General features: G+C 70.1%; 55 protein-coding genes and 1 pseudogene (2 of these 56 running past the window's edge). 26 read left to right on the plus strand and 30 right to left on the minus strand.

The window, feature by feature from the left end; translation table 11 throughout:
* The 3 genes from ACIRPT_RS23850 to ACIRPT_RS23860 all read right to left on the minus strand — a co-directional run.
* Window positions 1-659, minus strand: the start of a protein-coding gene (locus tag ACIRPT_RS23850; protein WP_403830266.1) for an MFS transporter. It extends 808 nt beyond the left edge of the window; only the first 659 of its 1467 coding nucleotides appear in the window; it begins with the start codon at window positions 657-659; the stop codon falls past the left edge of the window.
* 146 nt (window positions 660-805) lie between these two features.
* Entirely contained in the window at window positions 806-1030 is a 225-nt protein-coding gene (locus tag ACIRPT_RS23855) for a hypothetical protein (RefSeq protein ID WP_403830268.1), read from the minus strand.
* 330 nt (window positions 1031-1360) lie between these two features.
* On the minus strand, window positions 1361-2260 hold the full coding sequence (locus tag ACIRPT_RS23860) for an oxidoreductase (protein ID WP_403830271.1): 900 nt from the start codon (window positions 2258-2260) through the stop codon (window positions 1361-1363).
* Window positions 2261-2431: 171 nt separating this feature from the next.
* On the opposite strand from ACIRPT_RS23860, the gene ACIRPT_RS23865 reads away from it, so the two are divergent.
* Complete coding sequence (locus ACIRPT_RS23865; protein ID WP_403830273.1) at window positions 2432-3379, plus strand: LysR family transcriptional regulator; 948 nt, start codon at window positions 2432-2434, stop codon at window positions 3377-3379.
* Between the two features lie 233 nt (window positions 3380-3612).
* Here ACIRPT_RS23865 and ACIRPT_RS23870 read toward each other — a convergent pair whose 3' ends face one another.
* On the minus strand, window positions 3613-4053 hold the full coding sequence (locus ACIRPT_RS23870) for a hypothetical protein (protein WP_403830276.1): 441 nt from the start codon (window positions 4051-4053) through the stop codon (window positions 3613-3615).
* Window positions 4054-4501: 448 nt separating this feature from the next.
* Window positions 4502-5278 carry a TetR/AcrR family transcriptional regulator gene (locus ACIRPT_RS23875; protein WP_403830278.1) on the minus strand — a complete coding sequence of 259 codons (777 nt, stop codon included), beginning with the start codon at window positions 5276-5278 and terminating at the stop codon, window positions 4502-4504.
* Window positions 5279-5392: 114 nt separating this feature from the next.
* On the opposite strand from ACIRPT_RS23875, the gene ACIRPT_RS23880 reads away from it, so the two are divergent.
* Window positions 5393-7006: a hypothetical protein gene (locus ACIRPT_RS23880; RefSeq protein ID WP_403830280.1), complete on the plus strand. Its 1614-nt coding sequence runs from the start codon at window positions 5393-5395 to the stop codon at window positions 7004-7006.
* Window positions 7007-7356: 350 nt separating this feature from the next.
* The gene (locus ACIRPT_RS23885; RefSeq protein WP_403830282.1) at window positions 7357-8064 is read left to right on the plus strand and encodes a hypothetical protein; all 708 of its coding nucleotides are present in this window, start codon (window positions 7357-7359) and stop codon (window positions 8062-8064) included.
* 380 nt (window positions 8065-8444) lie between these two features.
* Here ACIRPT_RS23885 and ACIRPT_RS23890 read toward each other — a convergent pair whose 3' ends face one another.
* Together ACIRPT_RS23890 and ACIRPT_RS23895 are read right to left on the minus strand one after the other, a co-directional pair.
* Window positions 8445-8966, minus strand: coding sequence for a cupin domain-containing protein (locus tag ACIRPT_RS23890; protein WP_403508740.1), 522 nt, complete (start codon window positions 8964-8966; stop codon window positions 8445-8447).
* Between the two features lie 360 nt (window positions 8967-9326).
* Entirely contained in the window at window positions 9327-10196 is an 870-nt protein-coding gene (locus ACIRPT_RS23895) for an LLM class F420-dependent oxidoreductase (protein WP_403830285.1), read from the minus strand.
* A gap of 348 nt (window positions 10197-10544) precedes the next feature.
* Between ACIRPT_RS23895 and ACIRPT_RS23900 the strand changes: the two genes are divergently transcribed.
* Complete coding sequence (locus ACIRPT_RS23900; RefSeq protein WP_403830287.1) at window positions 10545-11018, plus strand: OsmC family protein; 474 nt, start codon at window positions 10545-10547, stop codon at window positions 11016-11018.
* Between the two features lie 459 nt (window positions 11019-11477).
* Here the strand turns inward: ACIRPT_RS23900 and ACIRPT_RS23905 are convergent, their stop codons facing one another.
* Entirely contained in the window at window positions 11478-12014 is a 537-nt protein-coding gene (locus ACIRPT_RS23905; protein ID WP_403830289.1) for a hypothetical protein, read from the minus strand.
* 107 nt (window positions 12015-12121) lie between these two features.
* On the opposite strand from ACIRPT_RS23905, the gene ACIRPT_RS23910 reads away from it, so the two are divergent.
* The 3 genes from ACIRPT_RS23910 to ACIRPT_RS23920 all read left to right on the plus strand — a co-directional run bounded on the left by ACIRPT_RS23910 (window position 12122) and on the right by ACIRPT_RS23920 (window position 14709).
* Window positions 12122-13021: a LysR family transcriptional regulator gene (locus tag ACIRPT_RS23910; protein WP_403830291.1), complete on the plus strand. Its 900-nt coding sequence runs from the start codon at window positions 12122-12124 to the stop codon at window positions 13019-13021.
* 398 nt (window positions 13022-13419) lie between these two features.
* Window positions 13420-13980, plus strand: a complete 561-nt coding sequence (locus ACIRPT_RS23915; RefSeq protein ID WP_403830293.1) for a hypothetical protein — start codon at window positions 13420-13422, stop codon at window positions 13978-13980.
* Between the two features lie 234 nt (window positions 13981-14214).
* Window positions 14215-14709: a cupin domain-containing protein gene (locus ACIRPT_RS23920; protein ID WP_403830295.1), complete on the plus strand. Its 495-nt coding sequence runs from the start codon at window positions 14215-14217 to the stop codon at window positions 14707-14709.
* Between the two features lie 41 nt (window positions 14710-14750).
* Here the strand turns inward: ACIRPT_RS23920 and ACIRPT_RS23925 are convergent, their stop codons facing one another.
* Window positions 14751-15164 carry a DUF3592 domain-containing protein gene (locus ACIRPT_RS23925; RefSeq protein ID WP_403830297.1) on the minus strand — a complete coding sequence of 138 codons (414 nt, stop codon included), beginning with the start codon at window positions 15162-15164 and terminating at the stop codon, window positions 14751-14753.
* A gap of 298 nt (window positions 15165-15462) precedes the next feature.
* On the minus strand, window positions 15463-16203 hold the full coding sequence (locus tag ACIRPT_RS23930; RefSeq protein WP_403830299.1) for an NIPSNAP family protein: 741 nt from the start codon (window positions 16201-16203) through the stop codon (window positions 15463-15465).
* 128 nt (window positions 16204-16331) lie between these two features.
* Here ACIRPT_RS23930 and ACIRPT_RS23935 point away from each other — a divergent pair, with 128 nt between their 5' ends.
* Entirely contained in the window at window positions 16332-17309 is a 978-nt protein-coding gene (locus ACIRPT_RS23935; protein WP_403830301.1) for a helix-turn-helix transcriptional regulator, read from the plus strand.
* Window positions 17310-17727: 418 nt separating this feature from the next.
* Here ACIRPT_RS23935 and ACIRPT_RS23940 read toward each other — a convergent pair whose 3' ends face one another.
* The 3 genes from ACIRPT_RS23940 to ACIRPT_RS23950 all read right to left on the minus strand — a co-directional run bounded on the left by ACIRPT_RS23940 (window position 17728) and on the right by ACIRPT_RS23950 (window position 20982).
* A complete protein-coding gene (locus ACIRPT_RS23940; protein ID WP_403830303.1) occupies window positions 17728-18225 on the minus strand; it encodes an EF-hand domain-containing protein in 498 nt (165 codons plus the stop codon).
* Between the two features lie 258 nt (window positions 18226-18483).
* Entirely contained in the window at window positions 18484-20211 is a 1728-nt protein-coding gene (locus tag ACIRPT_RS23945) for an FAD-dependent oxidoreductase (protein WP_403830305.1), read from the minus strand.
* Window positions 20212-20493: 282 nt separating this feature from the next.
* On the minus strand, window positions 20494-20982 hold the full coding sequence (locus ACIRPT_RS23950) for a hypothetical protein (RefSeq protein WP_403830307.1): 489 nt from the start codon (window positions 20980-20982) through the stop codon (window positions 20494-20496).
* A gap of 348 nt (window positions 20983-21330) precedes the next feature.
* Here ACIRPT_RS23950 and ACIRPT_RS23955 point away from each other — a divergent pair, with 348 nt between their 5' ends.
* A complete protein-coding gene (locus tag ACIRPT_RS23955) occupies window positions 21331-21978 on the plus strand; it encodes a DUF1963 domain-containing protein (protein ID WP_403830310.1) in 648 nt (215 codons plus the stop codon).
* A 244-nt stretch (window positions 21979-22222) separates the two neighbouring features.
* Here ACIRPT_RS23955 and ACIRPT_RS23960 read toward each other — a convergent pair whose 3' ends face one another.
* Together ACIRPT_RS23960 and ACIRPT_RS23965 are read right to left on the minus strand one after the other, a co-directional pair.
* Window positions 22223-22885 carry a response regulator gene (locus ACIRPT_RS23960; protein WP_403830313.1) on the minus strand — a complete coding sequence of 221 codons (663 nt, stop codon included), beginning with the start codon at window positions 22883-22885 and terminating at the stop codon, window positions 22223-22225.
* Window positions 22882-24057 (minus strand): sensor histidine kinase, encoded by a 1176-nt coding sequence (locus ACIRPT_RS23965; RefSeq protein WP_403830316.1) that lies wholly within the window; start codon window positions 24055-24057, stop codon window positions 22882-22884. Before ACIRPT_RS23965 ends, ACIRPT_RS23960 begins: the two co-directional genes overlap by 4 nt.
* Before the next feature lie 208 nt (window positions 24058-24265).
* On the opposite strand from ACIRPT_RS23965, the gene ACIRPT_RS23970 reads away from it, so the two are divergent.
* Both ACIRPT_RS23970 and ACIRPT_RS23975 read left to right on the plus strand, forming a co-directional pair.
* Complete coding sequence (locus ACIRPT_RS23970) at window positions 24266-25186, plus strand: ABC transporter ATP-binding protein (protein ID WP_403830318.1); 921 nt, start codon at window positions 24266-24268, stop codon at window positions 25184-25186.
* Window positions 25183-26007, plus strand: coding sequence for an ABC transporter permease (locus tag ACIRPT_RS23975; RefSeq protein WP_403830320.1), 825 nt, complete (start codon window positions 25183-25185; stop codon window positions 26005-26007). The genes ACIRPT_RS23970 and ACIRPT_RS23975 overlap by 4 nt, the downstream gene beginning before the upstream one ends.
* Window positions 26008-26247: 240 nt before the next feature.
* On the opposite strand, the gene ACIRPT_RS23980 is transcribed toward ACIRPT_RS23975, so the two are convergent.
* On the minus strand, window positions 26248-27138 hold the full coding sequence (locus tag ACIRPT_RS23980; RefSeq protein ID WP_403830322.1) for an aldo/keto reductase: 891 nt from the start codon (window positions 27136-27138) through the stop codon (window positions 26248-26250).
* A gap of 16 nt (window positions 27139-27154) precedes the next feature.
* Window positions 27155-28105: an NAD-dependent epimerase/dehydratase family protein gene (locus ACIRPT_RS23985; RefSeq protein WP_403830325.1), complete on the minus strand. Its 951-nt coding sequence runs from the start codon at window positions 28103-28105 to the stop codon at window positions 27155-27157.
* A gap of 71 nt (window positions 28106-28176) precedes the next feature.
* Between ACIRPT_RS23985 and ACIRPT_RS23990 the strand changes: the two genes are divergently transcribed.
* Together ACIRPT_RS23990 and ACIRPT_RS23995 are read left to right on the plus strand one after the other, a co-directional pair.
* Window positions 28177-29085 (plus strand): LysR family transcriptional regulator, encoded by a 909-nt coding sequence (locus ACIRPT_RS23990; protein ID WP_403830327.1) that lies wholly within the window; start codon window positions 28177-28179, stop codon window positions 29083-29085.
* Window positions 29086-29385: 300 nt separating this feature from the next.
* Entirely contained in the window at window positions 29386-30087 is a 702-nt protein-coding gene (locus ACIRPT_RS23995; RefSeq protein WP_403830611.1) for a 2-phosphosulfolactate phosphatase, read from the plus strand.
* A gap of 96 nt (window positions 30088-30183) precedes the next feature.
* Here the strand turns inward: ACIRPT_RS23995 and ACIRPT_RS24000 are convergent, their stop codons facing one another.
* From ACIRPT_RS24000 to ACIRPT_RS24020, 5 genes are all read right to left on the minus strand, one after another.
* Entirely contained in the window at window positions 30184-30804 is a 621-nt protein-coding gene (locus ACIRPT_RS24000) for an MBL fold metallo-hydrolase (RefSeq protein ID WP_403830329.1), read from the minus strand.
* A gap of 79 nt (window positions 30805-30883) precedes the next feature.
* Window positions 30884-31345 carry a nuclear transport factor 2 family protein gene (locus ACIRPT_RS24005; RefSeq protein WP_403830331.1) on the minus strand — a complete coding sequence of 154 codons (462 nt, stop codon included), beginning with the start codon at window positions 31343-31345 and terminating at the stop codon, window positions 30884-30886.
* A gap of 164 nt (window positions 31346-31509) precedes the next feature.
* Entirely contained in the window at window positions 31510-32376 is an 867-nt protein-coding gene (locus ACIRPT_RS24010) for an RNA polymerase sigma-70 factor (RefSeq protein WP_403830333.1), read from the minus strand.
* Window positions 32373-32957 (minus strand): carboxymuconolactone decarboxylase family protein, encoded by a 585-nt coding sequence (locus ACIRPT_RS24015; protein WP_403830613.1) that lies wholly within the window; start codon window positions 32955-32957, stop codon window positions 32373-32375. The genes ACIRPT_RS24010 and ACIRPT_RS24015 overlap by 4 nt, the downstream gene beginning before the upstream one ends.
* Before the next feature lie 207 nt (window positions 32958-33164).
* Window positions 33165-36437, minus strand: a complete 3273-nt coding sequence (locus ACIRPT_RS24020) for a BTAD domain-containing putative transcriptional regulator (protein WP_403830335.1) — start codon at window positions 36435-36437, stop codon at window positions 33165-33167.
* Between the two features lie 131 nt (window positions 36438-36568).
* On the opposite strand from ACIRPT_RS24020, the gene ACIRPT_RS24025 reads away from it, so the two are divergent.
* The 3 genes from ACIRPT_RS24025 to ACIRPT_RS24035 all read left to right on the plus strand — a co-directional run bounded on the left by ACIRPT_RS24025 (window position 36569) and on the right by ACIRPT_RS24035 (window position 38680).
* Window positions 36569-37219, plus strand: coding sequence for a hemerythrin domain-containing protein (locus tag ACIRPT_RS24025; RefSeq protein ID WP_403830337.1), 651 nt, complete (start codon window positions 36569-36571; stop codon window positions 37217-37219).
* A gap of 61 nt (window positions 37220-37280) precedes the next feature.
* Window positions 37281-37730 carry a DUF4267 domain-containing protein gene (locus ACIRPT_RS24030; RefSeq protein ID WP_403830339.1) on the plus strand — a complete coding sequence of 150 codons (450 nt, stop codon included), beginning with the start codon at window positions 37281-37283 and terminating at the stop codon, window positions 37728-37730.
* A gap of 197 nt (window positions 37731-37927) precedes the next feature.
* Complete coding sequence (locus ACIRPT_RS24035) at window positions 37928-38680, plus strand: Type 1 glutamine amidotransferase-like domain-containing protein (protein ID WP_403830341.1); 753 nt, start codon at window positions 37928-37930, stop codon at window positions 38678-38680.
* 206 nt (window positions 38681-38886) lie between these two features.
* On the opposite strand, the gene ACIRPT_RS24040 is transcribed toward ACIRPT_RS24035, so the two are convergent.
* Both ACIRPT_RS24040 and ACIRPT_RS24045 read right to left on the minus strand, forming a co-directional pair.
* Window positions 38887-39264 carry a peptidase inhibitor family I36 protein gene (locus ACIRPT_RS24040; protein WP_403830343.1) on the minus strand — a complete coding sequence of 126 codons (378 nt, stop codon included), beginning with the start codon at window positions 39262-39264 and terminating at the stop codon, window positions 38887-38889.
* Window positions 39261-39905: a hypothetical protein gene (locus ACIRPT_RS24045; protein WP_403830345.1), complete on the minus strand. Its 645-nt coding sequence runs from the start codon at window positions 39903-39905 to the stop codon at window positions 39261-39263. The genes ACIRPT_RS24040 and ACIRPT_RS24045 overlap by 4 nt, the downstream gene beginning before the upstream one ends.
* Before the next feature lie 625 nt (window positions 39906-40530).
* On the opposite strand from ACIRPT_RS24045, the gene ACIRPT_RS24050 reads away from it, so the two are divergent.
* From ACIRPT_RS24050 to ACIRPT_RS24065, 4 genes and pseudogenes are all read left to right on the plus strand, one after another.
* Window positions 40531-40923: a hypothetical protein gene (locus ACIRPT_RS24050; RefSeq protein ID WP_403830347.1), complete on the plus strand. Its 393-nt coding sequence runs from the start codon at window positions 40531-40533 to the stop codon at window positions 40921-40923.
* 135 nt (window positions 40924-41058) lie between these two features.
* Window positions 41059-41691, plus strand: a complete 633-nt coding sequence (locus tag ACIRPT_RS24055) for an Imm21 family immunity protein (RefSeq protein ID WP_403830349.1) — start codon at window positions 41059-41061, stop codon at window positions 41689-41691.
* 129 nt (window positions 41692-41820) lie between these two features.
* Window positions 41821-43056, plus strand: a complete 1236-nt coding sequence (locus tag ACIRPT_RS24060) for an MFS transporter (RefSeq protein WP_403830351.1) — start codon at window positions 41821-41823, stop codon at window positions 43054-43056.
* A gap of 231 nt (window positions 43057-43287) precedes the next feature.
* Window positions 43288-43792: pseudogene (locus tag ACIRPT_RS24065) on the plus strand (epoxide hydrolase); the annotation flags it as partial.
* A 296-nt stretch (window positions 43793-44088) separates the two neighbouring features.
* On the opposite strand, the gene ACIRPT_RS24070 reads toward ACIRPT_RS24065, so the two are convergent.
* The 3 genes from ACIRPT_RS24070 to ACIRPT_RS24080 form a co-directional block, all read right to left on the minus strand.
* Window positions 44089-44769 (minus strand): class I SAM-dependent methyltransferase, encoded by a 681-nt coding sequence (locus ACIRPT_RS24070; RefSeq protein WP_403830354.1) that lies wholly within the window; start codon window positions 44767-44769, stop codon window positions 44089-44091.
* Between the two features lie 312 nt (window positions 44770-45081).
* Window positions 45082-45684 (minus strand): hypothetical protein, encoded by a 603-nt coding sequence (locus tag ACIRPT_RS24075; RefSeq protein WP_403830356.1) that lies wholly within the window; start codon window positions 45682-45684, stop codon window positions 45082-45084.
* An 822-nt stretch (window positions 45685-46506) separates the two neighbouring features.
* The gene (locus ACIRPT_RS24080; RefSeq protein ID WP_403830358.1) at window positions 46507-47148 is read right to left on the minus strand and encodes a TetR/AcrR family transcriptional regulator; all 642 of its coding nucleotides are present in this window, start codon (window positions 47146-47148) and stop codon (window positions 46507-46509) included.
* A gap of 65 nt (window positions 47149-47213) precedes the next feature.
* On the opposite strand from ACIRPT_RS24080, the gene ACIRPT_RS24085 reads away from it, so the two are divergent.
* The 4 genes from ACIRPT_RS24085 to ACIRPT_RS24100 all read left to right on the plus strand — a co-directional run bounded on the left by ACIRPT_RS24085 (window position 47214) and on the right by ACIRPT_RS24100 (window position 51174).
* Entirely contained in the window at window positions 47214-48134 is a 921-nt protein-coding gene (locus tag ACIRPT_RS24085) for an LLM class F420-dependent oxidoreductase (protein WP_403830360.1), read from the plus strand.
* 5 nt (window positions 48135-48139) lie between these two features.
* A complete protein-coding gene (locus ACIRPT_RS24090; RefSeq protein ID WP_403830362.1) occupies window positions 48140-48448 on the plus strand; it encodes an NIPSNAP family protein in 309 nt (102 codons plus the stop codon).
* The gene (locus ACIRPT_RS24095) at window positions 48445-49035 is read left to right on the plus strand and encodes a Dabb family protein (RefSeq protein ID WP_403830364.1); all 591 of its coding nucleotides are present in this window, start codon (window positions 48445-48447) and stop codon (window positions 49033-49035) included. Before ACIRPT_RS24090 ends, ACIRPT_RS24095 begins: the two co-directional genes overlap by 4 nt.
* A gap of 774 nt (window positions 49036-49809) precedes the next feature.
* Window positions 49810-51174, plus strand: a complete 1365-nt coding sequence (locus ACIRPT_RS24100; RefSeq protein ID WP_403830366.1) for a rhodanese-like domain-containing protein — start codon at window positions 49810-49812, stop codon at window positions 51172-51174.
* Window positions 51175-51284: 110 nt separating this feature from the next.
* Here the strand turns inward: ACIRPT_RS24100 and ACIRPT_RS24105 are convergent, their stop codons facing one another.
* On the minus strand, window positions 51285-51563 hold the full coding sequence (locus ACIRPT_RS24105) for a metal-sensitive transcriptional regulator (RefSeq protein WP_403513099.1): 279 nt from the start codon (window positions 51561-51563) through the stop codon (window positions 51285-51287).
* Between the two features lie 84 nt (window positions 51564-51647).
* Between ACIRPT_RS24105 and ACIRPT_RS24110 the strand changes: the two genes are divergently transcribed.
* Complete coding sequence (locus ACIRPT_RS24110; protein ID WP_403830368.1) at window positions 51648-52214, plus strand: rhodanese-like domain-containing protein; 567 nt, start codon at window positions 51648-51650, stop codon at window positions 52212-52214.
* 249 nt (window positions 52215-52463) lie between these two features.
* Here ACIRPT_RS24110 and ACIRPT_RS24115 read toward each other — a convergent pair whose 3' ends face one another.
* A complete protein-coding gene (locus ACIRPT_RS24115; RefSeq protein WP_403830370.1) occupies window positions 52464-53321 on the minus strand; it encodes a LysR family transcriptional regulator in 858 nt (285 codons plus the stop codon).
* A 441-nt stretch (window positions 53322-53762) separates the two neighbouring features.
* On the opposite strand from ACIRPT_RS24115, the gene ACIRPT_RS24120 reads away from it, so the two are divergent.
* A complete protein-coding gene (locus tag ACIRPT_RS24120) occupies window positions 53763-54458 on the plus strand; it encodes an SDR family NAD(P)-dependent oxidoreductase (RefSeq protein ID WP_403830372.1) in 696 nt (231 codons plus the stop codon).
* Window positions 54459-54590: 132 nt separating this feature from the next.
* Here ACIRPT_RS24120 and ACIRPT_RS24125 read toward each other — a convergent pair whose 3' ends face one another.
* Window positions 54591-54755, minus strand: the 3' portion of a protein-coding gene (locus tag ACIRPT_RS24125) for a hypothetical protein (protein WP_403830375.1). The gene runs 96 nt beyond the window's last position; only the last 165 of its 261 coding nucleotides appear in the window; its start codon lies off the right edge, out of view; it ends in the stop codon at window positions 54591-54593.

Below are 54755 nucleotides of genomic sequence, written 5' to 3' on the forward strand. Positions count from 1 at the left end.
ACGCCGGGCACGTCGAGCTTGCGGGTCCGCTCCGCCCGCGACTCCGGTAGGTACTTGAGGGTCAGCAGGATCGTGACGATACCGATGGGGACGTTCACCCAGAACACCGAGCGCCAGTCGGAGCCGAAGAGGTTCGCGCCGATCAGGAGGCCACCGACGACCTGACCGCTGACCGACGCCATGCCGAGGACGACCCCGAGGACACCGAAGACACGGTGCCGGTTCTGCGCCGAGACCGTCAGCGTGATGACGGCGAAGACCTGCGGAACCATCAGGGCCGCGCCGAGGCCCTGGACGATGCGGGCACCGATGAGCACGCTGGGATCGCCGGCCATGGCGCAGGCGATGGACGAGAGCGTGAAGACCGCCGTTCCGATGATGAAGACGCGCTTGCGCCCGTACAGATCCGCAAGCCTGCCGCCGGTGATCATGAGGACCGCGTAGCTCAACTGGTAGCCGGCGAGGATCCATTGGAGCTCGCTCGCGGTCGCTTTGAGATCGGTCTGGATGGCCGGGCCGGCCACGACGACGATGTACGAGTCCAGGATCGCCATGAACATACCGATCATGACGGTCGACAGGGCGGCCCAAGGCACCGCACCCCCTGGGCCGGGCTGCGCGCTGGGCGCCGCCTTCAGTGTGGGGCTGGCATTCGACATGTGAGGCATCCCTTTCGCGGCAAAGCGCACTGGCCCAGTGGTCCCGAGCTCCACCAAAGAATACGCACGACCGTATGTCTACTGCAATCGGTTATCCCCCTGGGTCAGTGGCCACCCGCCTCCCGGTCGGGCCGGCGGACGGCCCGTCAGCAAGGGGTGCCGTTACCCGGGTAGGGCTGACGGTTGACGCCGTTGGGGTCGAGGAGCCGGCTGCGGCAGCCCCCGAGTTCCACACGGAACCCAGTCACCGTGCTGCCCGGATGGACCGTCGTGCCGTCGTGCCGTCGTGCCGTCATGTCGTCACGCCAGGCGTCCTGGATGGTCAACCCGCCCCTGCCGGCGATGTGTTCGCCCGCGTACCGGAGGGCCATGGACGGCATGTTGTCGTAGGTGACGCCCGCCCCTGCGGGAGCGGGCGCACGCAATTCGCCGGCAGCCGGCGCACCAGCGTGAGAAGACGCAGTTCACGGGCCGTCCGGTCAACTCCGGCACGGGCCAGGGGGTCCGACGAGCCCGCGGGCTACCGGGCCGGTGCGCGGACGCGGCGGCGGAGGAGGCGGAGGCCGAGGCCGACCCGCCCGGGGAGTGTCACGCCCCGGGCTACCGCAGCTCCCGGCGAGATGGTCTCCCGGCAGGGGGTCTCCCCAGTCCGGCCTCAGCGCTCTGGGGCCCACAGCCAGGACCGGCCCGCCCCCCCGGCCTCACTCCTCGTCAAAGTCCGTGCCCCGGCTGACCGCCTCCCAGGCGGCCGCCTCCTCGCCGGCGGACTTCAGCTGGGTGGCGATGGCGTCGGAGGCGTCGTTGCCGAGGGCCAGTCGCAGCGGGGTCCGCTCGGCGGCCAACGCGGTCAGGATCGCCGCGGCAGCTTTGTCGGGGTCGCCCGGCTGCTTGCCGTCGCTGTCCGGGAGCCCGGCGCGGACCGGGCCGACCGTCTCCTCGTACGCGTCCAGGGGCGCCGACTGCCGCAGCGCACCGCCGCCGGCGAACCCGGTCCGGAACGCCCCCGGCTCCACGACCAGCACCTTGATCCCGTGCGGGGCGACTTCCAGGGCCAGCGCCTCGGACAGTCCCTCCAGGGCGAACTTGGTGGCCGAGTAGGCGCCGACGCCGGGGAAGGAGAACCGGCCGCCCATGCTGCTCATCTGCACGACGGCGCCCGAGCCCTGGCGGCGCATGTGCGGGAGCACGGCGCGGGTGAGCGCGGCGGGGCCGAAGAGGTGCAGGTCCATCAGGTCGCGGAGTTCGCGGTCGGTGGTCTCCTCGACGGCGCCGACCTGCCCGCGGCCGGCGTTGTTGACCAGTACGTCGATCCGCCCGTACCAGAGGATCACCTCGGCGACGACGGCGGTGATGCGCGCCGGGTCGGTGACATCGAGGGCGACGGGGACGACGCGACCGGGGTGCGCGGCGGCGAGTTCGCCGAGGGAATCGGGGCGGCGGACGGCGGCCACCACGGTGTCGCCGGCCGCGAGGGCCGCCCGCGTGATCGCCTGCCCGAAACCGGAGTTGGCGCCGGTGATCAGCCAGACCTTGCCGGTTGCGGAGCGGGTGGGGGTGGCGGCGGGGGCGGGGGCGGCAGCGGTGCGGACGTTGTCGCTCATGGAGATCTCCAGGGTGGTTGCGGAAGCCGGTCGGAGGGCCGGCCGGTGAACACGGCCGAGGCGATGTCCCGGCGCGTGTCTCCATTACGCCCGCCGCCCGGCCCCGCCGTCCAAGACAGAGATCCACACGATCGATAAAGACCGTTTATCGCCGCTGGTTATGATCTCCCCATGGAGCTGCGGCAGTTGAACTATCTCGTCGCGATCGCCGAGGAGGGGAACCTCGGCCGGGCGGCGGCGCGGCTGTACGTGAGCCAGCCGGCCCTGTCGTACGCACTGCGGAAGCTGGAGGCGGAACTCGGCGTCCCCCTCTTCGAGCGGCACCCCGGCGGCGTGACCCAGACCCCTGCCGGGCGCGATGTGGTGGCCGAGGCACGCCGGACCGTACGCCAGGCGGACCGTGTCCTCGCCGCGGCGGAACGCCACCGGCACCAGGAGAAGGCGGTGCTCCGGGTCGGCTTCGAGGCAAGCGGCGCGGGCGAGTTGACCACCCGGGCCCGGGCCGAGTTCGCCCGCCGCAATCCGGACGTCCGGGTGGAACCGAAGCGCTTCGACTGGGGCCAGGAGGCGGCCGCCCTGCGCGACGGCCGCGTGGACGTCGCCTTCGTCTGGCTGCCCGCCGACCTCACCGACCTGCACGCCGAGGTGGTCCACACCGAACCCCGGGTCGTCGGCCTGCCCGTCGGACACCCGCTGGCGGGGCGTACGGGAATCGGCATCCTGGACGTCAAGGACGAGCCGCTGCTGTGGACGGAGCGGGCGCCGCGCGACTGGGTCGACTGGTGGGCGGTGAACCCCAGACCTGACGGCTCCGCACCGCACTGGGGACCGAAGAACGACAACGTCGAAGAGATGCTGGAGCAGGTCGCCGACGGCGCCGCGGTCTGCTTCGCCCCGTCGAGCATGGCCCTGTACTACGCCCGCCCCGACCTGTCCTGGGTCCCGCTCACCGACGTCGAACCGCTGAGGGTCGCCCTGGCCTGGTACGAGGGCGCGAGCAGTCCCCTCGTACGGGGCTTCGCCGAGGTGGTACGCGAACTCGCCGCCGCTCTGCGGGGGGACGGGGCCGCCGGTTCAGGCGGCGAAAGCGGGGACGGCGCAGGCCCGGCCCGGGGTTAAGGGCGGACGGCGAGGGGGCAACTCCCGCTGTTCTTAGGCTACTTGGTCACCGTTCCATGCGACTACGGGCAGTACGCCGACGCTCCGCAGAGCAGCAGCAGCTTCTGCGCCGGCGCCTTGCCCATCCGCCACGTCCGCCATACGGATACAGGTCCGGCTCGGACCCGCCGAACACCACAGTCGCGGTGCGCCTGCCGTCGAGCACCGGCGCTCCCACGACAGGGTTCGCCCCGCTACGCAGGGCGTAGAACGGGATCGATCTCTGCCAGGATTTCCTGCAGCTGACGAGCCCCCAGGGCAACGCGGGCGTCGGTGTCCCGCGATACCTCCTCGCACAGCCGTATTGCGTTGTCCCGATCGTCGGAGAAGATGCCGAATACATCGACGATTGCGGTGTGGATCCAATCGCTGTGAGGGGAGTTGGCGACTGCCAGTGCCGAGGCGACTATCGTCAGCCCGGCCCTGTCCCTTCGCCGGAGCAGTGCCTCTACGGTCCGCCGGGTGACGAAGGTGTCACCTGGGTCGAGCACGAGCTCAAGCAGCGGCCCGAAAGCCTCCTGCGTCTCGGCGAACCCTGCCAGGCCGTGACCGGCATCCGCCCGGTCACGGTAGTCATGACTTCGCCCGAGCTCGCCGAGCACCACGACAGCTGCATGCCGCAGGTCACCGTTCACTGTCCACCTGCCTGTCCACCCCTCCCACGAATTCCGGTCAAAGTACCGCCGAGGTGCCCTGCGGGTAATCGCCAGGACCATGCCTGAGTGGCCTCTGCCGATCCGCCGTGGCCTGGGCCGTCGTTTCGTTGGGACTCTCTGACTCATCGGTCCGGGCCTGCCGTTAACGGATGCGCAGCGGGCACGGACCGAGCCGTTGCTCCCGGACCGGACGCCGGCTCGCTTGCGTGTTCCCCGTCGGCTCGGGCGCCCCTCCTCCATGCCGGATGTGGTTCCCCATCGCCCGCCTCTTCCGCCGGTTCACACGGCGATCCAGGAGGAGTGGGCCCGCCGTACGCACCGGCTCGACCTGCGGAGCGCGATTCATGGAGCTGCGGGAGCGGTGGGTGGCGGAGGGGCGGACGAGGAGCAGGGGCCGGTTTCTGGTTCCGGTGTCCCCGTACGCCCGTTACAGGCCCGCCTCCGCGCCCAGCAGTAGGTGCCAGGGCCAGCCGTCCGTGGCGGGTGGTTTCGGGGCGCCGGGGAGGAGTTTGCGCGTGGCCTCGGAGACGGGGGCGCGCAGGATACCGATGGTGCTGTCGACCAGGTTGGCGGTGAGCAGAGCCACCCGCCGTGCATTGCCCCGGTTGCCGGGTCGCATGGACTGCTCGCAGGCGGCCAGGGCGCGGACGGCGAGCATCATGGCCAGGGCGAGCCGGGTGCGCAGTACGGGTTCGGGGAGGTCGTCCAGGAGCTGGGCCAGCGCGGTGAAGACGGTCTGGACGCTGTGCGTCACCGTCGGGTCGGCCCGTACGAGGGTGTCCGTCCAAGGAGTCAGGGATACCTGGGCGAGGAACCGCAGGTAGTGGCTGTGCTCGTCGATGGTCTCGGCCAATGGGCGGAGCAGGGCGTCGACCAGATCCTCGAGGCTCGGGTGCTGCTCGTGCTGCTCGTGCAGTTCGGCGAGTACGGCTTGGCGGCGGGCGTTCACCCGGCCCGTGTGCCGCTCGAAGATCTCCAGGATCAGGCGTTCCTTGTCGCCGAAGTGGTACTGGGCCGCCGATTTGTTGCGCTGCCCCGACGCGGCGGTGATTTCCCGTAGCGAGACGGCGTCGATGCCCCGCTCGGCGAACAATCGCAGCGCCGTCTCCGCTATGAGCTCGCGGGCGGCGTTTCCTCGGGGTGCGCTTGCGCCGGGTGCGGTTCCCCCGGTCGAGCTCTCTCCCGCTGCACTTCCTCTGGCCATGGGTCCACCGTAAGGCATATACCTTAATAAGGCGCCTGCCTTAATTGCGCTGCCTGTGCTTGCCATGCCCTCGACGATCCCATTTCCGTTATCCAGGGAAGGACCAGGACCACCGTGCTGCCCCTCACCCCCAAGTCTCGGCGCACCACCCTCGTGGCCACCGCCCCGCTCGCCACGCTCGCCGCCCTGACCCTGACGGCCGTTACGGCCTGCGCGCCGGCCGCGCACCCAGGCAAGGGGCAGACGCGCCCCGCGACCGCCCGTCCCGTACCGGGCAGCGAGGTCCACAACCCCGCCATGGCGCAGGACGGCCGCAGCGCCATGCACGGCGACAGTTACGCGAGCAACACCCAGCCCCAGGGCGGCCCGCTGGGGCAGCACCCCCGGGTGACCTACGCCGGCAAGGCCACCAACCCCAAGGAGCCTTCCCAGTGCGCCACCGCCACCTTCCTGCGCAACGGGCTGATGGTCCTCCACTGCGGCGGTGCCTCGCGCCGGCCGACCCTGCGGCTGGAGGACCCCAAAACGCTCAAGGACCTGGCCTCGTACGAGCTTCCGGTGCGCCCCTCCACGTACCAGGCGGCCGCGACCCACAACCCCGCCGTGATGTTCGCCGACACTTCGGGCTCGTACTACTACCTGGACGATCACGACCGGATCGTCATCGCCAGCGCGGACCAGCACATTCGGCGACTGACGGTGCGTCACACCAAGTCATCGGGTGGGTCTGGGAAGCCCGGCAAGCCCGGCGCCCCTGACAAGCCCGGGAAGTGGCAGTTCCAGCGGACCGACGACTGGAATCTGCGCCCGTACCTCCCGCACGACTGCGCCACCACCGCCCATCCCACTCCCAAGGGCGAATGTGATCCGGTGACCGCCGTCCAGCCGGATTACCACGGTCTGCTGTGGTGGGCCAGCGGCCACGGCCGCGTCGGTACCGTCGATCCGAAGACCGGCGAGGTCAAGACACTCGCCCTCAAGGGCGAGCAGATAGAGAACTCCTTCTCCACCGGCCCCGACGGCACCTTCCTCGCCACCGACCACGCGTTGTACCGGATGCGGGCCAGGCCGGACGGCACCCCGGAGATCGACTGGCGCGAGACATACGACCGCGGCAGCCGCGTCAAGCCCGGCCAGATCAACCAGGGCACGGGTGCCACCCCGGCGCTGCTGGGCGACGACTACGTCGGCATCACGGACAACGCCGACCCGCGGATGCACGTCCTGGTCTACAGGCGCGGCGACCACCCCAAGGGCGACCGCCTGGTCTGCTCCGTCCCCGTCTTCGCCCCCCACGCCGGAGCCACCGAGAACTCGCTCACCGCCTGGGGCAACGGCTTCTCCGTACAGAACAGCTACGGGTACCGGTCCATCAGGACGACCCGGGGCGGCAAGAACATCACCGCCGGCATCACCAAGGTGGAGGTCAACAGGGCAGGCGACGGCTGCAAGGTGGCGTGGCGGAGCAAGGAGCAGTCCCCGACGGTCGTCACCAAGCTCTCCCGCTCCAACGGACTGCTGTACGCCTACGCCAAGCCGTCCAACAGCAAGGGCGCGGACGCCTGGTACCTCGCCGCCATCGACTGGCGCACGGGTGCCACCCGCTTCCGGGTCCGTACCGGCACCGGCGAGGCGTACAACAACAACTGGTCGCCGATCACCCTCGGCCCGGATGGCTCGGCGTACGTCTCGACGTTCGGGGGGATCGTGCGCGTCCACGACCGGTAGCCGTCGAGGCCGTGGTGCCCTTGCCGGGCAAGGGCATCGCAGGCTCGATCCACCGGGTAATCGCCGTTCCAGGACTTGGGCATGGCGCCGCGGATACCCTCTGACCTGGGGTGTGGGGACTGCCCACTGCCCACGGCTGCATTTCCACAAAGCAGGAGAGCTTCTGGCCCTTGCTGGAGCCCTTGGCTTGCTCTCTCACCTTCTTCGAGTTCTTCTGGGCGTCCTTTCCCTCCTCACATCCGTGTTAGCCGGGAGTTAGCGGAGCGGCAGCCTCGCGATAGCGGCGCCGACCAGAGTGGGTGACGTACCGAGGAGACAACGACACCGACTGTCCTTGGGGGGACCCCGAAATGAACTCCAGCACCACTGTCCGCACCGCTCGTCGCCGCACCCTGCGGATCGCCGCCGCGGCCCTGACCGCGGCAGCCGGCCTCACCCTGGCCGCCTGCTCCGGCGCGGACGCCGCCGACGCGAAGTCCGTGGGGCACACGAAGACGAGCTCGGCCGCCGCCGAGTCCACCGCCTCGGGATGGTCCGGAGTGCAGAGCTCCGACCCCAAGGCGGGCGCCGCGGACAAGCAGTCAGGCAAGCAGCCGGGCAAGCAGTCGGGCAGCTCGCCTGCCGCCAACGGTGGCAAGGCAGCATCCCCGGTCCGCACCCAGCGCCTGGCGGACGGCATCAGCAAGGCCGAGATCTACAAGCTCGGCGACCAGCACTACCGCGCCAAGATCGTCGCCCGGGGTTCGGTCCTGGCCACGCTGGAGACGAAGGGGCACGACGACGGGCTCGATGCCAACGACATGTTCGTCACGCTCACTTTGGACGGCCAGGTCCACTCCTGGATGGGCGGCGGACACCAGGGACCGGGCACCTTCAAGCTCGCGGGCGGCTGGACGGCCAAGGTCACGAAGGTCGGCGAGCTGCGGTACCGCGCGCAGATCATCGGCCACGACGGCGTAGCCGCCACACTGGAGACGAACCAGCACGACGTCGGGCTCGACGCCAACGGCATCTACATCGTGCTCAGCAGCGGCGGCGTGATCAGCGCCCACGAGTAAACACCCGCCCGGCCGCGGCGGTGGAGCCGCCTCCGGCGGGGCGGCTCCACCCCGCAGTGACGGAAGCATCCGACACCGGTGCTGGGTGCCCGCCCGTCAACCAGGAAGGCACCACCCACCCGCCCGGCCACCTTCGTCAGCCCCATCGGCTGACCGCCTCGGGTTGCCCTGGACAGGAGCCAGGACCTCTCTCCGCCGTGGCCGTGGCCGTGCCCATGGCCTGGTACAGCGTCATCCGCTCCCAGGTGTGTCGGGTCGAGCTCGGTGCGGTGCGGCACCTCCCGGCATTTCCTGCCCGCCTGGCGACGAACCGCGCAAGCTCGGCTCCGCAACCCCGAAGCGGGCAGGCCGGGCCACGCGGACGCCGGTCGTGGAGTCGATTACGCCGAGCCCTCCAGGGCGGCGCGCCAGACGGGGCTGTCGACGTAGTGGTTGTCGAAGCGTTCCGAGGACTCGGCGATCTCCTTGGGGTCGGCCTCGCCACGCATCACACGGCTCAGCAGGCGCAGGTAGTCGAACCGGCCCATGCCCGGGGTGAACACGAACAGGACGTCCGCCTCGGCGTCGGGGGCCGCGGCGAAGGCATGCGGGGTGTGCGGCGGAACTGCCAGGAAGTCCCCAGCGTTCAGGACGGTGACCTCCTCGCCCACCAGCACCCGCAGGGAACCGCTGATCACGATGAACAGCTCCGTCGCCTTGGTGTGGAAGTGGGCCGGTGCGCCCACCGCCCCCTTGGCGAAGGTCGAGCGGTAGCTCGTGAAACCACCGCCGGTGCCGTCCGACTCGCCCAGCAGGGTCATCACACTGCTCGGATCGGAGCAGGTCTCGGCCTCCGCACAGCGGGTCAGCAGCACCTGGTCGGGCGCAGAGGTCGTGGATATTGCGGATGTTCCTTCAGTCATGATCAAGACTCTACGATGCGAAATGGCCTGCTGGCCAGGCCATTTAGATGCCGAAACCTTGGGTCAATTTCGCATTGGTCATTGCGCTACCGAGGATCAGCGATACCAGTTCCGTGCTCTCCTGGTGGATCACGGTCCCGGTCCAGTCCGCGCTTCCCGACGTCGAAGGTTCCTCCTGTGGGTCACGGAACCAGCCGCCGGGCCAACTCCAGCACCGGGCGGCGTCGGCCCGGCTCACGGCTCACGGTTCACGGTTCACGGTTCACGGTTCGAGTCGATGGTCAACTCCCTGAAAAAATCGGCGAGTTGGTCGACAATCCCCGCGGCATCGTCTGCGGCGTGGCGGGCGGCCGGCCCCGGTTATTTCTCCGGGCGGATCCAGGTCCGGGCGAGTTCCGCGACCCAGGTGGTCGCCGTGTTCGGAGTGGCCGGGGGAGCGCCGACGATGACGAGTTCGGTGACGCCTGCCGTACCGAGTGCGGCCAGGTGCTCCGGGGTGCCGTCGCTCAGCGCGACGGCGACCGTGAGCTCGTCAAAGGCGCGACCGTGCCGGGCGCATTCGTCGGCGAGAACGGCGATGTGCGCCGGGACGTCGGCCACCGGGACGTTGAAGCCGTACCAGCCGTCGGCGAGCGTGGCCGCGCGGCGCAAGGCGGCATCGCTGTTGCCGCCGACCACGACCGGTAGCCGGCCGCCGCGCAGTGGCTTCGGGTTGACCCGGATCGCGTGGAAGCGGGTGAACTCCCCTGCGAAGGAGGCCGGGTCCTCGGCCCAGAGGGTGCGCATCGCGGCGAGGTACTCTTCGGTGCGCCGCCCGCGCCCGGCGAAGGGCACTCCGAGCGCCGCGAATTCCTCGGCCGACCAGCCGACCCCGACTCCGAGGCTGAACCGCCCGGCGGAGAGCACGTCGAGGGTGGCGGCCTGTTTGGCGACCAGGACCGGGTTGTGCTCGGGCAGCAGGAGTACGCCGGAGGCGAGCTCGATGCGGCTGGTGACCGCCGCCGCGAAGGTCAGTGCAAGCAGCGGGTCCAGCCAGTCCGCGTCAGCGGGCACGGCGATCCGGCCGTCCGCGGCATAGGGGTAACGGGAGGTGGGCGCGTCTACGAGCGCCACGTGCTCGCCGCACCAGAGCCTCGCGAAACCGTGCGTCTCCGCGGCTGTGGCCACGGCACGGATCACCTCGGGGCGGGCACCGTCACCGATACCGAGCGCGTGCAGCCCTACTCGCATTCTCCACCTCCGCCACGTCACCTTAGGGGCGAAGTGCGAAGCGCGGACGCGCTCGGATGACGCGGCGCGCCGCGCGCCGCGCCCGGAGGCGCAGCGGGACGGCTTTCGCCGCCACCACGCCATCCGCCGCGGCCCTGACCGCCTCCCGCGGTCGGCGAGTCCTCATGCCGTGGAGGGCGTGGGAAAGCTGCATACGGCCGGTGGGTGTGGTCGCTGGCTTCGGTACTGGCGGGTCCCAGCGTGTTCCGGGATCGTTATGCCTGCCGCTCGGCGCAAAGACCGGCGCGAGCAGGAGAACGTTCTTGGCCTTCTCCCTGCGCTGGGTTGGACTCTCCTTATCCTGGCCGTATGACTGAGACGCACACCTATGACGTAGCGATTGAATGGACCGGCAACCTCGGTTCAGGTACGGATAGTTATCGTTCCTTCAGTCGTGCCCATGAGGTTCTGGCATTGGGGAAGGTGCCTATTGCTGCCTCCTCCGACCCGGCCTTTCGTGGTGATTCGTCCCGCTGGAATCCCGAGGAGCTGCTGGTGGCCTCGGTTGCTCAGTGCCACATGCTCTGGTATCTCCACCTGTGCGCTGTTGGCGGGGTGAACGTTGTCGACTACGAAGACCGCGCTCACGGGGTCATGGCTATGGACGCGGACGGTGGGGGAGGCCAGATAACCGAAGTCGTGCTTCGTCCCGAGGTGACCGTTGCGGAGGCGTCGATGGTGGACAAGGCTCGCGCACTGCATGGCGAAGTGCATTCGGTGTGCTTCATTGCTCGCTCGGTGAACTTCCCCATCCGGCATGAGCCGCTTATCCGTGTTCAGTAGGGGAGGCCAACAGGGGCACGCGTTGCGTTCGGCAGCCGGCCGGTGAGCGCCTGGGACGGGGCATAGGTGCGTGAGCTGGGATCAGTTGCGTGGTTTGGCACGTAACTGATCCCAGCCGATGCGCACAACCCTGCCGACCGGTCGGGGCCGGTGGGGATGGTGCGGCGGCCGGTCCGGCGCCGGACGATGCGCCCGGCGACGCGCGCCATCTCGTCCCGTGCTGCCAGGTCGCCCGTCCGTTCTGCGCCCGGGTGAGTTCGTAGGTGCCGGGGACGGCTGCGGACGCCGCAAAGCCATGGGGGTCAGAGTCTAGGCAGGCGAGGGTCCGCCGGGCGGAGAGCTGTGGGCAGGCCCGACCGGCGGTGACGGATCTGGGGGCCGAGTACGGGCTGACCAAACGCTGGACCGGACGTACCCCGTGGGAGAGATGGTCCGCCTCGTCCGGATTCGCTTCACGTATCAGTGCAGGATTTCGGCCCGCAACCTCTCATTCGGCGTCGCGATGTCCCAGTAGCGAGCAGTGCCCCGTGCGTTTCTGTAAATGCCCGTGCCGCCGGTGATGGCCATGTCCAGCGAACCCTTTCCGCCGCCCCAGAGTGACTGCATCGTCAGAGAGCCACGTTCGAGTTCTATCGTGATCAGGCACTGCGTCGTGAGTTCTTTGCCGTTGACATGAATGACCTGACACGACCCGCCCCCACGTCCGACTCTGCGGCCGTCCCTTATGGCGGAGCCGGAGTAGACGTCCATATCACCCAAGCTTGGCCCTGCCGGACCGAGATCAGTTGCCGCTTGCTGCTCGTTCTGAATCTTGAGTTCGAGGACCTCGACTCGACCCCTTTCCGGGGTATCGGCGTCAGCGCTGCCTACAGCACAGACGCCGACCACGGCGGCGGCCAGCGATATGGCGAAGAGCTTTATGCGCCTCGCTCGTGGGTTGCCGTTCCGCCGCTCTCCCCGATGCACGTCGGCGGTTCCCGGACTACTGGTGATCATGGTGATTCCTCCTCGCTGTGATCTCCCTGTGCGAACAACTCGACGCTATGACTGGTGAGTCATCCTGTCTAAGATCAATATCGCTATGGCGTCATAGTCTCGGAGGCATGGTGGAGCTGAACTCGCTCAGGCAGTTCCTCGCGGTGGCCCGGCTGGAGCACCTCAGCCGGGCGGCCGACGAACTGCACATCGCGCAGCCGTCGCTGAGCCGCACGATCGCCCGGTTGGAGAGCGAATTGGGCGCACCGCTTTTCGACCGGAGCAGCCGGCTCCGACTGAACGACGCGGGCAAGCTCTTCCGCGATCACGTCGAACGTGCCCTCGGTGAACTCCAGGCAGGACAACGCGCCGTCGCCGAGGCCACCAGCGACGGCCTGGGCACCGTGAGACTGGCGTCGGAAACGTTCCTCACCCTCACCGGCCCGCTGGCGGCCTTCAAGCGCGCCCATCCCTCTGTCGAAATCGAGCTCCAGTGGTCGCCGGCCGAGGACATGGTCCGACGCCTGCGGGGCCGGGATGTCGACCTGTGCGTCGCTTCGCAGCCGATCCGCGCCGAGGGCCTGGAGACAGTGCAACTTTTCGACGAGGCGGTGGGGGTGGGTATGCCAGCCGATCATCCGCTCGCAGGCCGTACGTCCGTGAGCATCCAGGAACTCGCCGACCAGCCCTTCGTCACCGCCCGCGAGGGACACTGGCTACGCCGGCTGCTCGATCAGCTCTTCGCCGCCCGAGGCCTCACCCCGAAGATCGTCTGCGAAAGCGACGAGCACAGCGCCATCGCGGACCTGATCAGCGCGGGACTCGGCATCGCTCTCGTTCCCTCCTTCGCCCGCAGCAAGGCCACCCGTACCGCCCTCGCCTGGATCCCCGTGGACAGCCCCGACTGCCGTCGCACGGTGACCCTGTGCTGGGGCGCCGGCAGTCACCTGTCGACCGCCGCCCGGCTGATGCGCACCACCATCACCAGCTGGAACTGGGGCACCGGCAAGCCCGAGGAAAACCACTGAAGACCGTTCCGGTCTCAGTGGCCCGCGACGGTCTCCCGCTCCACGTCGCAGTCGTGCCTCGAGGGCGTGGCGGAGCCTCCGGCGCCACCTGCTGAAACGGTTCCCGCAACTCGTCGCGCACCAGCCACTCGGCGCAAGGTCGAAGAGCGCGTGGCGGCCTTCGTCGCCGCGTACGGCATGGAGAACTTCTTCCGAGGCCGGGCTTCGGCAGCGTCGGTGGCGACGCCAGCCGGCCCAGCCGATTTCGCGGACCTGGATCGACTCGGCATGCGGCATGCGGCATGTACCGGGCCGGATAAGGCTCCTGGAGCTGCCTTGGCGAACCCTGGCGCGGGAACCGTTCCCCCGGATCCTGCGTGACCTGTTGAGGTGTTGTCGGCTGGTGGTGAGGGGACCGAATGAGAGCGCGGACGATGGTGAGCGTGGCGGTGTCGGCCTGTGTGGCGCTGGTGGCGTGTGGGTGCGGTCCGGAGAAATCCAAGGAGGACACCGGCGCGAAGCCTTCGCAGCCGTCCGCGTCCACGCGGGCCGAGGAGCCGTCGGCCACGCCGTCCGCGTCCGCTCGGACCGAGCAGCCGTCGGCCGAGCCGACCGGCGACCAGCCCGCGCCCAGGACGAAGGAGGGCGCGATCCAGCGGTACGAGCAGTACCTCCACGCCCTGGGCCGTGAGGACATCGACACGGTCTGCGAAGTGGCCGGGCCCGGCGCGAAGAAGGCCCAGGACCAGGGGATCGGGCCGTGCACGGCGACGTACGTCGCCGTGTTCCAGATGATCTCGCCCGCGCAGAAGAAGGCCCTGCAAACGGCGACGGTCGACCCGCAGCGCATCGCCGTGCGCACGCCCAGCAAGATCGAGATGCCGGTCGAATCGGTCAGGGCCTCCGTCACCTTTTCCGAGAGCGAGCTCGGCAGTTGCACCCTGGAGTACCTCAAGAACGACTGGTACATCACCGACTGAACCCGACGCGCCGTGCGCGGAGCCGCCCGACGGACGGCTCCGCGCGCATGTCACCCGGCGGCCGGCCGACCGGCGCCCGCCGACGACCTTCAGCCCACACCGTGATCCGGCACGGCGCCGGGTCAATTGACCTCAATTTTCGCCACACAAATGCACCCTGAATCGGGTCTCTGGGCTTCCTAGAGTGGTACTCACAACGGCGGCGAACGGGCCGCAGAACTGAGGAGACCTCATATGACCAGCCAGAACATCGACTTCCCCACGCTGCTCACCCGGGCCGCGGAGGCCGAGACGACCAGCGACCCCAGTAGCCTGATGACGCTGCTGGCCGATTCCGACACCACCGGCGGTCTGCTCACCAGCTACCGCTCCACCTTCGCCGAGGGAGCCGTCGGCGCCCCGGCCCACTTCCACACCCGGGCCGCCGAGCTCTTCTTCGTCATCGACGGCGCGCTGCGCGTCCTGGTCGACGAGGAGATCACCGTGCTCGAGGCCGGGGACTTCCTCCTCGTCCCGCCGCACACCCCGCACGCCTTCGCCGCCGCCCGCGGACGCGAAGCCGACGTGTTCTTCGCCTTCACCCCCGGGATGGCCCGCTTCGACTACCTGCGTCTGCTGGACCGGGTCATGCGCGGCGAGGCGAGTCCCGAAGAGATCAAGGCCTCGTCCGAACGCTTCGACAACCACTACGTGGACAGCCCCGTATGGAACGCCGAACTCCACGGCTGAGCCGGCCCACGGACCGCCGACACACCGAGCGCGTCCAAAGCTCAGCGGATGAACACGACCCACACCACGGAGCCGAGGAAGAGCACGCCTCCGCCGAACAGGCCGACGACCGGAGATGTGCGGTGCTTCCGGGTGAACACCCTTGCACTCTCCGGCTGTTCGGGCAGGCAGACGACCGGCACATGGCTTCCGAGGTCCAGCCCCAGCCCCGTCCCTATCGCGACGGGCCGGAACCTGACGGGCCGGAACCTGACGGGCCGGCCCTGCCGGTCGGTGAACTCGATGACGGGTGTCAACATTTCGTCCGACGCCGCCTGCTCCTGGACCACCACCCCCTCGGCGTGCAGCGGGTACCGGCTCAGCCGCAGCTGTAGCCGCGCCTCCCGAGCACCGGCCCACAGACCCATCAGGCCCGCCACCGCGGCCAGCCCGATCCCGATCGCTTCACCCGACATCGGTCCCCTGCTCTCCCTCGTACCGCGCCCACCCGGCACGGGCCGCGCATCAGGATGACGCGGCACGCTGGTTCACGAAGGTGCGCGGGCGCGCCGGCTCCTCGGGCCTACCTGGTGTTGGTGAGGGTGGTGCGCAGGAAGGGCCGGTGGCCGCTTCGCCGCCGGGCACGTTCGAGGCGCAGGTGAGGGTGCCTCGGCGTTGAGGGGGCCTCGGCGTTGAGGGTGCGGGCCGTGCGGGCCGGCTCGGGCCAGTCGGCCGACGATGAATGCCAAGCTGAGGGGCCGTTGAGGAAGCAGGTCAGGAGATGAGCGAGCGGCCTGTGGGCGCCAGCCGCAGTATCCGGGGGGCTGTCGTCTGTTCTCGCCTGATGCCCGGCAGGATCGCGTCCCGCGCGAGGGGATGCGCCTGCACATCGGCACGGTGCCGCCGGTGAGAGCTCTCGTCGGGGTACGAGGTGAAGACGGCCGCGACGTTCTCCCCGGTGCGCACCGGCAGTCTGGGGAACGTGTTGTCTGCCGTCTCGGTGATGAGGGCGGCGATCGGCGCCGGTCCCGTTTCGCGGAGCACGGGGAGGAGACCGTCCCGGATCAGTGCGATGCCGTCATCTCGCCCGGGAGGGAAGGACCACACGGTCGCGGACACGAATCGCCTCGGTGTCGGAGCACCGGCCTGGGGCCGCTCGGACGGGAAGCGGGCGAAGACGCTCCCGTCCGACAGGGGCCGCAGGAGGAGGACATCGTCGGAGTCGATCATGGTGGCATTGGCCTGGGGCCCGTGCTCGGCCCAGACGGGGCCACCGTAGAAGGCCGCCAGCGCGCGGTGGCGCGTGGCCATGTCCGCGAACCCCCGCAGCCAGACGAAGCGATCCGGATCGTCGAGATCCCGGAACTGGCCGAGCACGATCATCCCGGTCTCTTCCTGGGTTTCGACGAACTCCCGGTCGAACAGCTCGATCAGCTCGTCGCGTCGGCCCGGACGCAGCGTGTACTGGCGAAGCTCGATCACAGCGGGGCCGTCGACAGGGTCGGTGGGGGGCACGGCAGGCTCCTGTTCGGTTCTCTTCCGCGGGCGCGGGTTCCCGGCTCGTTCGGTGGGAGCCGGTCGCGAGCCGACGGTAGGGGCGCCGTGTGCCAGGGGCTGTCAGGGTTTCCGAGGAGAATGCGTCCATGTCTGCCGGTCGACTGTTGTCAGTGCTGCTGTTGCTGCAATCCCGTGGCCGCATCTCCGCGCGGGGGATCGCCGACGAGTTGGACGTGTCCGTACGGACCGCCTACCGCGACCTGGCACGTCTGCAGACCGCCGGGGTCCCGATCTATGCGGAACCGGGCCGCGGAGGCGGCTACCAGCTGCTCGACGGCTACCGCACCCGCCTGACCGGGATGAGCGAGGGCGAAGCACGGGCGCTGTTCTTCGCCGGACTGCCGGGCCCCGCCGCCGACCTGGGGCTCACGGCGGAGGTGACGGCCGCACGACTGAAGCTGCTGGCCGCGCTGCCGACGGGACCGCGCGAGGAGGCCGAGCGGACCGCGGCGGTGTTCCACCTGGACGCGCCGGGCTGGTACCGGGAACCGGAACAGACGCCGTATCTGCCCTTGTTCGTCGACGCGGTGCTCACCCGGAGTGCGGTGGACGTGCGCTACCGCCGTTGGCGCGCGCCGCAAGAAGTACAGCGCCGCCTTCGCCCCTACGGCCTGGTACTCAAATCCGGCGTCTGGTACCTCGTGGCCGCTACGGAGAGCCGAACGGCGACCTACCGGATCACCCAAGTCCTCGACGCGGTGCTGAGCGACGAGCGCTTCGACCGGCCGCAGGACTTCGACCTGGGCGCGTACTGGACCTCCTACCTCGAAGAGTTCCAGACCCGCCGCTTCACCGGCACCGCCACCATCCGCCTGTCGCCACGGGGACGCCGACGTCTGCCGGACAATGTCCCCCCTGAGGTGGTGCGGGCGGTCGACTCCACCGCGACCGGCGTCGGCGACGACGGATGGGTCGAGGCGGTCATCCCGACCGAGAGCACCGCGTACGCGTGTGGTGAGCTGCTGCGGCTCGGTATCGACGTCGAGGTCGTCGCCCCGGCCGAACTGCGCCAAGCCATGGCCGACACGGTAGGCGTACTCTCCAGAGCTTACGGACTCGCCTGATGCCAGGGATGCGCCTCCAACGCGGTGAAGGCACCCCGCTCACTCCGACGACATCGAGTGAGAGCGCAACTCCTGCTTCGAGCGGTCCAACAACCCGCCGCAGTCACCGAGCCGCCGGCGTCACGGCGGATACGGATGCTGCCCATCAGCCGAGCAACGGCCGCCGAAGTCGGTCGTGGCCGGCGGCCCGCGACCACTGCGGGAGGCCGCCCGTCCAGGGCGAGGCTGAGAACTGATCGACGCACACACACCACGGGCCCCGGGGGCGGTCATGCTGTCCCCGGGGCCCGGCTCTTGGAGTGGCACCGTTCGGCGATGCGGTCCGGGTCTCGGCCGGTGGCCCGTGACGACTCCTCCAGTACCCCGGCGACCTTCGGGGCCTACCTGCGGAGACGTCGCGGGATCGCCGACGCGATGCCTAGCTCGTGTAGAAGCGCTTGACCGCCTTGAGGAACTCCTTGTAGCTCAGCTGTCCGTTGCCGTCGCTGTCGAGCGTCGCGAAGTAGCTCGACGCCTCGGGCTGCGGCATACACAGGAAGTCGGCCGCGCGGAGAAACTCGTCCTGGCTGACGCTGCCGTTGTCGTCGCTGTCGAGGACGGCGAAGAGGGTCTGGCAGACCTCCCCCTTGCCCGGCCGCTTCGGGGAACGGAATTCGGGCGAGGTACGGGTGGCCACGTACTCGTCAGCGCTCAGGACCCCGTCGCCGTCGGCGTCGCCAAGAGCGAGGAAGGAGGCCCACTGGGTCTCGTTGGCCTGCATCAGGGCCTGCGCCTTGGGGTCGTCCTCCGGAATGCCGAGGGCGGCGAGGAGCTTGCGCGGCGCACGCAGGAAGTCGGTACGGTCGACGGTCCCGTCGCCGTCGGCGTCCATGCGCCGAAATTCTTCGACGATCGCGTTATTGCTGGTAGTGGTCATACCGACACAGCCTGCCAGCTGGGGGATCGGGCAGAAGCCCCTCACACACCTGCTACCCCTCATGAGTGAACGGGAAGTACTGCCCGACCCGACCCGACCCGACCCGACCCGGCCCGGCCGGGCCCGGGACGCCTACGGCTACCACCCGTACGAAGATGCCGAGTGGGGCCGCAGGTTCCGTAGCAGTCCTGCGCCCCTTGGGTCCAAAACGGGCGTGCTCGGAAGCCGGCTCAGGCAAGCACGGCCGCTTTCGGGGACCTAGCCGCGGTCGAAGAGATTGGGCAGGCCGGACCGGTACCTGATCTCGTCCAGCTTGTGGAGGAAGGCCAGCTCGGGAGGACGGTAGAGGTTCCGGACCCGGCAGCGGGGTGCGGTCGAACGGTCCGTGTCCAGCAGGGCGTTGACCGCTCGCCGCGCAGACTCGTTGGCGCCCTCCATCGTCGCGAGATCGATGTCGGTGGCGACGTAGTCGCCGGCCAGGTACAGGTTCGGCACCGCCGTGCGGCTCGACGGCCGGTCGTACCAGGTGCCCACGGGGTGGATGAGCAGCTGCTCACGATTGGCCGGTGAAGGTCCGCCGAGGCCGGTCACCGCCGGGTCCATGAACCACGAGTGCAGGTCCGCGTCGGCGAGCACCCGCCGCCCGGCGCCGTTCAACCCGGCCTTGAGCTGGGCCCAGACCTCCCGGCGAACCTCGTCAGGGGTGCACTTGATCCCGGGCTTTCCGTACAGGATCCCCGGCTTGTCCCATGCGGAGATGTCCACGGAGAGGCAGTCGGCCACCTCTCCGTCCCCATAGGCCGAGCGGAAGTCACGCCCCTTCCAGAACTGCGCCTGACTGACGGAGGTGAGCGCCCACGGCGAGTCCACGTGGATCACGTGCCCGCGCACGAGGGGCGTGCGGGTACGCAGGTAGAACTGCACGCCGACCATCCAGGCCGTCCGGAGCCGGTCGCAGCGTTCGAGCTGGGGGTCGGCAGCGCGGAGATCGGCGCCCCAGCCGGCGCGGGCGTCCTGGACGGGCATGGCGCTGATGTAGTGGTCGGCTGCCACGGTACGGCCCGCTGAGCTGCTGGTGGACCTCACCCTGACGCCTGTGATCCGGCCGTCGGCGTAGCCGAGCTCCTCGACCGCGGTGCCGAACGCGAACTCGACGCCGAGGCCGCGGAGGTGGTCCTCCCAGGGCGTGATCCATGCCTCGCTGGTCGGCGCGTTGAGCACCCGGTCGATCTCGCCGTCGTTGCCTCGGCCGAGCAGGTTGTAGAGGAACGCCTGGGTGAGGCGGCCGACGGTGCGCGTGCTCGCGACCTCGGCTTGGATGGCGACGAGGTCCCGGGTGATCCCGACGCCGAGCAGCTGCTGATACTCCCGTGACATGGCCTCGGCATTGATGAATTTCCACCACGGCACCCTCTCCCACTGCTCGATCCGCCGGAGCTCGCAGCTGGTGATGTGGACGAGGAGGCGGCCGAGGAAGTGAGCGACCTCGGTGGGCGGCAGGTTCGGCGAGGTGTCCAGAAGCCCGATCAGGCTTTCCACCAGAGTGCCGGGCAGCAGCGACGCCGAAGCGGGTAACGACAACAGCGTACGGACCGGAAACCGCACGTTCCGACGGCCGCCGCTCCGGACCACGAGGCACTCGGGGGCGGTCACCAGATTTCCGTGGACGCTGCCCGACTTGTTCGGATACGGGATGCGACGCAGCGTGTCCGGGAGATTGCGATAGAACCCCGGGAAGAAGCGGAAGCCGTGCTCACCGGGCAGCGGGAGACGTCCCCCGGTGCCGCTGCCCGGGACGTCCATGCTGCGGGCCTTGCCGCCCGGTACGTCGTTGCGTTCGTACACCGTGACGCGGTAACCGCGTTCGGCGAGTTCATGTGCCGCGGTCAGCCCCGCGACGCCGCCGCCCAGCACCGCCACCGACCCGAGATCACGGCTCTTGGACACAGCGATGCTCCTTCTCGTCGTTGTTGCCGGCGCACTCATGGGCGCGGCCGTCGAACGGAAACTCAGCCGAAGCGACCACGAGCGCCACCGACATGAGTGGAAGTCGGTCTGATCCTGGACCGCCTGGGCATCCGCGAAACCGGAGCGATCGGGCCATCAGACGCAGCTGAGGCAGGCACTCGCACGAGGCGAGAACCTCTTCCGGCCGCGGCCTCGTAGTGCCGTCGGCCGGAGAGCATGGACCGGACGTCAGGGGAACGGCGTCGGTCGCGGGGAGCGGGCGATCAACACCTGGTTCACATCGATCGCGGTCGAAGAGACCTAGAGAATCGCCAATCCGCCCTCATCGAGCAGCACCGGCTTGAGGACGAGAGCGTCCTCGTAGAAGCGGGTGTGGCAACTGAAGCAAGCCGGTCCTCCTCTGTGCCCGACCGCCCGGCTTTGCAACCAGTGCAGCAACTGTTCCAGCAAGGTGAGGTCGTCACTGTGGAGGACCTGGCGCGAAGACAGGGCCCAGCCGCGGTCAGTTGGTCCGTCGCGGCGGGCCAGTTCGGAGTAGACAACCCCGCCGATCCTCGGGTCCGCAGGTCCGCGCTCCGCCAGCAGCGGGTACCGGTCGATCTCCCACTGGTCTTCAGGCAGGGGCTCGCCCTTCTCGTCGACGGTCACCATCGGCCAGCAATCCACCACGATGGTGAACCGCTCCGGGCGCGAGTCATGCCCAAGGTGCCAGCGAAGCTCGGCTATCTCGGCTTCTGTCAGGTCAGCCGGAAGTTCGGCCGTGAGGAGAACCTCATGGATATCTGCCACGCTGCGGCATGCTACTCAGCTCGAAGAGACACCCGACAGGCCCCGGCCGGCCCAGCCATCATGCCTCCGGCGGGCCGACTGTCATAGGGGAGCCCTAGAGTCCTGCGCATGTCCCGTCACACGCCCAACCGTCCGGTCGACGTGGAGAGCCTGTTTCCTGAGCTGCTTCCCTTCCGCCGTCAGTCCGTCCGTCTGCACCCGCGTCCCGGTTCTCCGACCTGCAAGGACAGTTCCGTCGGAGGTCCTTTGCGCTGGCCCGCTGAGGAGCCGTGGCCGGTGTGTGGGGAGGAGCACTACGACATGGATACTGTGAGCCGGCTGGAGCCCGCTGTGCCCATGGTTCCTATCGTGCAGGTGCATCGTGCCGATGCGCCCGGGGTGCCGTTCCCCGAGGGTAGGGACCTGTTGCAGGTCTTGTGGTGCCCCTACGCCCACGGCGAGTTCTGCTACCCGCTGCCCCAGGTCCACTGGCGGGCCGCCGGTGCCATCGGCGAGGTACTACCGACCCCGGCACCGGCGGCCGGGCTGCCCGAGGACTGGTACCCGGCTCCCTGTGTGGTGCACCCGGAGCAAGTGACCGAGTACCCGAGCGGGGACCTGCCCGCTGACGTCAACGACTCGCTCGCAGGCCGCTTCAACACACTGTTCGCCGAAACCGGCCTGCGGTACTCCTACCACCTCGCGGATGCCCCAGGGATCAAGCTGGGCGGCTACCCGGGCTGGACCCAGGAACCGTGCTGGCCCGACTGCGAAGGGTGCGGCAGCCGGATGCAGCACCTCCTGACCGTGGCCAGCTGGGAGTTCGACGGCGAGTCCTGGCGCACCTGGCTTCCCGAAGAGGACCGAGGTGACGACAACGATGCGGCCGGCCGGCGCTGGGACCCCGATGCCCACAACCCCGCCGGACTGTGCCTCGGTGACGCCGGCGGCGTCTACATCTTCGAGTGCCGCACCTGTCCTGAGCGCCCCATCGGGCACTGGTTCGACTGCTCATGACTTCCGGGCGCCGGCGCACACCCGCTGCGTGAGCACCGGCACAAGCACACCGCGAAGTGCAGCGGCCAGGCGTTCTCGAAACTCAGCACGACGGTTCCTCAAGTCCTTTCCACAGCCGCAGTGGGTGGCGTGGCAGCAGCCTCTCCTTCGGCGGTTCGTACGCGAGCCTCCTCCTTCGGCGGTCCGTACACCGAGACGTGAGCGACAGGGCATTCCCCGCTTCACCATGGGGTCGGGGACGCCATCAGCGAGCGGCGGCGACGAGCCCCATCTCATAGGCGGTGATCACGAGCTGGACCCGGTCCCGGGCGCCCAGTTTGGTGAGCAGCCGTGACACGTGGGACTTGGCGGTGGCCACCGTGATGAAGAGGTCCTCGGCGATCTCGGTGTTCGACCGGCCGCGCCCGACCAGGGTCAGCACTTCCCGTTCCCGCTCGGTGATGCCCTCGACCGGTCGCGGGGAGCGCTGCGGGGCAGCCATGGGGCGCGCGATGAAGTCCGCGATCAGACGGCGCGTCACACCCGGCGCGATCAGTGCGTCGCCGGCGGCGACCACGCGGATAGCCGCGAGGATGTCGTCCAGCGCCATGTCCTTGACCGCAAAACCGCTCGCGCCGGCCCGGAGCGCGCCATAGACGTGATCGTCCTCGTCGAAGGTGGTCAGGACGAGGACGCGGGTGCTCGTCGGACCGGCCGTGATCAGGCGGGTGGCCTCGATCCCGTCCATGCCGGGCATCCGGATGTCCATCACCACGACGTCGGGGCTCAGGTCGCCGACGAGCCGGACCGCTTCGGAGCCGGTGGCGGCCTCGCCGACGACCTCCAGGTCGGTGTGATCGGCCATGAGCACACGGAGACCGGACCGAACCAACGGCTGGTCGTCGGCGAGCACCAACCGGACGGTCATCGGGCCTCCACCGCAACTCCGACGGGTGCCGGCAGCGGCAGCCCGGCCGCCACCCGGAAGCCGCCCTCGGGGCGCGGCCCGGCGCTGAGGTGGCCGCCCAGCAGGCCGACCCGCTCCCGCATCCCGATGATGCCGAAGCCGTGGGCCGAGCCGTTTTCCGTGGCGCCGCGCCCGTCGTCGATGACCTCTACTGACAGTTCCTCGTCCCCGTAGTCGATGGCCACCCGGCAACGCCCGGTGCCCGCGTGCCGCACCACGTTGGTCAGCGCCTCCTGCACGATGCGGTAAGCGGACAGGTCGATCTCGGCCGGCACAGGGCGCCGCTCGCCGCTGCACCGCACGTCGACGCGTACCCCCGCGCCCGCGGTCGCCGCCGCCAGCCCTTCGACGTCCGCCAGCCCCGGCGCGGGGGCGAGCGGCGACTGTTCCGAGGCGGTCGCGTCCCGGTCGGCCTGACGGAGCGACACCACTGTGCGTCGAAGGCCCGACAGGGTCTCTCTGCTGGTGGCCTCGATGGCGCGCAGGGCTTCGCGCGCCTGCGCCGGCTGGGTCTGGATGACCCGGCTGCCCACACCGGCCTGGATGGCGATGATGCCGATGCTGTGCGCGACCATGTCGTGCAACTCCCGTGCGATCCGCAGCCGTTCGGCGGTCACGGCCTCGGCCACCTCCTGTGCACGCAGCGCCACCGCGTGCTCGCGGCGCTCGCGACTCAACAGACCGGCCATGCAGGACGCGGCCATCGCCAGGAGGGCGATCACCCCGTTCACGGTCAGGTTGTCCCCGTGCGCGAAGCCGCCGATCACCAGGAGCTGCACGGCGAAGGACACGGCCACGGCGACGATCGAAGAGCGCCGTGCGCAGGTGGCGACGATGAAGCCCAGGACGAGATCCACCGCCAGATACGACAGGAACTGTCCCTGGTACGAAGCCGCCAGACTCTCGTGGACGGGACTCGCAGGGCCGACCACCACAGCAGTGGATCCCCACAGTGTCATGGCCAGAGCCGCCAGTGGCATCCGTCGCACCACGCCGCAGAGCAGGCTCACAGCCAGCAGTGCCCCGACGCCGTGGACCGTGCCCGACGCCCGCGGCGCGCCCCCCACCAGCAGACCCACCACAAGGAGGTAGGAGATGCCCCCCGCCCAGGCCACGCCCTTGGTTCTCGTCATCGGCGGCATCCCCTCACGGGAACGACGCCGCGGTGCGCGATGCGCGCGGGCAGTAGAGTGATCGTCATGGGGTTCACGCCGCGAGATTAACCGGCGACCGCCCGCGCGGCATCAGCCTGGGGACGTACGCCCACGGGCCAACCCGGGGGCACGATTGCCGCCCACGGCCCCATGACCGTACGGGGGTCCTCTCGGCAGTGTGGGTGCCGTGATCGAAGTCAGCGAACTCACCAAGCGCTACGGCAGCAAGACGGCCGTCGACCATCTGTCCTTCACCGTGCGGCCGGGCCAGGTCACCGGCTTCCTCGGCCCCAACGGAGCCGGCAAGTCCACCACCTTGCGGATGATCCTCGGCCTGGACGCCCCCACCACCGGCGCCGCCACCGTCAACGGCGTTCCCTTCCACAGCCATCCGCGCGGACTGCGACATGTCGGCGCCCTCCTCGACGCCGGCCAGGTCCACGGCGGCCGCAGCGCCAAGGCGCACCTGTCCGCTCTGGCCCGCAGCAACGGGATCCCGCCCCGCCGGGTGGGCGAGGTGCTTCAGGAGGTGGGGCTGGCCGAGGCGGCGAACCGCCGCGTTGGGGGATTCTCCCTCGGCATGAAGCAGCGGCTGGGCATCGCCGCCGCACTGCTCGGTGACCCACCGGTCCTCATGTTCGACGAGCCCATCAACGGCATGGACCCGGAAGGCGTCCTCTGGGTGCGCCAACTCTTCCGTCGCCTGGCTGCCGAAGGCCGAACGGTCTTCCTCTCCAGCCACCTGATGTCGGAGATGGAGAACACCGCCGACCAGCTCGTCGTCATCGGCCAAGGGCGCCTCATCGCCGCCGAGTCGCTACGGGACTTCGCGGCCCGCGGCACCCGTAGCAGCGTCGTGGTCGCCACACCGCAGGCCGCCGAGCTGACGGCCGTGCTGACCGCGGCGGGCGCCTCGGTCGAGCCGGAGGGCTCACCCGGCGCCGAGAAGCTCACCGTGACCGGGCTGCCCTCGGACCGAATCGGAGCGCTCGCCTTCGACAACCGCATCCGGCTGCACGAGCTCACCACCCGCACCGCCTCACTGGAGGAGGCCTTCATGGAACTCACCGCCGACAGCACCGAATACCTGGCAGGACAGCCCCGATGACCACGCTCACCTCCGTCCCCCCGACCACCCCCGCCGCCGCGCCGCCCGCCCGCTTCCGCGACCTGCTCGCCTCCGAGTGGATCAAGATGCGGTCCCTGCGTTTCACCCCGTGGGCGATCGCACTCACCGTCCTGTTCGTCGTCGGGGCCGCCGCCGTGGCCACGCTGACGGACAAGGCCACGGTCTCCGGCCCCGCTGAATTCCGGCCCTTCGACGCCTACCCGGCGACCGGCTACTGGACGCTGATGCTCGTCGCCAGCAGCATGGGCGCACTCACCGTCGTGAGCGAGTACAGCAGCGGCCTGATCCGCACCACCACCATGGCCGTCCCGGCCCGCGGCTCGGTCGTGCTGGCCAAGGCGGTCGTCACCGCCGCACTGTGGACCGCGGTCGGCACGGCCGCCTCCACCGGTTCCTTCCTGGTCTCCCAGGCCATCCTGAACGGGCACCATGCCGGCGTCCCGATCACCCACCCCGGGGTGTTCCGGGCGCTGGCGGCATCCGCGTTGCTGGCTCCGGTCTGTGCCCTGGTCGGTCTGGGCCTCGGCGTTCTGCTCCGGCATGCCGCCGCGACCATCACCACCAGCGTCTTCACCCTGCTGATGCTGCCCACCATGTTCTCCGAGAGCAACCGCTGGTCGGCAGACGTCAAACACGCGCTGGTGTCGGCCGCCTGGAACCGCCTGGTCCAAACCTGGGAGCCGGATCCCGCATCCCTGGGCTACACCGCCACGGTCCCCGGCTCCTGGAGCGCGTACACGCTCTGGCCGCTGATCACGGTCGCACTCGCCGTGCTCGTCGTGAAGCGCCGCGACGTGTGAGCGTGCCTCCGGGGCGCGTACTCCTCGCCCCGGAGCACTCTGTGGGTGGCGCGCTCGGTCACGCCCTCCCGTGCGGGCTTTCGAGAGGGCTGCGCCAGCCGCCGAGGAAGCGATTCGGCGAGGACGGGACGGAGCGAGCAGGTGGACCTGGGGCGCGGTGACGGCGCGAGCCACGGCCGCGGAGTTCGTGGTGGTCGAGCGCCGCGTTCGTCCGGCACACGGGCCGATGAGTGGGCCGGCTCAGCCGGACAGTGGCAGTGCGTCTTCCAACTGTGCCTGCTCCTCCTCGCTGAGCTCGAGCTCCACCGCCTCGGCGGAGCCGTGGATGGAGGCCGGACGGCTGGCGCCCGGTACCGGGATCACCGACGGGGAACGGGTCAACAGCCAGGCCAGAGCGATCTGTTGGGGGCTGGCACCGTGTTCGGCCGCGATGCGGTGGAAAGCGGTGCTCGCAGAGGTCGGACCGGACGGTCCGTCGAGGGAGCTGCGGGAGATGCCACCCAGCGGGCTCCAGGGCAGGAAGGCCAGCCCCAGCTGCGTACTCAGCCGCAGCTCGGGCTCGCTGTCGCGCACGGCGGGCGAGTACTGGTTCTGTACGGAGACGAGGTCGTTGCCGAGGATCGCGTGGGCCTGGCGGATCTGGCCGGTGGTGACGTTGGAGATCCCGGCGGCGCGGATGGTGCCGGCGTCGAGGAGCTCGCGCAGCGCGCCCACGGACTCCGCCCAGGGCACGGCCGGGTCCGGCTTGTGCAGCTGGTACAGGCCGATGGCCTCCACGCCCAGGCGTTTACGGGATGCTTCGGCGGCGTGCTTGAGGTGGGCCGGGGTGGCGGTGACGGTCCAGCTGCCGTCGCCGGGGCGGCCGCGCCCGCCCTTGGTGGCGACGAGGATGTGAGAGGTGTCCCGGCCGTAGCGGGCCAGGGCGCGGGCGACGAGGAGTTCGTTGTGACCGGCTTCGCCGGCGTGCCAGTGGTAGCTGTCGGCGGTGTCGATGAGCGTGACCCCGGCGTCCAGGGCGGCGTGGACGGTGGCAATCGCCTGTTGTTCGTCCGGGCGGTGCTCGATGGACAGTGGCATGGCGCCCAGGCCGACGGCGCTGACGGTGGTGTTTCCGATGCTGCGGTACTGCATGGTGGGTGTCTGTTCCTCAGGCGGCGGGGGCGGCGGGGGCGGCGGTGGCGTCGAGGACTTCGGCGACGGCGCCGGGCAGCCAGTCGGTGGTGTGGGAGAAGGAGAAGCCCAGGTTCTTCGCGCGGGCGTTGCTCAGGGCGTAGTGGCGGTCGAAGGAGAACGGCGAGGCCGGTTCGCCCGCGGCGACACGGCGGTAGACGGGCTCTCGGCCGGCCTGCGCGGAGATCACGGCCCCCAGTTCGTACACGTCGAGCGGGCCGTCGGAGCAGGCGTTGACCGGACCGGTGGCGTCGGTGGCCGTGGCCGCCCACCCGAGCAGGTCCGCCAGCTCCTGGTAGTGGATGAAGACCGTCGGCAGCGCCTCGGCGTGCACGGCGATCTCCTTGCCGCGGGTGAGGCGCTCGACATAGTGCGCCAGCCGGCCGGTGAACTCCGCCGCGCCGCCGCCGAGCACGTGGGCGCTGCGCACGGCAGCGAAGTCGAACCCTTGGTGCTGGGTGAAGACGGCTTCGGCCTGGCGCTTGCCTTCGGCGTAGTGCGCTTGAAGGTATGCCGTGTCGTGCCAGGGCAGGTCCATGGCCACCAGCCAGGTGTCCGGGTCCACGGTCTCCTCCGGCACCGGTGTGCCGTGCGGGACGGTAGCCAGTGCGGCGGTTGCCGGGTCGTAGACCTCGATGGTGGAGGTCATGACGTAGCGGCGGGTGCGGCCGCTGAAGGCGCGGGCGGCGATCGCGGCCTGCACCGGGGTGTAGCAGACCTGGTCGATGACCGCGTCGAAGGTGGCCGAGCCAAGCGCGGCACTCAGGGCGGCCTCGTCGTTGCGGTCGACGACGAGGTGCTCGACCCCGGCGGGCGGCGGTGTCGAGCCGCGGTTGATCACTGTGACCTGGTGGCCCGCCGCCTGCAGGCGCCGCACCAGGAGCTTGCCGAAGTAACGGCTTCCGCCGATAACGCAGATCTTTTGCATGCCCCCCATCCTGGACACCTAAAGTCACCAGCAGAACTACCTACTTACTGGATACGCATTAAGGAATACTGTTGATCGATGTGCAGCGGCTGCGTGTCCTGCGGACGGTGGCGGAACACGGCAGCTTCAACCAGGCAGCGCAAGCCCTCCACCTCACCCCCTCCGCGATCTCCCAGCACATCGCCGCCCTGGAACGCAGTCTCGGCGCCCAGGTCGTGGCGCGCAGCACCCGAGGAGTCACCCTCACCCCGGCCGGCCGGATCATGGTCGGGGCCGCCGAGTCGGTGGCCGCGGAACTCGCACACGCCCAGCAGCAGGTCGCCCGGCTCGGCAGCGGGCGCACCCAGCTCACCATCGCCACCTTCACCAGCGGAGGCAGGCTCCTGCTGCCCGGCGCACTCGCCCGCCTCACCGCCGCCCATCCCGACACGGTGGTCCACGTGCGGGAGGCCGAGCCCGAAGACAGCCTGCCGCTGGTCCGCCAGGGTGCCGTGGACCTCGCCCTCGCCTACCACTTCGACGGCCCGCTGCCCGGCCGGCCCGGCCCGAGCTCCAGCCTGGCGTGGACGGCACTCATGGACGACCCCCTGCACGTCGTCCTGCCCGAGACACATCCTCTGGCCGGCCGCAAGGCGCTCGACATCACCGAACTGGCCGCCGAGCCCTGGGTACTCGGCTGCCACAAGACCGAGACCTACCTGCGCCGCTACGCCGAACACGCCGGCTTCGACCCCGAGGTGCGCGGCACCACGACCGACTATTTCTTCGCCCGCTCCCTCGTCGCCGCGGGCACGGGGATCTCGCTGATCCCTTCGATCGCACTGACCCCGCCGATCCCAGGACTACGCACCATCCCGATCACGCCGCCGATTCCGAGCCGGCACCTCGGCGTGGTCACGATCCACCGCCGCAACCACCCACAGGTCAGAACCCTGGTGCAGGCCCTCCAGGAACAGGCAGCGGCGATGGACGAACCCTGACCCCCAGGAGGACCCCGCGCCCAGACGCAGGTGCCGGACCCGACCGAGGGCGAAGCCGCCGCGCAGGCCACCGAGCCATCCCGATCCGGTTTCGGGACACGCCACGGGTCCCGGGGATCACCATGACGCCTCCGGGGCCCGGCAGTTGTCCGTTAGCTGGTTGCTGCCTGATCAGGTCGGGTCAGCTGCGTTGCGCAGGTTCATGTGCAGACGTGTGGCATTCCGAGACCGGTGATGTGATGTGGACCACTCTCTTGGCGCTTCGGGTCGTTCGGATCGGGCATGCGCGATCATGACCGGATGGACGCTCGTTTCCTTGGCATCGCTGAGCTGGTCGAAGCCCCGTCCGTGGCGGTCGTGGTCGACGTCATGCGCGCTTTCACGGTGGCTGCCTGGGCTTTTGGCCAGGGGGCGGAAAAGATCGTTCTTGCCGAGTCGCTGGACGAAGCACTGGCGCTCAAGGCTCGCCACCCGGATTGGGTGGCGCTCAAAGACGGTCCGCCCGCGCCCGGGTTCGACGCCGTCAACTCGCCGGGCCTGCTGCGGTCGATTGACCTTGGCGGACGGACCGTTGTGCAGAAAACCACGGCGGGGACGGTCGGTGCCCTTGCGGTGAAGGAGGCGTCGCTGGTGCTGTGCGCCGGCTTCGTGGTGGCGGAGGCAACGGCTCGGCTCCTGCGGACACGCGATCGTGACAGGGTCACGTTCGTGGTCACTGGTGAGGACGGGCACGCCGATGAAGATCTGGCGTGCGCTCAATACATCGCTCGGAGGGCCACCGAGGCCACGACGGATGCGGCCGAGTTCCTCCGCCGCGCCGGCGAGTCGCGCGCCGCCGCCGAGCTGGCGGAGGGGGTGCGTCAAGGAGTCCATCCTGATGACATCGCACTCTGTCTTGAGCTCGACCGGTTCCCGTTCGCCATGGTGGCGGCCTTGGAAGAATCGCTCATGGTCCTCCGTCCGTGCGCCGTGCCTCCGCCGGCCCACGAGGCTTCGATCTGATCGCTGGTGAGGTCCACCTCTCGCCGTGCGAGAGCCGGCATCCGGTCGGGTATGCGGCATCAGCAAGATCGCCCAGGGGCGACCCAGCTGCGTCCACTACACCTCGACGCTCTCGCCGGGGCGGAGTCGCCGGATGTCAGCTCCTGCTCGCTCGGCCTCCATGGCCAGGACGTCGTCCAGGACCCGCAGGCCCCATTCGTTGAGGAGCCCGTCATGAATGGCATAGGCACGGCGCGGTGATATCCGACGCAGGTAACCGATCATGTCGGGCACCGTCAGCCACGGCGCCTGGCCGGGCAACAGCAGCGTCGGCACGTCGACGAGGGTCAGCGCGTCACCCGGGTGGAAGACCTCCCCGTCGATCAGGAACCCGACGTTGTCGACCGGCGGCGCATCCGGGTGGCTGACGTGATGCTGGTCGCCCGCCGCCGTCACCTCGAAGCCCGCGACGCAGAAGCTGTCCCCGTCACGGACCACGTGCACACGCTCACCCAACCCGCTCAGGTGCCGGGCAACGCCGGCGCAGGTGTAGACGGCCGAGCCGAGGCCGCGCAGGCGCTCCGGATCGAAGTGGTCGAAGTGTTCATGCGTGACGAGGACGGCCTCGACCCCCGCCAGCGCAGTGGGTTCGGGAGACATCACACCCGGGTCGATGACGACCGCCCGCCCTGCCCGCTCCAGTCGCACACACGCATGACCGAACTTGGTGATCCTCATGGCCCCACCCCTTCCGACCGGGCCGCCGTGCGGGTCGGTCTCGCACCGGCAAGTTCGACATCCACGCCGGCGTGCTTGGTCACGCCGCTGGCTGCCCGGGTGCTGTACGGAGCGGCGAACCCGTCAGCGGGGTGGTGTCGAGGTATCTGACCTCGTAAACACGTTCGCTGAACTTCCAGCCGTCGTCGGCGCGCAAATAGCGGTCGTGGTACAGCGCGTAGTTCAGGTGTGAGCTGCCGCCGCGCATGCGCCCGAACTCGGCGACGTAGCAACGGCCGAGCGCGGTGTCGCCCTCGATCCGGATCATGCCCGGGTGCACGGTCTGCACGAAGTACTCCCAGTGATCCTGCAGCCGCTCGATCGTGGCGCGGATCTGCGCCCGGCCGATGAACTCGGCAGGGATGTGGGGCATCCGCCACGCGCCGTCGTGGGAGAACAGCGAAGCGAAACGGTCGTAGTCGTGCATCATTCCCGCGTCGGTGAACTCGCCGCGCAATGCCTCGATCTCGACGCGATCAGCGATGGCCTGAATGTCGGTCATGGCTTCGATGTGCCTTCCTGTCCGATGTCCGATGCCCGAGATCCGATGTCCGGGCTTCGGGGGTTGGGTGTTCGTCTCAGCAGTACGAGGGTTCGTGGGTGTTCCGGGGCCTTGGCCACGACCCCAGCCCCGGAACACCCACGAACGCCGGAGCAGCAGCATGCCTACCTGGCTAGTTCGGCCGGCTTGTCCAGCCGCGTCAGCTTCTGCGGGTTGCGCACCACGTAGATCCGCGTCACCTGCCCGTTCTCCACCACGAGGCTCACCGCGGACGGCTCGCCGTCGAACTCGATCCGGCCGGCGGGCGCACCGTTGAGCCACACCGGCGTGGTGTCGAACGCGGCCACCACCCGGTTCGCGCGCGCGAGCAACGGCGCCACCAAGTCGACACCGTGGACCGGAGTCAGAGCGGCGGCGACCAGCCCGCCACCATCAGCCACCAGGACCACGTCCGGTGCCAGGACCTCCATCAGCTCCTGCAGTTGCCCGGTGCGCAACGCGACCAGGAACCGCTCCACCACGGTCTGCTGCTCCGCGCGGCTCACCCGCACCCGCGGCCGCCGGGCCGCCACGTGGTCGCGGGCCCGCCGCGCGATCTGCCGCACCGCGGCCGCGGACTTACCCGTAGCCTCGGCGATCTCCCAGTACGGCACGTCGAAGACCTCCCGGAGCACGAACACCGCCCGCTCCGCAGGCCCGAGTGTCTCCAGCACGGTCAGCATCGCGAACGACACGCTCTCCGCGAGCTCGACGTCCTCGGCAACATCAGGGCTGGTCAACAGCGGCTCCGGGAGCCACTCGCCGACGTAATCCTCGCGGCAGCGCGACAACGCCCGCAGGCGGTTGAGCGCCTGCCGCGTGACGACGCGGACGAGATAGGCCCGCGGGTCGCGCACCTGCGACCGGTCGACGTCGGCCCACCGCAGCCAGGACTCCTGCAGCACGTCCTCCGCGTCGGCCGCCGAACCGAGCATCTCGTAGGCGACCGTGAACAGCAGGTTGCGATGGGCGACGAACGGATCCTCGGTCATGCCGTCGACGCCAACGCCACGCCGGACGGCTCGGGGCGCTTGGCCAGCGGGATCGCGCACCCATCGGAGAAGCCCTGCGAGGTGACCCCGTTCGCCACGTTGGCCCTGGTCGCCAGGTTGACGTAGGCGATCAACGCGGTGAGCTCAACCATCGCGGCCGGGCCGAGCCGCTCCAGCAGACCCCCGTACTGCTCGTCGGTGACGGTCATCGGCGTGTTCGTCATGGCCTCGGCGTACTCCAGCACCTCCCGCTCCAGCGCCGTGAACACGTCCGCCTCCCGCCAGCGCGGCACCTGGCTCGCCTTGGTCAGGTCCAAGTTCCCGTTCTGCGCCTGGAAGTAGCCGACATCGAGGCACCAGCTGCAGCCGACCTGTGCCGCGACGGCCATGTGCGCGAACGACTTGAGGCCGGCGTCGGCCGCATCCCACGCGCCCACCTTGCCACCGAACTCCACATTGTCCTGCGCGACCTTGGGGCTGTGCCACAGCACCTCGACGTTCTCAGGCACGGCACCGAGCTGCTTGATCATGTTCTCCTTGAGCTCGGGTGGGAGCTCGGCCTTCGGCACACGAAGCGCCATCATGTCCTCCTTGGACGTTCACCTGTCGGGCTGTTCGGCATGAAGACACCGCCGGGCCCTCGTATGTGACAACCACCGCCACCGCGAGCCGTTCGGCTTCATGATCGCGGAGCTGGACGGCGCGGACGCCGCGGAGCATTCGACGCTCTACTGGCCCGACAACGCGGACTGAGGAACCCCCACGCCGGTCTTGCTCTCAGCGCTCTCTCAGCGGTCCTGCGGGGGCGGAACACGGACGCCGAGAGCACGATCGGCGCGTGTTCGGGCGTCGGCGGACCAGTGGGGGGCGTTCCACCGGTCGGCGATGGCGGCGGCCCGGGCGAAGTGGGCGGCGGCCTCGTCGTCCCGGCCGAGGAGGAGGGCGAGTTCGCCGAGCGTGTGCGCGACCGGACGCAGGGCCAGAGACAGGCTCTCCGCGCCGGCCGGAGGACCGTCGCGGTGGGGGAGCAGCTCCGCGTAGATCTCCTCGGCAGCGGCGCGGTCGTTCAGCGCGACGATCATCATCGCGCGCAGGCTCGTCAGGAAGGTGAAGAAGAAGTCGTGCCGGATCGGGCTCGGTGACGTGCGGGACCGGCGTGCCTCGTCGCTGCGGCCGGCGGCGTGCAGGGCGAGCGTGAGCAGGTCGGCGACCATCGGGCCGAGCACCTCGTGGAGAGCGCGCACATCGTCCAGATGATCGCCGAGCGTGCCGTCGTTCAGCCAGATCACCGCCAGCGCGAGGCCGAGGAAGCCAGCGTGCACCGATCCGGCGTGTTCCATGTGTGCGGTGGCTTCGACGTAGAGGCGTTCGGCGTCGGCGAACCGGCCCTCGATGAGCACCAGGGCCGCCAGCGCGATCTCGGCGGCGCCGATCGCCTCCGGCATCCGGTAGTCGCGGGCGAGGTCGAGCGCCTCCCCGGTCACGCGGCGCATGGCCGCCGGGTCGTTGGCCGCGGCGGCGTTGGCGGCCTGGTTGAACAGCCCGGTCACGCGGTAGACGGGCAGGTCGTGCTCGACGCCGATCTCCACCAGCTCGCGGGCGTACTCCTCTCGCTGAGTGCCGTCGGCCAGCACCAGGAGGGCAGCGGCCCGGAGGCGGGGATCGGTGGCGAGGTCGAGTGCTTCCCGCGCCGCAGCCACGACCGTCGGATCGTCCTCGCCCACCAGCTCGTTGGCGTACGCGACGAGGAGGCGGGAACGCACGTCGGGGGCGAGACCGGTCCGCTTGAGCAGGCGGCCGAGGCGGCCGACGATGGGGCGGTCGACCGTGCCGTATGTGCGGGCCTGCCAGGGGGTGGGCTCGGTCCAGGCGGTGAACGCGGCGATCATGAGGTCGTCGCGGCCGATCGACTCGGCGTACTCCACGGCCTTCTCACGCGTGTCCCTGGCCGCAGCGACGGCCCCGGCCCTGATCTGCGCGCGCAGCAGCCTGCCGAGCAGGCCGACGCGCTCGTCCGGGTCGCTGGAGTTGGTGACGGCGTCGGTCAGGAGCGCGGCCGCCACGTCGTGGGCGTAGCGCGCCTCCGCCAGCTCGGCGGCTCGTACGCAATAGCCGACGGCCTTCGGTGATCCCGCTCGCGCATGGTGATGGGCGAGCGCCGCGACGTCGCCGGTGCCCTCCAGGGCGGCGGCAATCCGGGCGTGCATCCTGGTGGCCCGCAACCGGGTGACGTCGGCGACCAGCGTGTCCCTGACCAGCGCGTGAACGAACCGGACGCGTCCGGGCCCGGGCTCGTCGAGCAACCCGGCGATGACGCCCGCGTCCAGCGCGTCCAGCACGCCGTCCTCGTCGGAGTCGGCGGCCTGCACGAGCACGTTCACCGAACTTTCCCGGCCGGCCACCGCCGCCAGCCGCAGGACGGACACGCCGCTCTCGGGCAGCCTTGCAAGCCGGCGCCGCAGCACGTCCCGTACGCCCTCGGGGACCTCGGAGAGCGCGACCAGCGCGCCTTCGCCGGTCAGCAGCCGCGCGCTCTCCCGCACATAGAACGGGTTGCCGCCGGTCCGCTCGGCGATCCCGGCCACGGTCGCGTCGTCGGCCTCGCACTCGGCGCGTACGAGCTCCGCGACGGCGTCGCCCTTCAGCCCGGGCAGGTCCAGGCGGAGGGGCGCGGTGCGGGCGAGCGAGGCGAGCGTTTCGGTGAGGCGCTCGCTCTCGTCCGCGCGGTACGCCGCGACGACCAGGATCGGGGCCCGCACGCCGACGCCGCCGCCGAGCAGTTCCAGCGTGGCGGCGTCCGCCCAGTGGAGGTCGTCCAGCACGACGGCGACCGGCCTGTCGGCGGCGGCCGCCGCGAGCCAGTTCCACACGGCCTGCCGCAGCCGGAACCGCCCGGCCGACGCGTCACCGTCCACCAGCGCGGAGTCGGAGAGCAGCGGCGTCAGGTGGTCCGCGAACTCCCCAGGAGGAACGCTCACGGCCACCTTCCGCAGCGCCTCGACCCACGCCCACGCGGGCGGCGCGCCGTCCACCTCGGGACAGCGCCCGGCGGCCACCAGCCACCCGTCCTGTCCCAGTCGCGCGCCGAGGTGCTCCAGCAGCGTCGACTTGCCGAGCCCCGCCTCCCCGGTGACGAGCGCGACGCGCGCCCCGTCGGCGGCGGCCTCCCCGGCGGCCGCCACCAGCGCCGCAAGCTCGCCCTCCCGCCCCACGAACGTCGTCGCGCCGGGCCCGTTGTCCGGAGGCGGCGGCGCGGTTGTCCGGGGCCGGGGCGTGTCTGTGGGCGGCGGCGGGACGGCCGCACGGAGGACGTCCGTGCGCTGGGTGAGGATCGCCTCTTCCAGGGCCACCAGGTCCGGTCCTGGGTCGAGGCCCAGCTCGTCGGCGAAGGTGGCGCGGGCGCGGCGGAGCGCGGCCAAAGCGTCGGCCTGGCGGCCGCTGCTCCACAGTGCGAGGGCGTGCATCCGCCAGCCCTCCTCGCGCAGGGGATTGTCGCGGGTGAGGCCCTCCGCCTCGGGTACCACGGCGGCGGGGTCGCCGAGCCGCAGTCTCGCCGCGATGTGCAGTTCGCGGGCGACCAGGCGCAGCTCGTTCAGCCGGGCGGTCTCGGCGGCGGCCCAGGGCTCGTCGGCGACTTCGGCGAACGCGGGTCCGCGCCACAGCGCCAGCGCCTCCTCCAGCCGGGCGCGGGCGGCACGGGGATCGGCGGGCGTACGGGCCTCGTCGAGCAGCTCCTCGAAGCGCCATGCGTCCACCGCCCCCGGCGGCAGCCGCAGTGCGTAGCCGGGCGGCGCGCTCACCAGCAGGCGGGCCGGGGTCCGCGGCGGGCGGCCGGGTTCCAGCAGGCGGCGCAGGTTCGACACGTACGCCTGCAACGACGCCAGGGCGCGCGACGGCGGTTCGCCGCGCCACAGGTCCTCGACCATCCGGTCGACCGGCACGACCTGCCCGCGCGCCGCCACCAGCAGGGCCAGCACGCCGCGCTGCCGCGGCCCTCCGAGGGGTACGGGCTCGCCGCCGGCCTCGGCCGCGAACGAGCCCAACACCCGGATCATGACCATGACTTGGCACATCGTACGCGCGAGCGCCGCACGCCGTTCCAAGTCGGCTCCAAGTGCCTTCCAAACCCCGGGAGCCAGTCTTGAGCACGTCGAACAGAGGAAGGGCAGGAGCAGATGAAGGGCAGGAACGGATGAGCGTCAACACCCAGGACATGGAGATCGTCCACCGCGCCTTCCGCCGCGAGTCGCGGCTGCTGACGGAGCTCGTCGCGGCCGTCGCCCCGGGCGACACCGCTCGCGCCAAGGTGATCGCCGACCACTTCCGCGACTACCGGCTGGGACTGACGAACCACCACGAGGGCGAGGACGAGCTGCTGTGGCCGCCGCTCCTGTCCCGGGTCGATCTGGAGACGGACATCGTCCTGCGCATGGAGGCCCAGCACGAGCGCGTCGCGGCCACGCTGACCAGGCTGGACGCCGCGGTCCCGGCGTGGGAGGCCACCGCCGGAGCCGACGAGCGTGACACCCTCGTGGCGGTCCTCGCCGATCACCGGGCGGTCCTGCTCGAACACCTCGACGACGAGGAGGCCACTCTTCTCCCGCTCGCGGCCAAGCACATCACCGAGGCGGAATGGACCTCCTTGGGCGACCACTTGGTGGCCCACACGCCCAAGCTCACCCTGCTCACGCTCTTCGGCCTCGTCCTGGAGGACGCGAATCCGGCCGAGCGCGCCACCCTCCTCTCCGCCCTCCCCGCACCGGTACGCGCCATCTGGCACGTCATCGGCCGCCCCCGCTACGCCCGCCACATCCGCCGCGTCCGCCGCGTCCGCGCGGCCTGACCCGGCCCCTGCCCCTCCCGGCACGGACCCGAACGCGACCTGACCTCGCAAGGAGACAACAATGTCGCTCAAGACCGTCAACACCGCCCTGACCACTGCCTTCGTCCTCTTCATCTTCTGGTTCGGGACGGACTTCGTCGTGACCCCCGAGACCGTCGCGCCGACCTTCGGCCTGCCGAGCTGGCCCTCCGGCGCCGGCGGCGGCTTCCTGATCGTGAAGGGCATCCGCGACATCGGGGGCGGCCTGGTCCTGGGCGTCCTGCTGCTGACCGGTCAGCGTCGCGCCCTGGGCTGGGCCCTGCTGGCCGAGGCCTTCATACCGTTCGGCGACATGACCAACGTGCTCGCCCACGACGGCTCCTCCGCCGCCGCGTTCGGGGTCCACGGCCCGACCGCGGTACTGATGCTCATCACGGGCCTGCTGACCCTGCGCGAGACCCGCAAGGCCCCCTCCGCCCCGGCGCCCGCCACGGGCAGCGCCGAGGTAAGCCCCGAAGCCGCCAGTAGTTGATCTTGGCTGGGTGGCACTCGGCCCTCGGCCGTGTTACCGCCGTTCTCCGAACGCGATTGGTTCTTGTCCTGCCATCGGCGGACAGGACCTCGCGTCGGCGGAGGGGGACTATTCCATCGCGGACGTGGCCGAGGGCTTGGCACTGTGCGAGACATGGCGTTATCCGCGTCTGCATCGTGAACTGAGGAGGCACCCTCGTGGCTGTCGTTGCCGAACGTCGTTTGGCTCTCCTGGGAGGCGGATTCTCCACCGACAACGACGGTTTGCTGGATGATTGGTTGCTCGATCAGGTGCGCACTCCCCGGCCCAGGGTGTGCTTCGTTCCGACAGCCAGTGGCGACGCCCCCGCCTACGTCGAGCAGTTTCTCGCGGCGTACCAGTCACGTTCCTGCGAACCCAGTGTCCTGCAACTGTTTCGGCGGGAGCTCGATGACGACGCCCTGCGAACATTCCTGCTCTCTCAGGACGTCGTCTATGTAGGCGGGGGCAACACCGCGAACCTGCTGGCGGTCTGGCGTGCGCATGGCGTGGACCGAGTACTGCGCGAGGCCTTCGAACGCGGCACCCTGCTCTGCGGTATCAGCGCTGGTGCCAACTGCTGGGCCGAGGGCTCGCATACCGACTCCTTCGGGCCGCTGACCCACCTCCCTGACGGGTTGGGCCTGCTGTCCGGTTCGGTCTGTCCCCACTACGACAGTGAGGCGGGCCGTAGAGCGTCCTATCAGGCGGCCGTGGCAACCCGCGTACTCCCGGGTGGCTGGGCTGTGGAGGACGGCGTCGGTGCACTCTTCACAGACGGTCAGTTGACGGACTCGGTGACTCGCGCGCCTCAGGCCTGTCTGTATCGGGTAACGCCGGACGGGGATAGCTCAGTCAAGGAACGAGCCCTGGAACAAGCCATGCCGTGTCGTCTGCTCGTCGAAGCACACCAGCCCACTCCGCCCGCGTGAACTGGTGATGTGTGAGCGGCCCTTCTAGGGGCGTGTCCGGTGGCGCAAGGCTGACCCGGCCGCTGCGACGCGCGCGGATCTCTTGGGCGTGGTTGGCATGGCCCTGGTGACCCTGCGATACGACAACGCACCCGGCCGGCCACGCCGAGACACCCAGGCCCCGCCCCGTCGGGCTGTGCCCTCCAGGGGCCTGGGTGTGCGTCGGCTCAGCAGCTCATGGCCCAGGTGTGGGAGTCGCCGTCGTCGTTGGCGGCGCCGTTGTAGTTGACCTCCTGGCCGGGGGCGAGGCAGAGGGTCATGTGGCCGCCCTGGTGTGCCCGCGAGTAGACCTTGACGTGGTCCTTGATGCCCGGGCCGGAGATTCCGTGGTTGGCCCAGGAGGAGTCCTCGTCGGCGATCCAGCTTTCCCACCAGCCGTCGTCTCCCGACCAGTTGGCGCGCTGTCCCTTGAAGTCTGCGTGCTCCCAGGCGCAGAATTCGCCGCTCGGGCAGTCGGCCGCACCGGCCGGGGCGGCTGCGGTAAGGCCGCCGGTGAGGACGAGGAACGCCGCGGCGGTCGCGGTGAGCAGCTTGCTTTTCGTCATGACGGGTCGTGACCTTTCTGGTGGGGGGCGGGTTGGCCGGCCAGCAGCTTGGCCGCGCGGTGCACGGCGCGGTCCCGCAACCGGTCGTAGGTGGTGATCTCCTCGCGGTGCGCGGCGCGGACCTCGGCGAGCCGCGCGGGCTCGAGCCGGGCCCGCAGCGCGGCCAGGCCGCTCGCCCGGGCACATCGGGCGTCCTCGTCGGGGCAGGCGGCCCGCCGGGCGAGCGCCGCCCGGTACCTGGGGTCCTTACCGAGCTGGGCCTGTGCCTCGGGGCGAAGGTTGTTGACGGTGACCTCGGCGCGGAACCAGCGGGCCTGGTCTCCGTAGAGGAAGCGGTGAGCCTCGGCCAGGCAGCCGTCCGTATGCGCGCGGACGGTGTAGCCGGTGGCGAGGGTGAGCGATAGTTCGGCCGGGCCGGTGCCGAAGAGCGCCTGCTCGCGCGTGGGTGAGCCGGAGACGCCACGGGACATGCACCCGTCGACCAGCACCTGCTGGGCGGCCTTGATCAGGTTGCTGCGTCCCTGCTGCGACGTAGGCAGCGTCGGCTGAGACTTCGCCCAGCAGCCCCCGGCGAGCAGCGCCGCCAGCGCGACACCCGTGGCCGTCCGGCCTGCCGCCCGTGCCTCAGTACTGATTCCCACACCGGTTTGAACGATCAAAAACCTGCGAGGGCACGGCGACTTCGGCCCCAGGAGGCGAGGGGCGCGCCGGCCACGGAAAGCGCTGATCGCCAGCGATAGGGCTGGCTCCCCTCGCCCCATCCCCATTCGATCCCATCCCGTAGTTCAGAGCAGGCAGCCTTTTGAGAACGACGTCAAACACGCCTCCTTCGCCGCCTCGGGGGAGTGCATGGCGTAGCGCAGCCGGCCGCCCTTCCAGAAGCGCGGCCGGCTGCCCCGTCGGACACGCCCTGACCGCCTAGGGGCACGGACACCCGCAGGCTTTCGGGGAATAACTCCCGTCCTGACTCCGCCCGTTGGGCCTGCTCCGTGGCACCATCCATGGAGGCACGTCACCGGGCTCACACATCCCGCCGCAACCGAATTCATCCGCCGCCCACAGATGAGTAATTGCCATGACGTGGGGGTCGGCTGATGTAGTGGCGAGCGAGAATCCGCGGCTGTGTCTAACATCGGGAGGCTGATCCGGACACGAGTGCGGGGGCTGGCCCGTCCCGCAACGACAGAGGTGCCGGAGCCCTGGATGTGGTAGCCGTTCGGCGCAGCGGCCCCGGGCTGGGAGTTGCTGAGCCGAGAGGAGGTTGGCATGACTGTGGTGACCCGTTTGGTCACTCACGTCGATCTGGACGACGGCGCCACGGGCGCTCGGCAGGTGTCGGTGTCGGCACGGCTTGAGGCCGTACTCGCGGACGGCCGTAGCCTGGTGTTGCTCAACGATCGTGGGTGGAGCTGGAGGACCTCGGGCCCAGTGGCTATCCGGGCGCGGATCTCGGTCGAGGACATCGAGAAGGACGCCCGGATGGTGGTCGGGCCGGACGAGCCGAGCGACGGCGAGACACATGAGCAGATGGCGGCCGGCCACTGGGGTTTCCTGGCCCGCATCCTCAGACAGCAGGGTGCAGAGGTGGACGCCCAGGAGCTGGAGCGGCTTTCGCATGATGTCGTGCTCAGCGAACGCCTTCGAGCACGGATTGCCTGAGCGGCCCGGACCGGTCGCGCTGGCAGACGGCTAAGGAGAATCGAGCCCCCGGGCAGCGAATTTCAGCTCGCTGCTTGGCGAGCACTGAACGCCGAAAACCAGGGTCTTCTTCAAGGGGGGCGGCACACTGTCCGCATGAAGGTCTCTCCCGATGCGGCTCCATCGCGCCGTGCGCTGCCAGGATTGGAGTGGGTCGAGTCCATGGGCGGCCCGCTCATCGTTCTTCCGGTGTCGGCGCTCCAGGACTGGGGCGGCTGCACGGAGGAAGGCCTGATCATCGGTGACAGCGACGATGTGGACGACTACGACCGGGCCTGCGCGGTCGAGGACCTTGCTGCGGTGATCGATGCAGGTGCTACTGGTGCTCGAGCACTGGTGCTCGGCGATGAGCCGGCGACGACGTGCTACCTGCCCGAACGTCATGCGTTCATCCGTTGGCTCGCCGCCGACTCTGATGCCGAGCTGCTTGCCGCTGCCGAAATGGTTCTCAACGACCCAACCACGGCGTGGGAGCTCTGCGGGTACTGGGAAACCGATGGTCCCTCCGTGCTGATGGACTCCGCCGACGCGGGGCCCGATCTCGGCAAGCCCTATTCCGACAGCACGCGGCTTCCTGAGCAAGCGTCCGTCGGCCTCCCCGCAGGACGGTGGGCAGTCCGTGCATTTCACAAGACCGGCGACTTCCCTTGGGTCGGCGTGGTCCAACTCGTACCAGACCCCCCACCGGACGACGCCCCACCAGCGACGACTCCCACCTCAGCCTTGTAGTCGCCGCGGTGCGACGGGGAACGACGGACAGCAGCACTCCGTCCGCTTGTCGCAATTCAATTGCCATTGAGGGTAATAAGCGGAAAGCTGGAGCAGTCCTTACTGTCGACTCTGGACGCGGAGCCGCTCATGCCCCTGATACCGGAATCCGGACCACAGCGCGTCATCGCCGCCTCGAACTTCGTCTACACCGTCGGCAGCGGCCTCTATCTGACCGCTGGAGTCCTGTACTTCACCGAGGCCGTCCGCCTTCCGGCAACCCAGGTGGGCCTCGGACTCGGTATCGCCGGTGTCCTCTCGCTGGCCGTGGGCATCGCTGTCGGTCATCTCGCGGACCGGCACGGAGCACGCGGTGTCTATGCGATCACTCTCGTCGTCCAGGCGCTGGCCACTGCCGGCTTCGTACTGGCAGACAGCTTCTGGCTGTTCGCCCTCGCGGTAGGCACGGCCACGGGTGCCAAAGCGGCCGGCTTGGCCGCACGCAGTCCACTCATCAGGCACTACGGAGGGGACCGACCCCAGGCATTCCGCGCCTATCTCCGCGCCGTGACCAATGTGGGCATCTCCCTCGGCGCTCTGCTGGCGGGCTGGGCCGTGCAGGTGGGCACCCTCCCCGCCTACCGACTCCTGGTCATCGGCAACGCGGTCGCCTTCGCGGCGTCCGCAGCGATCCTGATCTACCTGCCGCCGGTCAAGCCTGTCCCCACCGCCAGCGGCCCCCGCTGGATCGCCCTGCGGGACCGCCCCTACCTCCTGCTCACCGCCCTCGACGGCATCATGGCCGTCCAGTTCAAGGTGCTCACGGTGGCCGTCCCGCTCTGGCTGGTCACGGCCACCACCGCCCCGCGCTGGCTCATCTCGGGCACCATGCTCATCAACACCGTCATCGTCATCGCGTTCCAGATACGAGCCAGCCGCGGCATCGATTCCCCAGCGGCCGGCGGAGCCGCTTACCGTCGAGCGGGCGTGGCCTTTCTCGTCTCCTGCTCGTTGATCTCCCTGTCTGCGGGGATCCCGGCGTGGGCCGCCGCCACGCTGCTCATGACCGCGATGGTGATCCACACGATCGGCGAGCTGTGGCACTCCGCCGCAGGATTCGAAGTGTCCTTCGCCCTCGCCCCACAGCACGCCACCGGCCAGTACCTCGGTGTGTTCGGCCTCGGCGCCGGACTGGCCGAAGCCCTCGGCCCGGCCCTGCTCATCGCACTCTGCATCACCTGGGGCCGACCCGGATGGTACGTCGCAGGAGCGCTGTTCACCCTGACGGGCCTGGCGGCACCACTCGCCGTCCGCTGGGCACAACGGCACCAGCACGCTCGGCAGGCACCCCCACAAGTTGCGTGGGAGGAAGCAGTCGCACCCTGAAGGGTCTGGAGGACGTTCGGCGTTCGGCATCCCCGACTGCCGCAGGGCTGATGCCAGGGCCGGTCGGTGTTCCGTAGATGGGAAAGACAGGGATAGAAGGCGCGACGACTTGGTTCGCTGCGTAACCGCCTTGAGTGGGGAGAGCGGTCAGCGGGCTGCCGCGGCGGTGGCTTCGGCGGAGCGCGGCGAGTTCGAGGCGCGGCCGAGCCGCTTGTGCTCGTGGACGACGAGGGCTGCGACATCGGCGCGATCGTCTCCTGGCAGCTCGGTCACAAGTACGCCGACGAGCTGTACGGCATCCACATCGGCTCCGGGATGCCACTCGACTTCTTCACCGGCCCCCGCGCCTGGGACTTCGCCCGGAACGGCCCCTCACCGACGACCAGCCCGCCGACGTCCGCGCCCGCGTCATCGAGCTGGACCACCGTTGGGCGTCCCACCTCGCCGCGCACATGCTCGACGGCGCCACCCTGGCCCGCGGGCTGAGCGACTCACCCGCCGGACTCCTCGCCTGGCTGCTGGAGCGCTGGAGCGCTGGAACGCCTGGAGCGACAACGGCGGCGACGTCGAGTCCGTCTTCACCATGGACGACCTGCTCACCCACGCCACGATCTACTGGGTGAACAACTCCATCGCCACGTCGATGCGTTACCACGCCAACGCCAACCGCTGCCCCTGGGCCCCCGCCCACGACCGCACCCTGGTAGTGCAGGCCCCGGTCGGCCTCACCTTCGTCGGCCGCAGGCCCTTAACGGATGGTGTTGTCCTGGCGCCGTTCAATTCGCGGAATGCTGGAGGGCGGGCAGCCCCCGCCCCGCGAAGTGCACCCCGACCAGTACCAGAGTGCATGGCCCCGCAGTTGACCGGGCGGGGATGAGGAGAATTACGCCGGGCGCTCACGGATGCCTTCGACTGCTGGAAGCGTCGGACGTTGAGCTCCGCGGACAGGCGCTGGGGTGCCGTCGGCACCTTGCCCGGACGGTGGGGAGCGGAAGGCGCCTGCCCCTTCCCAGGCCGCTAGGAGCGAGGGGTTCAGCGCAGTCGGCGCGCGCGCAGCACCAGGTCGTCGGTATGGTGCGCGCCGGCACCACCGTCGGGTGCCACGCGTGGCCGCTGCTCGTCCACCTCCACTTCCCAGTCGTGGTTGAGCAGAGCGGTGACCATCGAGGGCCAGACGTAGTCGGCCGGGTCGAAGTCGCTGTCGTGCGCCTGGTGGGTGTCCATCCCCGCGTGGTGTACGAGCAGCAGCACACCGCCGGGCGCGACGGCCGCGAGCAGCGCTCGCTCGGCTGCGGCGTCGGGGGTGCGCAGCAGGGCCGGGTACTGCGCGGAAACCAGGTCAAAGGAGGCCGGCGGGAGCGCCGCCTCCGTCAGTGTGGCGTGTACCCAGCGAACGGTGAGGCCTGCGTCCCGCGCGTGCCCGGCCGCCCGTTCCAGCGCCACGCCCGAGACCTCGAGCGCGGTCACGTCCCAACCCCCGCGTGCGAGCCAAACGGCGTCTGCGCCCTCACCACAGCCGACGTCGAGCACCCGCCCGGGTGTGAGCCCGGCGGCCTCGGCCACGAGCGCGCCGTTGGGCTGACCGCTCCACAGCTGTTGTCGGTCGGCGTACCGGTTGTCCCACTCCGCCCGCACTGCGGGGTCGCCGACGTATCCGTCGGCAGGCGAGGGGGTGTCGGACGCCGGTGTTTCTGCTGCAATGGGGTCGGTCATGGGCCCACCGTCGCCCCTCGCGTCCCGGCCACGCCACTCCTGTTGCCGATTCGGCAACACGAGGCGCCTGCCGCCGCCCGGCCGGGGGCCCGCCGTAGACGGGACACTCGTCGTCTCGTCGTCTACGGCCCCCCGACGTAAACCGACCACGGACGCAATCCGATGGCGTTGAACGCGGCAGGGAGGCGGTGGAGCACAACGACCAGGACCGTTCCGGGTATCGCATGAGCGTGGTGCCTGGTGCCTGGGACCTCGGGGGCTCGGCAACAGGGCGCACTCCTGTTCAGGATTCGGGGACGGTGTGGTGGGGGCTTAAGGGTGGTACTTCTCCTCGACGGTGTCGGCGCCGCCGGACTTGCGGTCCATGGTGACGCGGACGGTCACGCTGTTGGTCTTGGCGGCCTTCTCCAACTGGTCGACGGTGCACTTGGCGGTGCCGTAGCCGTCGCCGCCCACGGACACGCTGCCCGAGTCGTCCGAGCAGATCGCGGCCGCGCCGAGAATCGTTGTGGCGTTGGCGACCAGGAAGGCCTGGTCGGTGCCGCCGCCCTGGGGCTTGACGATGAGCTTGCCGGGTGCGAGGTACTGCAGCTTGCCGACGAGGGTGAGCTCGTTGCCTGCGTGGGCGGAGCCGCCCCCTCCGGTGGTGCCGTTGCTGCCGGTGGTGCCGCCGGTCGAGGAGCTTGCGCCGTTCGAGCCGGAAGGGGCCTTGGTGGGCGTGCCGCCGTTGTTGCCCTGGGTGCCGGAGGTGTTCGAGGAGGAGCCGTTGGTGGGCTGGGCGGAGGCCGAGGAGTCGGGGGCGTCGGACGGGCCGCAGGCGGTGGTCGTCAGGCCCAGTGCCGTGGCGGCGATGAGGGCGGCGGCGAGGCGGCGGCCGGCGCGGCCGCGGAAGCGGTTGGTGGCGGCGGTGTTCATGGTGTCTCCCGTGCTCTGTTCTCTCGTCTCGTTCCCGGACGACAATCAGCTTCGAAGATCACGCTGGCGTTCCGCTAACGGACCGGTAATGACCGGTAATACGGCGTCTGCCCGCCGGCGGCTGAGCGGACCCTTGCACTCATGGCGGCCCCACGGGGACGCCGCTCCGCCCGGCCCCCGCTACCGCATTGCACCGCTCGGACGGTCAGCCCCCTCGTCCAAGGGGCTGTACTTCCGGCCAACGCGAAAGGTCCCCTCCTCATAAGAGGAGGGGACCTTTCAGTGGAGCGCCCGGCAGGCCTTGCACCTGCATCTCCCACCGGTTGGTGGACGTCTTTCCTTGGACCACAGACGCACGACTCCGCCCGCTGTCCGCGGGCCGAAGCTGCATCATGATCATACCGGATCGGCGGAGCCGCTCCGCTCACTCCGCCACCGGCCGGCCCCGGAAGGTCGCCGCGAGAGTTGGCTGCGGGTGCCTGGTGAAGCTGCCGGTGACTTCGGGGGGATATGGGTGACCGCTCGCGTCCGGGGACTGTGCGGCAGCCACGTGCCTGGGCGCCTTGGTGGTTTGGCGCCTTTGACCGTGCGTCATCCGGTGAGCAGCCTCGTCCGGCGTCCGCCCCCTGGCGGCTGAGACAGACACCGCACCTGCTCTGATGGCGTGCGAGGGCGGGCCGCTTACGCCGGTTCGTACTCCAGGTCGGTGTCGGGGCAGGTGGCGGCAAGGTCGCGGAGGGAGTTGCGTGTCGGCGTCGTTGTGACGATCTGTGGTGCGGGCGACGGTCCGGGAGGCGGGCGCCGGGCTGACCGGTGGTGCGGTCAGCCGACGGCCGGGGCGCGCAGCATCGCGGTGAGCATCGCGGTCAGGTCTGCGCAATATCTCGTTCCGCCCACCGCTTGTCTCTGCCCGGACTGCATCTGGCGTGCGCGATCCGCGAACGCCGCGCCGACCAGCATCACCATCGCCTCGACGCGCTCCTTGGCCAGGTCGGCCGGCACGTCGGCATCCTGGACCAGCCGGGCGTCGACCCGTTCGAACAGCCGCCAGGTCAGGCTGTCGAGCAGCGCCGGATGGGGTGCGCCGTCGCGGAAGCCGGTCTCGTGTGCGAGCTGGGCGACGATCCGCAGGCAGTAGCGGCCGCTGTCGTGGGCCAGTTCGGCGGCCTCGGCCGCGACATAGGCCCGCAGCAGCGCCGTCAGCGGGGCGGCATGGCCGAGTTCTTCCAGGGCAGGGGCCAGTGCCGCCTCCACCCTCTGCTGATGCTCCGTGAGGATCGCACTCAGCAGGCCCTCGCGGGAGCCGAAGTGATAGTGCAGCGCGGAGGAGTTGCTCTGTCCGGCGCGCTCGGTGATCTGCCTGGTGAGGGCGCCGGCCACGCCGCGTTCGGCGAAGAGCTCCTCGGCCGCGCGCAGGAGACGCTGCCGCGTTGCCGTCGTTCCAGGTCTTGTCTTCTCTGCCACGGGCCGATATTAATCGATCCAATTACTTAATCGCTCCCATTAGAAGAGGGCGGTGAGGGAGGGTGATGACGGTGCGGCTGGGCATGATGGCGCCGTTCGCGGACGGGCTGATCACCTCCGGCGGCTTCCTGCGCGATCTCGCGGGGACGCTGGAGGAGTGCGGCGTCGAGTCGCTGTGGACGGTCGAGCATGTGGTGGTGGCCGAGACCTACGAGCCGCTGTACCCCTATGCGAGTTCGGGGCAGATGCCCGGCGCCGCCGGCACGATGCCGATGCCGGACCCCCTGGAGACGATCGCCTTCCTGGCCGGAGCGTCGAACAGTCTGCGGTTCGGCACGGCCATGGTGGTCGCGCCGCTGCACAGTCCGGTGGTGCTCGCCAAGCGCGCGGCGACGATCGACCGCCACTCCGGCGGGCGGCTGATGCTGGGCCTGGGCATCGGCTGGCAGAAGGAGGAGTACGCAGCCGTCGGCGTGCCCTACCGGGACCGCGGGGCCCGGCTGGACGAGTGCATCGGAGCGATGCGCGCACTGTGGTCCCAGGCCCCGGCGACCTACCAGGGGGAGCAGGTGGCCTTCGACCGGGTGCACTGCCTGCCCCGGCCGGAGTCGGGCGCGGTACCGATCGTTCTGGGCGGTAACAGCGACCCCGCCGTGCGCCGCGCGGGGCGCTCCGGCGACGGCTGGTTCCCCTACACGATCACCGCCGAGGATTTCGCCCGGCAGGCCGACCTGCTGCGTCAATGTGCGCAGGCGGCCGGACGGGCGGAGGGCGCGGTCGAGCTCACGGCCTGGCCGGGCTCCTGCGACCCGGAGCGGGCGGAGAGCGACCCCGCATGGGTCCGGGAGTACGTACGGGCCGGGGCGACCCGGCTGGTGATGTCGCCGCGTATCGGCGGCGCGGACGGTCTGCTCGGGCCGCGCGGCCTGGAGGGACTGCGCGAGCAGATCGACCGGTACCGCGACGAAATCCTCGAGAAGCTGTGACGCCCGTGCAGGTACAGGACCGCATCGTGCTGCCGGCGGAGCACGCCGGGCCCTGGCTCGACCGCTGGCGAGGCGACTATCTGCCCGGCGCCCGTGCCCGCGGTATGACGCCGCAGGGCGTGTACCGCGCGCACACCGGCACCGGCACCGTCGCCCTGACCGTGATCTGGACGCTCCCCGGTCCGTACGCGTTCTACGAGATGCGCGCCGCCGCGGCCGCCGATCCCGATGTCGCCGGCTTCTGGACGTACACCGACGCCCTGGCCGTCGAGCGCGACCGCCGGGCGAGCCAGCTGCTGGAGGAGCTCGCATGACCCGCTGGGTGATCTTCACACCGGCCTCCGACGCTGCCGCCGGCCTGCGCCGGGCGGTCGTCCGGCTACCCGGTGTCCGTGCCTGCTCCGTGGGGCCCGATCTGCCGGGCAGCTTCGGGGGCTCGGGCCTGAGCTGGGACGTCACCGCTGATGGCGGTCTGTCCGCGGTGCGGTCGCTGCTGGGCGGGGCCGACGCCGACGCCGTACCCCTCACGCCGGTGGCCTCGCGGACGGTGGACCTGTCCGGCCCACGCGTGAAGCGGACCCTGGCACTCACGGTACGGCCCGGTACTCCGACGGAGACCGTGGCCCGCTTTGAAGCCGATCTGATGGCGATGCCCGACCACATCGCCACGATCCGTTCATGGGCACTGAGCCGCGTCGACACGACCATGGCGTCCTCGCGCTGGACCCATGTCTGGGAACAGGAATTCGCCGACGTCGAGGGCCTGACGGGCGAGTATCTGCTGCACCCCTACCACTGGACTTACGTCGACCGCTGGTTCGACTCCGAACTGCCGTCCTCGGTCGTCGCCCCGGCCCTCGCCCACGTCTTCCGGTGGGCGGACGCCCCCGTCCTGACCTGACGCCGCACTCCCACGCGGCAGGCAGCGCGGACCACTCCCCGAGGATCGGGCACGGGGACGCTGACGCGCAGTTCTGACGAGGGTCAGTCAGGCGGGCGACTCCAGTAGGCGGAGGGTTCGGCCGCGAGCCAGGCGGCCGCGGGCTGAGCGATGGGCCGGTCGGTATGGAGCTGGACGAAGCCGAACCGGCCGCCTGGTCGCACCCGCGGAACCCCCACGTCCGGTCGGCGTCCTCAGTGAAGTCGAAGGCACTGTAAGGGAGTTGGGCATAGCGCGGAGGGGCGTGCACCGCGGTCCGTTCGCGGTCCGGCACGTCGACCGGCTCCCACGGGCCGCCCTCGCTCAATCCGCGGTCCACCTCTCCCGAGTCGGCCTTCCTGCGGGCGGTGAAGAGCCGGCCTCCGACGCCCAAGTTCAGGTGAGCCGGATTTCGGCCGTTTGGGGATATGCAGTTGGGGCAGGGTCGGTCGGCCGTCGCCATGGCTCTTACACGGTGGGGCGGCTGGCGACGAGTTCCCGCTCCAGGCGGGCCGTGACCTGCTCGCGGGCCGTGGGCGGGGTGAGGCGGTCCGCACGCCGCTTCTCCTGCCGGCGGTGACAAGCCGGCCGCCACGCTCCATGTCGAGATCGACGAACTGATCATCAATCGCAATCCCGTCGTCATCGGGACCGGCGTGCGCGCCTCTCTCCCTGGAATACCCCCGGGGGTACCCTGTTAGAGTGAAAGGCAGATACCCCCCGGGGTACACCGTTTCTTGTGAAGGAGCCGCAGCCGTGTTCTTCGTCGACGCTCTGGAGTCCGAGGGCCTGGGCAATCGCAGCTATCTGGCCGGCGGCGCCCGTAGCGCGGTCGTCGTCGACCCGCCGCGCGACATTGACCGAGTGATCGCGGCCGCCGCGCGGCGCGGGGTGCGCATCGCCTACGTAGCCGAGACCCACCTGCACAACGACTACGTCTCCGGCGGTCTGGAGCTGGCCCGTATCACCGGCGCCGCTTACCTGGTGCCGGCCGCGGCCCACGTGTCCTTCGCCCGTACCCCCGTCGCCGACGGCGACGCCGTCGGCGTGGGGGAGGGCCTGGTGCTGCGGGCGATCGCCACCCCGGGCCACACCCCGCACCACACCTCCTACGTCCTGGAAGCGGGCGGGGGTGGGGTGGCGGCGTTCACCGGCGGGTCGCTGTTGATCGGCTCAGTGGGCCGCCCGGACCTGGTGGAGCCACGGCTGACCGAGCAGCTGGCCCGCGCCCAGCACGCCTCCGCCCACCGCCTGGTGGCCGAGCTGGACGACGCCGTACCGGTGCTGCCCACGCACGGGTTCGGCAGCTTCTGCTCCTCCTCCCAGGCCGAGGGGGACGCGACCACCATCGGCCGGGAACGCGCCACCAACGACGCGCTCACCCTGGACGTGGACACCTTCGTCGCACGGATGCTGGCCCACCTGGAGGACGTGCCCGCCTACTACGCGCACATGGGCCCGGCCAACGCCGCCGGCCCCGCGCCCATCGACCTGACCCCGCCGGAGCCGGCCGACGCCGAGCAGGTCGCCCAGCGACTGGCCGCGGGCGAGTGGGTGGTGGACCTGCGCAACCGGGTCGCCTTCGCCGAAGGGCACGTGGCCGGGTCGTTCAACTTCGAGGCCGAGGGCAGGCTCGCCACCTATCTGGCCTGGCTGATCCCCTGGGGCAAGCCCGTCACCCTGCTCGCCGACACCCCCCAGCAGATCACCGACGCGCAGCGCGAGCTGGCCCGGGTCGGCATCGACCGCCCGGCCGCGGCCGCCACCGGCGGCCCGGCCGCCTGGGTCCGCGAGGGCGAGCAGCTCGCCTCCTTCCCCCGCGCACGCTTCGCCGACCTCGCCGAGGCGCGCGAGCGCGGCGAGGAGGTGGTGGTGCTGGACGTACGCCGGGATTCCGAGCGCGCGAACGGCTTCGTCGAGGACTCGGTACACATCCCGATCCACGAGTTGCACGGCCGGACCGGCGAGGTGCCGGGCGGCACCGTGTGGGTGCACTGCGCGGGCGGAATGCGCGCGGCGATCGCCGCCTCCCTGCTGGACGCCACCGGACGGGACGTGGTCGCCGTCGACGACGGCTTCGACGCCGCCACGGCTGCGGGCCTGAGCCTCACCCGCGCCTGATCCATCCGCTCATCCAAGCAAGGGCACTTCATGCGATGGTCCTGCTGGCCGTGGCCGCCTTCATGCTCATCGACGCATTGACGCATTGACGCCCTGACGCGATGCGCAGCTCAGGCCAGCGACAAAAACAGCTTCTCCAGACGGGCACGCATCTGCTCCCGGTCACCAGGCGTCTGCCCGCCCTCGGCCACGCAGTGCTGCAGTCCCGTCGCGATGATCGCGAACCCGGCCCGGTCCAGTGCCCGGGAGACCGCCGCGAGCTGCGTGATCACATCCTCGCAGTCCCGGCCCTCCTCGATCATCCTGATGATCCCCGCGATCTGCCCCTGCGCCCGTCGCAGCCGGTTGAGCACGCTCTTGAGCTCGTCCGCCGCCATCTCCAGCTCCACACTTCCTCCTCCTCAGATACCCCCTAGGGTATCCTAATTCGTTCGGGACGCCCGGACGAGGAAACGAAAGGACACCCCACGCACATGAACACCCCCGCCGCCGTCCACCCCGTCCAGGCCGTCGAGCACCTGGGCACCTACACCGTCATCGACGTGCGCACCCCCGGTGAATTCGCCGTCGGCCACCTGCCCGGCGCCCACAACATCCCCCTCGACCACCTCGGCGCCGCCCTGCCCGCCCTCAAGACGGCAGCCACCCGCCGCACGCTGCTGATGGTGTGCGCCTCCGGCAACCGTTCCGCCGCCGCCTGCGCACAGCTCGCCGACGCCGACATCCCCGCCACCACCCTCACCGGCGGCACCGCCGCCTGGATCGAGCAGGGTCACCCGGTCGACCGCGCCAACACCGCCAAGGCCTCCTGGGCCATGGAACGCCAGGTCCGCTTCGCAGCCGGCTCCCTAGTCGTCGCCGGCCTCGCGCTCGGCACTCGCTACCGGCCCGCCCGCTGGCTGTCCGCCGCCATCGGAGGTGGCCTGGTCTTCTCCGCCCTCACCAACACCTGCGGCATGGCCGCCGTGCTGGCCAAACTTCCCCACAACCAGCCCCGCACCACCGACCTCGATGCCACCCTGCGGGCCCTCGGACAGTGACCACGCCCGCCGGCGCACCCCGACTTCGCCGACCTTCGGACGGCGGCGACATTCCCCGTCCCCGTTCCCGTCCCCGCCGAGTCCGCATTCGGCGCCCGGACGAGCGGCTGACGCCTGAGGAAGCCGATCTCCGACGGCGGCTCCAGGGCTGGGTACTCCAGAGCGCCGAGACCGAGTAGGCGGTCAAGGACTCTCGGGGCAACAAAATCAAGTACTGGAGGCTTTTTGGGCTTACCTCGGCCCTCGGCGCTACCCCTGGTTCGCGGCCTCGGGCTCCTCCTTCCCCTCCGAACCGTTGGTGTGCCGGCGCAGCGTTGCGGTGGCGATGGTCAGGAAGTCCTGCGCGAGACCCGTGCAGTTGATCTCCGGTACGGCCAGGCAGGTCTCGACGGGCGGGGCGTCGGTGACGGTTAGGTAGACGAGGTCCGGACGGGAGTAGGAGCCCGCGATGCTGATCGGGACGAGCGCGATGCCTTGCCCGGAGGCGATGAGCTCGAACTTCTCCTCCAGTGAGGACGTCCGCCGCGTCCCGCCGTCGAGAAGTGGCTCACCGTCGAGGTCGGCCGACGTGAGGGCGCCGCGGCCGGCCAGCGGGTGCGTCACGGGCAGGCATGCGACCTTGGTCTCGTGACCGATGGGGACGGTGCGCAGCCCCGAGTCGTCGAAGGGGCGCCGGAGGTACCCCAGGTGCGCGCGGCCGTCGCGGAGCGGCGCGTCCCGTTCCCACCAGCGCAGCGGAAAGACATCGATGACGACCTTTGGATGGCTCACCGCGAACGCCCGGATCGCGTCCGACACGTGCAGACCCGGCGAGAAGGCGACGACGAGCCGCTGCTCACCCTGCTGGGCCTCGTGCACGCGCCGCAGCGCCACGTCCACCACCGTGGTGATCCTCGACGCCTCGTCATACAGCTGTTTCCCCGCCGGGGTCAGCTCGATGCTGCGCGTGGTCCGCGTGAACAGCGGGCACCCCAGCTCCTGCTCGAAGGCTCGGATCTGCCGGCTGAGAACCGGCTGCGCGATGAACAGCGCCTGCGCCGCCCGGCCGAAGTGCCGGTGCTCCGCCACCGCGACGAAATAGCGGAGCTTCCGCAAATCTAAATCCATGCCGTAACGGTATCAATGCGATCAGAAGGGTATTGGACCCTCGGCCGAACCACTCGGAGACTTGCAGTGTGATCGCCACACGCCCTCCGAGGCCGACACCCGACAGCCGCGTCCTGTGCCCTCCGGCAGGACCGCGCCCCGTCCTGCGGCGCTGACACCGCCGTCATTCTCGCGCGCGGCCCCGCCGAATCCTCGGACGCCACCCGTGAGCACACAGACGTCGTGCCCGGCCCACACGATGGCGCCAAGGCCCCCTCGACCACGCCATAGAGCTGCGGAGTTGCTCCCCGATGCGGCCTTCCCCAGCAAACGATCGCCGACCGACGAAGCCCGCGAACGACGCCGCGCAGCAGGCCTGACGCCCTGATCGCGAGAGGGATCACACCAGTCACACCCGCCCAGCCGGACCGCCTCACTTCTCAAGGGATCACAAGGGATCACATGGACGACACCCGCAAGACCGCCATCATCATCGGAGCCTCACGGACCCTGGGCCTCGGGCTCGTCGCCGAGTACCTTCGCCGTGACTGGGACGTCATCGGCACGGTCCGCGGCAGCCGGCGCACCGGCCTGCACGATCTGGCCGAAGCATCCGGAGGACAACTGGCCATCGAGTCACTGGAGATGACCGACTCGGAGCAGATCTCGGCACTGCGCGACCGCTTGGCACGGCGCACTTTCGACCTGCTCTTCGTCAACGCCGCCATCACACGCGGTGATATACCGATCGGTGAGATCCCGACGGACATGTTCGCCGAGGTCATGATCACCAACGCCCTCAGTCCGATGCGCGCCATAGAGGCCCTCCGCCCGCTGGTCGCGCCGGCCGGGACCATCGGCGTCATGTCCTCCGACCAGGGCAGCATCACCTTGAACACCGAAGGCGGGCAGGACCTGTACCGGGCCAGCAAGTCCGCGCTGAACCAGTTGATGCGCTGCTACGCCGCCCGCCACGCCGAGGACACGCAGACGCTGCTGCTCATGGATCCGGGCTGGGTCCGCACCGAACTCGGCGGACCCGACGCCGATCTCAGCGTGGAGGAGAGCGTTCCCGGCGTCGTGGAGACGATCGAGCGCCACCACGGGCAGCCCGGCCTCCACTTTCTTGATTACCAGGGGCAAATCGTGCCCTGGTAGACCTGGTTCGCTGGGCCGCGCTCACCCTGCCGGCGTTACTCCCGGCCGCGCGGCGGCCGGTCCAAGTCGTCGGTCGCTTGGGTCCGTACCGGTGAAGTCAGTCGCTTCGGTCGCTCCAGCTCGCTGTGGAGGTCATGCGGGCCGCTCTGTGTCGTTGGCCAGGCGGATGGTGTACCAGCAGTCAGAGCACAGATCGAGCCATCGCGGACCCGCTGTGGGGGAGTTGACGATGACGGTGGCGGTGGCCGGGTGGCCGCAGCCCAGACAGAGGTGGCCGCCGTCGCGGACCCGCCGAGT

This window comes from Streptomyces sp. NPDC101227, assembly GCF_044767545.1.
Lineage (GTDB): Bacteria > Actinomycetota > Actinomycetes > Streptomycetales > Streptomycetaceae > Streptomyces.

Bases quoted from the DNA above. Each gene is read 5' to 3' on its own strand.
- ACIRPT_RS24075 (WP_403830356.1), bottom strand. From the start codon at position 45,684: ATGAACACCGCCGCCACCAACCGCTTCCGCGGCCGCGCCGGCCGCCGC.
- ACIRPT_RS24050 (WP_403830347.1), top strand. From the start codon at position 40,531: ATGACTGTGGTGACCCGTTTGGTCACTCACGTCGATCTGGACGACGGC.
- ACIRPT_RS23920 (WP_403830295.1), top strand. From the start codon at position 14,215: ATGACCAGCCAGAACATCGACTTCCCCACGCTGCTCACCCGGGCCGCG.
- ACIRPT_RS23965 (WP_403830316.1), bottom strand. From the start codon at position 24,057: ATGACGAGAACCAAGGGCGTGGCCTGGGCGGGGGGCATCTCCTACCTC.
- ACIRPT_RS23960 (WP_403830313.1), bottom strand. From the start codon at position 22,885: ATGACCGTCCGGTTGGTGCTCGCCGACGACCAGCCGTTGGTTCGGTCC.
- ACIRPT_RS23975 (WP_403830320.1), top strand. From the start codon at position 25,183: ATGACCACGCTCACCTCCGTCCCCCCGACCACCCCCGCCGCCGCGCCG.
- ACIRPT_RS24010 (WP_403830333.1), bottom strand. From the start codon at position 32,376: ATGACCGAGGATCCGTTCGTCGCCCATCGCAACCTGCTGTTCACGGTC.
- ACIRPT_RS23875 (WP_403830278.1), bottom strand. From the start codon at position 5,278: ATGGCCAGAGGAAGTGCAGCGGGAGAGAGCTCGACCGGGGGAACCGCA.
- ACIRPT_RS24030 (WP_403830339.1), top strand. From the start codon at position 37,281: ATGTCGCTCAAGACCGTCAACACCGCCCTGACCACTGCCTTCGTCCTC.
- ACIRPT_RS24040 (WP_403830343.1), bottom strand. From the start codon at position 39,264: ATGACGAAAAGCAAGCTGCTCACCGCGACCGCCGCGGCGTTCCTCGTC.
- ACIRPT_RS23995 (WP_403830611.1), top strand. From the start codon at position 29,386: ATGGACGCTCGTTTCCTTGGCATCGCTGAGCTGGTCGAAGCCCCGTCC.
- ACIRPT_RS23895 (WP_403830285.1), bottom strand. From the start codon at position 10,196: ATGCGAGTAGGGCTGCACGCGCTCGGTATCGGTGACGGTGCCCGCCCC.
- ACIRPT_RS24110 (WP_403830368.1), top strand. From the start codon at position 51,648: ATGAACACCCCCGCCGCCGTCCACCCCGTCCAGGCCGTCGAGCACCTG.
- ACIRPT_RS24020 (WP_403830335.1), bottom strand. From the start codon at position 36,437: ATGGTCATGATCCGGGTGTTGGGCTCGTTCGCGGCCGAGGCCGGCGGC.
- ACIRPT_RS24070 (WP_403830354.1), bottom strand. From the start codon at position 44,769: ATGACCGACCCCATTGCAGCAGAAACACCGGCGTCCGACACCCCCTCG.
- ACIRPT_RS24005 (WP_403830331.1), bottom strand. From the start codon at position 31,345: ATGACCGACATTCAGGCCATCGCTGATCGCGTCGAGATCGAGGCATTG.
- ACIRPT_RS23910 (WP_403830291.1), top strand. From the start codon at position 12,122: ATGGTGGAGCTGAACTCGCTCAGGCAGTTCCTCGCGGTGGCCCGGCTG.
- ACIRPT_RS24120 (WP_403830372.1), top strand. From the start codon at position 53,763: ATGGACGACACCCGCAAGACCGCCATCATCATCGGAGCCTCACGGACC.
- ACIRPT_RS24015 (WP_403830613.1), bottom strand. From the start codon at position 32,957: ATGGCGCTTCGTGTGCCGAAGGCCGAGCTCCCACCCGAGCTCAAGGAG.
- ACIRPT_RS24115 (WP_403830370.1), bottom strand. From the start codon at position 53,321: ATGGATTTAGATTTGCGGAAGCTCCGCTATTTCGTCGCGGTGGCGGAG.
- ACIRPT_RS23860 (WP_403830271.1), bottom strand. From the start codon at position 2,260: ATGAGCGACAACGTCCGCACCGCTGCCGCCCCCGCCCCCGCCGCCACC.
- ACIRPT_RS24055 (WP_403830349.1), top strand. From the start codon at position 41,059: ATGAAGGTCTCTCCCGATGCGGCTCCATCGCGCCGTGCGCTGCCAGGA.
- ACIRPT_RS23985 (WP_403830325.1), bottom strand. From the start codon at position 28,105: ATGCAAAAGATCTGCGTTATCGGCGGAAGCCGTTACTTCGGCAAGCTC.
- ACIRPT_RS23885 (WP_403830282.1), top strand. From the start codon at position 7,357: ATGAACTCCAGCACCACTGTCCGCACCGCTCGTCGCCGCACCCTGCGG.
- ACIRPT_RS23935 (WP_403830301.1), top strand. From the start codon at position 16,332: ATGTCTGCCGGTCGACTGTTGTCAGTGCTGCTGTTGCTGCAATCCCGT.
- ACIRPT_RS24095 (WP_403830364.1), top strand. From the start codon at position 48,445: ATGACCCGCTGGGTGATCTTCACACCGGCCTCCGACGCTGCCGCCGGC.
- ACIRPT_RS23945 (WP_403830305.1), bottom strand. From the start codon at position 20,211: ATGAGTGCGCCGGCAACAACGACGAGAAGGAGCATCGCTGTGTCCAAG.
- ACIRPT_RS24025 (WP_403830337.1), top strand. From the start codon at position 36,569: ATGAGCGTCAACACCCAGGACATGGAGATCGTCCACCGCGCCTTCCGC.
- ACIRPT_RS23900 (WP_403830287.1), top strand. From the start codon at position 10,545: ATGACTGAGACGCACACCTATGACGTAGCGATTGAATGGACCGGCAAC.
- ACIRPT_RS24000 (WP_403830329.1), bottom strand. From the start codon at position 30,804: ATGAGGATCACCAAGTTCGGTCATGCGTGTGTGCGACTGGAGCGGGCA.
- ACIRPT_RS23890 (WP_403508740.1), bottom strand. From the start codon at position 8,966: ATGACTGAAGGAACATCCGCAATATCCACGACCTCTGCGCCCGACCAG.
- ACIRPT_RS23905 (WP_403830289.1), bottom strand. From the start codon at position 12,014: ATGATCACCAGTAGTCCGGGAACCGCCGACGTGCATCGGGGAGAGCGG.
- ACIRPT_RS23925 (WP_403830297.1), bottom strand. From the start codon at position 15,164: ATGTCGGGTGAAGCGATCGGGATCGGGCTGGCCGCGGTGGCGGGCCTG.
- ACIRPT_RS23855 (WP_403830268.1), bottom strand. From the start codon at position 1,030: ATGGCCCTCCGGTACGCGGGCGAACACATCGCCGGCAGGGGCGGGTTG.
- ACIRPT_RS23915 (WP_403830293.1), top strand. From the start codon at position 13,420: ATGAGAGCGCGGACGATGGTGAGCGTGGCGGTGTCGGCCTGTGTGGCG.
- ACIRPT_RS24060 (WP_403830351.1), top strand. From the start codon at position 41,821: ATGCCCCTGATACCGGAATCCGGACCACAGCGCGTCATCGCCGCCTCG.
- ACIRPT_RS23865 (WP_403830273.1), top strand. From the start codon at position 2,432: ATGGAGCTGCGGCAGTTGAACTATCTCGTCGCGATCGCCGAGGAGGGG.
- ACIRPT_RS23940 (WP_403830303.1), bottom strand. From the start codon at position 18,225: ATGACCACTACCAGCAATAACGCGATCGTCGAAGAATTTCGGCGCATG.
- ACIRPT_RS24085 (WP_403830360.1), top strand. From the start codon at position 47,214: ATGACGGTGCGGCTGGGCATGATGGCGCCGTTCGCGGACGGGCTGATC.
- ACIRPT_RS23980 (WP_403830322.1), bottom strand. From the start codon at position 27,138: ATGCAGTACCGCAGCATCGGAAACACCACCGTCAGCGCCGTCGGCCTG.